Origin of the sequence: Rhodococcus sp. BH5 (assembly GCF_027583855.1) — a bacterium.
GTDB classification, from domain to species: Bacteria; Actinomycetota; Actinomycetes; order Mycobacteriales; family Mycobacteriaceae; genus Rhodococcus_F; species Rhodococcus_F qingshengii.
In genome coordinates this window covers 285,429-343,099 of the sequence record NZ_JAJHVW010000004.1, presented here as the reverse complement: position 1 = coordinate 343,099, position 57,671 = coordinate 285,429, and the positions used below count along the sequence as shown (strand labels likewise).

Below are 57,671 nucleotides of genomic sequence, written 5' to 3'. Positions count from 1 at the left end.
GCGGCCTTGTCCGCCAACACCTGCGCGCGACTCGACGAGTTCTGGGCTTGTTCGACCAGGCGCCGGATACCGGCGAGCGCGGTGTCTTCTCCCACGGCGGTGACTCGAAGCCGAAGTGCCGAGTCGGTGGCTACCGTGCCGGCCACCACCTGATCTCCGACAGTCCGGCGGACGGTCTTCGACTCGCCTGTAATCATGGATTCGTCCATGTCGGCGCTTCCCTCGACCACCGTTCCGTCCGAGGGAACACGGGCGCCGGGACGAACTATCACCAGGTCGCCGGTCGCCAGAGCTGCGGTGGGCACGGTTTCCACCGATTCCCCCACCACCCGTTCTGCCTCGTCGGGCAGCAAAGCGGCAAGTGAATCCAAGGCGCTCGATGTCTGACTGAGCGAACGCATCTCGATCCAGTGGCCCAACAACATGATCACGATCAGAAGCGCGAGCTCCCACCAGAAATCGAGAGTGTGATCCACCCAGTGCAGACTCGCAGCCCATGACGCGAAGAAGGCCACGGTGATCGCGAGCGCGATCAACAGCATCATTCCCGGCTGCCGAGAACGGATTTCGGCAACAGCGCCGGTGAGGAACGGCTTGCCACCCCAGAAGTACATCACCGTGCCGAGTACCGGTGAGATCCATTCCACCAGAGAGTTTTCCGGCAGTGTGTACCCGACCAGATCAGCGAACATCGCGTCTGCCGCAACGACCGGAACCGCGATGACCAGCATGACTGCAAACAACGTCCGGAACTGTGCGACGTGATCCCCGTGACCACCGTGTGCCCCATGCTCCATCTGGCCATGGCTCATCTCGCTATGGTCCATCTGGCCATGGTCCATCTGGCCATGGTCCATCTGACTGTGATCCATGTGGCGGTCATCCCCTCGCGTGTGATTGCAGCACAGCACCGGTCAAGCCATCAGCCTCGAACGTATGCCCAGGTAGCCACCCGAGCAAGGTCACGCGGCCAAGGCCTCCTGTTCAACTCCCCTTCAACATCGCTTCCATCTGAGTGATTTCCGCCTGCTGACCGGCAATGATCGCTTCTGCCATCTTCTCCGCCGACGGGTCGAGCCCGTTGTCGAGTTCGGTCTGGGACATGGTGATGGCACCCTTGTGGTGCTCGATCATCATCGTCAGCCACAACTTGTCGAACTCCGCGCCACTGGCATCGGTGAGGGCGGTCATGTCGTCGGCCGACATCATTCCCGGCATCTCGGCCATCCCGACGCCGTGTCCCGCGTGCGCCGACTCATCCATGCCCTCCATCGAACTCGACGAAGGCTCGGGGCGTCCCCACTCCGTCAACAATTCGGTCATCTGAGCCATCTCCGGGCCTTGCGCTGCCTCTATCTGCGCTGCAAGAGAGAGAAGTTCGGCATTGTCGGTTCGACCGTCGACCATTCTGGCCATGTCCAATGCCTGCGCGTGATGCGGGTACATTCCTTCGAGAAACTCGATGTCGGCGGCATTGACACCCGCAGGAATCTCCGACTGTGCTGCGACGCTGGTTGTTTCGGAAGAATGGTTGATGCTCTCCCCGGAGTTGTCCGAGCATCCGGCAATCAACAGTGCTGCCGCTGCCACAACCGGAACGAACCGCGCGGCGCTCTTCCTGACCGTCAAAGACATGTTTTCACTCCCGAGAATTGATTCTGTTCGATATGCACTGCACCACAATTGATTTGACAAGAGTGCTGCACATGCACAGTTGCCACGTTACCGGCGAAAATCCACCGCGAAGCCCGATAACCGGCTCGAACAGGCTTCCTTCATCGAATCTTCACAGTCGAGTGGAAACCACCACGCGACAGCAATGCAGACACGCAGTCGACTAACCTCGGTCTGATGAGCGCCGAACTACGACCTGGCGAGGAACCGGGGCGCGTTCTTGTCGTCGACGACGAGACTGCCCTCGCCAAGGTTGTCGCCAACTATCTGACACGCGAAGGATTCACCGTGCGCCTCGCCCACGACGGGCCGAGCGCAGTACGTTCGGTGCGCGAATTCGAGCCCGCGCTGATAGTGCTCGATCTGATGCTCCCGGGCTTCGACGGCATGGAAGTCTGCCGACGAATCCGTACCTTCTCCGATGCGTACATCCTGATGCTGTCCGCCCGCGGTGAAGAGTCGGACAAGGTGACGGGTCTGGCGGCCGGCGCTGACGACTACGTGGTCAAACCCTTCGGCCCCCGCGAACTGGTTGCGCGAGTGAAAGCACTGCTCAGACGGCCACGCGCGTCGAGTTTGCTGCCAAAAGTGCTGCCGACGCCTCCCGGACTCGACATCGACGTCGTGGCCCGCACGGTCCGTGTCGACGACACCCTGGTCGATCTCACTCCCACCGAGTTCACCCTGTTGTCCGCGCTTGCGTCCCGACCCGACGCTGCCTGGAGTCGGGCCGAGATCATCACCTCGGTGTGGGGCTCGTCCTGGTTCGGGGACCAGCACATCGTCGACGTCCATGTGCGTGCATTACGCCGCAAACTCGGCGACGACGCGACCGATCCTCGGTTCATCAGAACCGTCAGGGGCGTCGGATACTCCCTGAGGTCGTCATGAACGAGGTCGTCATGAAGAAACTCGGGCTACGCGGAAAACTGCTGCTGGCGCAGCTTGTCGTCCTGTTCGTCTCCTGCCTCGCCATCGCCGCAGTCGCCATTGCCGTCGCTGCCCCGCTCTTTCACAACCACCTCATGATGGCCGGCATCGAAGACTCGAATGTCCGTACCCACACCGAAGAGGCATTCGCTCAGACCATGACCATTGCACTGTTGTGCGGGATCGCGGTCGCACTGGTGGGCGCAAGCATCGCCGCGGTCTACATCGTCCGACGCATCACGGCCCCGATCTCAACGCTGGCGGAGGCGGCTCAAAGCGTCGCAGACGGGAACTTCGACGTGACTATCGGCAGGTCCGACGTAGATGCCGATTTCACGCGTCTCGAAACTGCCTTTGCCGACATGGCGGCACGCCTTGATCATTCGGATCGGGTCCGCAAACGCCTGCTTGCCGATCTTGCCCACGAATTACGCACTCCGGTATCGACTTTGGCTGCGTACGTGGACGGCATCGAGGATGGCGTCCTCCCCACGGACAACTCTTCATGGTCGGTCATGCGCGATCAACTCGAAAGACTGCGTCGGCTCTCTTGCGATCTGGCGGACGTCTCCGCGGCCGACGAACACGCTCTCGAACTCGATCGCCGAGATGAGAAGATCGACGACATCGTTTGCAGCGCAACGGCAGCAGCGGCGCCACGTTTCGCCGATCGTGGAGTCGAATTGACGACCGCGCTACCTCCGCAACCGATCACGGCCGAGGTCGATCGCCAACGAATCGAACAGATCCTCGCCAATCTGCTCGAAAACGCGTTGCGGCACACTCCGAGCGGAGGTTCGGTGACGGTGACACTCGCACGGGAAGGTGACCACCTCTCGGTGTCCGTCACCGACACCGGTGACGGAATTCCCGCAGACCAACTCGAATCAGTCTTCGACCGTTTCCATCGCGGTGATCGATCCGACGGTTCCGGTTTGGGGCTCACGATTGCGCGCAGCCTCGCGCTCGCACACGGCGGCGATCTGTCGGCGCTCCGAAACGAGCAACCTCTCGGCAGCACGCTGATCCTCACCTTGCCGACAGGTTTCAGGCTGCCGCTTTGAACGGATCGTGCTCGGCGATCAGCTTTTCCAGTCGAGCCTCGTCCACTCGAACCCTGACTGTGGATGCCTCCTGCTGATCACGAATCACCTTGGCCAACGTGAACGTACTGGTGACCAAGAACAGCAAGGACATTCCGAGAAATCCGCGTTGCCACGCATCGATCGGAAGATACGCAGTTCCGAGGAGGGTGCCGACAAAACTGACGGCAAAGGCTATTCCGGCCTGAAGATAGAAGGCTGCAGTGGTCTTCGAGGGTGTTGTCGGTGTGCTCATGCTTCGAAGTCTGCTCGCCCATCCCGGCACTCGGATGCGTAGTCCTACTCGAGTGCGCACGGTACTTCCCCGGCAAAAATCAGATGCCGTTACCCATCCTGGTGGATAGTCTCGGTCCGGTATCCGGAGTTGTTCCAGAGCAGTCAGACGGCAGGAGTGATCGATGACCCGCAGACATATCGCCATGGTGAGCATTCCGGCACCGGGCCACGTCAATCCGAGCCTGGCGATCATCGCGCGTCTCGTCGCCGCCGGTCACCGCGTCACCTATGCCAACGACGAGTCGATGCGTGAGATCATCGAGGCGACCGGGGCCGAATTCGCACCGTACGTCTCCACGCTGCCCAGCCTCGTCCCTTCTCCCGACGGCGCCGAACCCGAGAAGAGCTGGGACGGGGATCTGATCGATCAGTTGACGATTTTCCAGGACGATTACGAGTCGATGCTGCCGCAGCTACGCCGAATCTACGAAGACGATCGCCCTGACCTCTTTCTCTACGACATCGCCGGCATTCCGGCACGAATACTGGCTCAGCAGTGGGGCGTTCCCATCATCCAGTTATCGCCGACGTACGTTGCCTGGGACGGTTACGAAGCCGACGCCGCACCGATGTACGACGAAATTCGTTCCGATCCGAGAGGCGTCGACCTGCTCGATCGGGAGACCCGGTTCTTCCGCGCCGAAGGCGTCGAGGTCGATCCACGTGAGTTCACCGGACGCCCACCCCGTGCAATCGTGCTGATCGCAGAATCGATGCAGCCCAACGCCGAACGCGTGAACCGCGACGTCTACACGTTCGTCGGCCCCGCACTCGAACCGAGCAGTCAACCTTGGGTGAACCCGGATCCCGAACGCAAGCTCTTGTTGATCTCGCTGGGTTCAGCATTCACCGATCATCCGGATTTCTACCGCACCTGCGTCGAGGCTTTCGGCCAGATGGACGGCTGGCACGTCGTCCTCCAGATCAGAAAGCAGGTGCAGATCTCAGATCTCGGACCATTGCCCGACAACGTCGAAATACACCGTTGGGTACCGCAGTTCGCGATTCTGCAGCAGGCCGACGCGTTCGTGACCCACGCGGGTATGGGCGGATCCAGCGAGGGACTGGTGACCGGGACACCCATGATCGCAGTGCCGCAAGCCGTCGATCAGTTCGGCAACGCCGACTCGCTCGTCGACGCCGGTGTCGCAGTACGCGTCGACAGCGCTACCGTCACGGCAGTAGAGCTTCGTGAGGCGCTGACTCTGGTGAGCGCCGACGAGTTCCGCCGACGCAGCGCGGAGTTGGCAGAAGAACTCGCAGCGGCGGGCGGTGTGTCCCGCGCCGTCGAATTGATCGAAGCCGCTCTACCCGGCAGCGGGCCCAGATAATGTCTGCTACCAGTGCCAGGCGTCGCCGCCCACGTTCTTGATGGTTCGCTGCAGCACAGTGATGGTGGTGACAAACTCCTCTTCGGTGATTCCCTGCATCCGCTCTTCCTGCAGCATCTGCTGTACCCGCGCGGCGCGATCGAACTGCTCGGAGCCCGCATCAGTCGGGCGAAGGACAGACCCGTCTTCGCGCGCCCACCCCAGTTCGAGGGCAGAGTCGACGGCGTCATCGATCACGTCGGTGGATTCGTTCGGACCGATCGTCCGCAAGAGGACAGCACGCTCCACCCCTTCAGGGTGCAGCGAAAGTTGGTGCAGGACCCACCACCCCGGCTGGGTGACGCCGATCGCTTCGAGTGCTCCGCGCGTGCGCGTGCGAATCGCTTCACCGGCTCGCGCGGTCCAGAATCCGATCGGCTGGTTGGCCGGTGGCTGCATCGCTTGTTTGTTCATGCACACGACGATAAAACCTCAACGGAAGTTCAGGTCAACCACCAGCGAGGTGAAGTTCTACATATGTTGCGTGATTGCTCGGCCGATAATGCGGGCGGCGTCGGGGAACTCACCCGGGTTCGGTCCGGCGTAGTTGAGCCGCAAGAACTTTCCAGTCGGTTCTGCCGGGAACCAATCGTCACCGGCCCCGACGATGACGCCGGCCGACCGGCAGTCCTGCACCACGCGTTCGACGTTCGTGGTGTCCGGGAGCCGAAGCCAGAGGTTGAGTCCGCCTTTCGGTACGGCATCGAGGTGAGCGTCCGGCGCGTGCTCGCGCAGACTCGAGACGAGGAGGTCGCGTCTGGCCTCGAGTTGGTGACGAAGCCTGCGCAAGTGGGTTCGCCAGGCCGGTTGGGTCACGACGTCGAGCGCTACCGCTTGCAGCATCCCGCTGACGTACATCGAATCTGCCTGTGTATCAGCCAGAATCCGCTCGTACGCCGGACCCCGAGCAATCAATCCGGCAACTCGCACCGACGGGGACACGCTCTTGGTCAGCGCACGAAGGTAGACGACGTGACCGCTGTCGTCTCGTGCAGCGATGGGGCTGGGATCTGCGGTGATTCCGAAGTCGAGCGCCGAACTGTCCTCGATGAGGAATGCGCCGTGCCGACGGACGGTGTCGAGAACCTTGTCGGCCAACGACGGCGACCACAGCGCTCCGGTCGGACTCGCGAAGCTCGGTTGTGCGTAGAACGCACGGGCACCGGTCTGTTCGAATGCACGCGAAAGCTCTTCAGGATCAGGCCCGTTGGCGCCGCTGGAGATCGGAATGACCGTGACTCCTGCCTGCGCGGCGGCCAGGATCGCACCCCAGTAGGTCGGCGATTCCATGAGCAACGGACGCCCCTCCCCCACCAACGCGCGAAAGGACGTCGCAAGCCCGCCCTGACTGCCGGGAAGTACAACCACGTCGTTCGGCCCCGGCGGCGTGATCCCGGCAGGAGTGGCGGAACCCAATTCGGAGGCAAACCAGGACTGCAGTTCCGGAAGCCCGGCAGCGAGGGGCCGATTGAACACGGCGTCGGTTCGCGTCGCCCTGGTGAAGGCTGCACGAACCAGACCTTCCGGCAACAGCTCTCGGGCCGGATAGCCGGAATGCAGCGCGATCACGTCGTTGGAGGTGGACTGCAGCGCCATGGGCAGCTGCAGACGATAGTTCGGCGATCCAAGCGCCGCTGTCTGCCACCCGTAGTCGTTGGGTCGCACGACGCGCGCCGCGCGCACGAAGGTCCCCACACCGGGACGAGCCTCCACAACCCCCTGAGATACCAGTGTTCGCAGCGCCTTCTGCACGGTGACCGGACTCGCCCCGTGCAGGCTGACGAGCGACCGAGTGGACGGAAGCTTCGCGCCTGGAGGAGCCGTCGCGATCCACTCACGCAAAGCTGCGACAATCCTCGAACTGCTATCATTGGACATGTCGAATCATAGTAGCGCTACTCCTCTTTCGCCGCTAGCGCTATCGCAAATCAATGTCCGTTTCCAGACCGAACCCTGAGGCGCCCTTCTCATCTGAAACACAACTCACCCACCCGAACCGGAGAGGTACGTAACCGCGTGAACACACCCATCGATCAGGCCCGCAAGCTCGAGAATGTCAGGTACGACATCAGAGGGCGAATTCTCGACAAGACCGAAGAACTCGAGGATCAGGGACACACGATCCTGCGACTCAACGTCGGCAATCCGGCCCCCTTCGGATTCGAAGCTCCGGACGAAATCATGATGGCCATGATCCGCAATCTCCCTACCGCGCAGGGATATTGCGATTCTCGCGGACTGTATTCGGCGCGCACTGCGGTGGTCCAGTACTACCAGACGCGGGGTATCACCGACGTCACCGTCGACGAGATCTATCTCGGAAACGGTGTGTCCGAACTGATCACCCTGACGATGCAGGCCCTCTGCAATCCAGAGGACGAGATCCTGATTCCCGCTCCCGACTATCCCTTGTGGACGGCTTCGGTTTCACTTGCCGGCGGCACGCCCGTCCACTACCTCACCGATGAAAGCCAAGGCTGGGCACCGGACTTCGACGATCTGGAAGCTCGGATCACGCCGCGCACCCGAGGGATTGTCGTCATCAATCCCAACAATCCGACGGGCGCCGTCTACTCGACGGAGGTGCTGCAACGCTTCGTGGATCTAGCGCGCAAACACGATCTGATGCTCTTCGCCGACGAGATCTACGAAAAGATCGTCTACGACGGCCGATCCATGACAAACCTTGCGACGATGACCGGGCGAGACGTTCTGTGTCTGACGTATTCGGGACTGTCCAAGGCCTACCGCGTGTGCGGATTCCGAGCCGGATGGCTGGCCATCACCGGACCACTCGAGCGGGCGTCGAGCTTCATCGAAGGCATCAAATTGCTGGCCAACATGCGAATGTGTGCCAACGTGCCGGCGCAGCACGCTATCCAGACTGCACTCGGCGGACGCCAGTCCATCGAGGACCTGTTGCTTCCACAAGGTCGGCTGACGGCCCAGCGCGATCTCGCACACACCACGCTCAACAGCATCGACGGGATCAGTTGCCAACAGGCCGACGGGGCGCTGTACCTGTTCCCCAAGCTCGACGTCGACAAGTTCGGCATCGTCGACGACGAGAGGTTCGTTCTCGATCTACTGGAATCGGAGAAGATTCTTGTCAGCCACGGTCGCGCGTTCAATTGGATCGAACCCGATCACTTCCGGTTGGTGACTCTCCCCAACACCGACGATCTCTCGACGGCACTCGAGCGACTCGGCAACTTCCTCAGTTCCTACAGCCAGTAGCCCTGGGTACCGGGCCCACATACGACTGAACGCCGACCGGATTTCCGGTCGGCGTTCAGTGGTGAAAATCAGCAGGCGATCAGGCAGTGACGATCGCGTCGAGGGCCGAGTAGAACAAGCCCAATCCGTCGTCACTGGGACCGGTGAGAGCCTCGGTGGCGTGCTCGGGGTGCGGCATCAAACCGACGACCCGGCCGTTGGCCGAGGAGATGCCGGCGATACGACGCTGCGAGCCGTTGGGGTTCTCCTCCGAGTAACGGAAGACGACGCGGCCTTCGCCCTCGAGTTCGTCGAGAACCTTCTCGGACGCCTGGAAGCGACCTTCACCCGACTTGAGGGGGATGAGGATCTGCGCGCCGGCCTCGTATCGCGAGGACCACGCCGTGTTGTTGGCTTCGACCGTCAACCACTCGTCGCGGCAGATGAAGTGCAGACCCTGGTTACGGGTCAGGGCACCGGGCAGCAATCCTGCTTCGCAGAGGATCTGGAAACCGTTGCAGATGCCCAGGACCGGCATGCCGCCCTTGGCTGCTTCCACAACCTTGCCCATCGCGGGAGCAAAACGTGCGATCGCGCCGCAACGAAGGTAATCGCCGTACGAGAATCCGCCGGGCACGATGACCGCGTCGACACCCTTGAGGTCTGCATCGCCGTGCCAGAGTTCGACAGCTTCACCGCCGGCCAGGTTCACTGCCCGAGCCGCGTCGATGTCGTCGAGCGTGCCGGGGAAAGTGATTACTCCGATACGTGCGCTCATGCCTCGACTCGCCTGACGGTCCAATCCTCGATCACCGTGTTGGCCAGCAGGCCTTCGGCGATCTTCTCGAGTTCGGCGTCTTCGACACTGCCGTCGATCTCCAACTCGAACCGCTTGCCCTGACGGACATCGGATACTCCTGCAAAGCCCAGGCGAGACAGTGCCCCGACAATTGCCTGTCCCTGGGGGTCGAGAATCTCGGCCTTGGGCATGACTTCGACGACGACACGGGCCACGTGCTGCTCCTCGGTACTAGTGCGCGAACCCGGAGTGAAACGCTCGGGTGATGGCCAGTTTACCGGGCGGACCCGAGATGGTTCGCATCGAGTGATCGGGGCGTGACGGCCACCACCTGTGAAACCCGCCTGCGAGTCCCTTCGGGGCGGCGCATACTCGAAATCATGCGACTGACACATTTTGGCCATTCCTGTGTGCTCGTGGAGTTGAACGGCTCGAAGATCCTCTTCGATCCCGGCAACTTCTCGCACGGATTCGAAGGCATCACCGGCCTCGACGCCATCCTCGTGACACATCAACACCCCGATCACGCCGACCCTGCGCGGCTGCCCGAACTGGCCGAAGCGAATCCCGACGCCGTGCTCTACAGCGATCCGCAGACGGCTGAAAAGCTCGGTGGGCGCTGGACCGGCGTCCGGCCGGGCGACCGGTTCAGCTTCGGCGACGTCGAGGTGACCGGAACGGGCGGAGAGCACGCAATCATCCATCCGGACCTACCGATGATCGACAACACCGCGTTCCTCCTCGGTGACGCCACCAACCCGGCACGGTTCATGCATCCCGGCGATTCCCTCTACGTCCCCGAACAAAAGATCGACGTTCTCGCCCTCCCCGCCGCCGCACCGTGGCTCAAGATCTCGGAGGCCATCGACTACCTCCGCGCGGTGGCGCCGCGCGTTGCGGTTCCCATTCATCAAGCGATCATCCGCGACGAGGCCGCGGGCATCTTCTACGGTCGCTACTCGGAAATGGCTGCCGACGGCACCGAGTTCCGAGTTCTCGACGAGGAGTCGAGCGTCGAAGTCGCCTGATTCGGTTCTCACGCACTCACATCGACGATGATCCAGCCGGTGCTCGTGCCACCGGCTGCGTCGGTGAGTGTGTAGAGAATCCTGTCGGTGCCTGCCTTCGTTCCGGCTTCGAACACCACTTCGCCGTTTTCGAGCTTCACGGTGCCACCGAGAAGTGACGTTGCCCCGACGCCGGTCACTTTGATCGAATCTCCGTTGCTGTCATGATCATTCGCGACGGCGTCGACGGTGACTGTGCCGCCTGAGCGGACCCGCGCGATGTCGAGTGCGGCGTACGGCGGGATCGGGCTTGCCGTGTACCGACCGACGTCGTCGAGTCGAGCCGAGGCAACCTCCGCCGCATCGACGATGGCAGCGAATTCGGTGCCGTCGAAGCGCGAGAGCTCGTTGCCGTTCATGATGGTCGATCCCTCGGCGCCGCCGCCGTGGTAGTCGTCGGCATAGAAGTTGTGGCCCAACTCGTGGCGGAGAACGCGGCTGAAGTTGCCGTCGGACTCGGCACTTACATGCGCGTAGCTGTGGTCGAGTTCGAACTTCGAGTAGTAGGCATTTCCGCCACCGGATGCGCACACGACGGTCGCCTGATCGACACTCGACCCGACCTGATCGGACCACAGATCTTCCAACTGCTCGAGATTTTCACAACTGCTCGAGTACGGATCGCCGGCGGAATCTGCCCGCAGGACAACTCGACCGAGGACCGGCCGAATCCCGACGTCTCTGATCCAGATGGCAGCGGTGCGGGCCATTGATTCCTCGGCCCGATCCAGAGCGACGGCGGCACTGCCTGCGCCGTGCGCGGAGTACCACTCGCCACTGAGGTCCAGTCCCACCACGAATTGCTTGACCGTCTTGCCGACCCTTGCGGCCGAGGCCGGCGCAATGGCGGCGGTGGGCCACTTGGGCTTTGCGTCGATCGGCGCCGTGCTGCGACCGACCACGTCGGATCCGACGAACTCGAGCGAAGCACCACGATCGAAAATCACCTGCCCTCGCAGTGTTCCGGCGGAGTCGACGATGGCCGAGACGATTGCGTCCGGACGCCCTTCCACGCTGCCGATGTACGAACGGGGCGCCGGGATCACCGCGTCGGTCAGCTCTCCGTCGCTGTCTTGCACAGCCATCGAGAACTCGGATCCCCGCAGGTTCATCTTGTGAAGGCGCAGTGTGAGTTGCTCACCTTCATCGTCGACGGTTGCGGTGCGGACGCCATCGCTCGACCCGCTCGACCCGCCGTCGACACTGCCCGTCGGCAGCGTGTGAACCGCGCTGGTCGGAGCGGCAGACGCGAGCGCCGGAACGAACGCAGCACAGACGACTGCGCCCACAGCCACGGCGACAAGACCCTCGGCCGACTTGGAGAACACTCTCGTGCGCATGGCGAGATCCCAATCCCATCTACTAGCGGCAGATTAACTGCACGCACTCTAGCAGTGGGAGAGTTGGCTGACCCAGCGCTCTAATTAATCGTCCGTTTTATGCGATTTTGACCCATTCTGCACTACTACCAGCAAGGAAGTGGAGAAACGCGAAGAGTCTGCCCGCTCGGACAACCCGGACAGACGACATATTCTCGTAGCTATCAAATAGTTGCCAACTACCGAATTCAGGCAGCGCCGAGCTCCTGAGACGGGGAGTTCCACCGATACACCTGCGAGTCGGCTTCGTGGAAGAGGGCAAGGTCGACGGCGTCGAGGACGGCCTGACGTGGGCCCTCGTTTCCCAACTGCTTGGCCGTGATCGACAATCTGACCAGTCCCCCACGTTTGGCGGCACGCCCGGCTCCGAGAACCAATGCGCGACACCACCACGGCTCGGCCTTGAAGCCTTCGCCGATCCCGAAAACCCTTCCCCGTTGCAAGGTTCCGCGGGTCAGATCATGTACTGCCCCGAGGCCTGCCATCGTGCGAAAGCCCGTCTCCGGCAACACCGACATGGCACCGGGCGATGCCACCCAGCGCGGCGGTGCGAACACCCGGGTCCGAAGGCCTGCATGCTCGAGAACGCGGTCCGCAGCGAGTAGTCGCAGTTTCGCTTCGTGCTTCGACAGAGTGGCGAACTCGGCTCGGCGACGCTTGGTCGCGGCCTGGTCGTAGCCGTGCAGAACGATGGCATCGCCGTGCTCGCGACGCTCACGCAGCCAAGCCGTCGTCACCGCGTCGTCGGCCAGTCGGTATTTGTCCTTCAGTCGCGGCGCCACCAGGAGCGACAAGCGGACACCTCGAGTGTCCATCTCGTCTGCGAATCCGGCAGCGAGATAACATGTCTCGTCTCTGATTCCGGATACCGACACGATCAGTTCTGCGGACATACTCCGATAGTGGCAGCTGTGGGTGAACAGCACACTGCCGCCGGATGATCATCCGGCGGCAGTTTTCAGCGCACCTACTGGTTCTTGGAAACCTCTAGTTCTTGGGAAGCGCAGCTTCGATCGCGGCGACAACCTCGGGTGCGTCAGGCTCGGTCCGCGGACGGAAGCGGTTGACGACGGTGCCGTCCGGTCCGATCAGGAACTTCTCGAAGTTCCACTGAATGTCTCCCGCAGCGCCTTCGGCGTCGGCCGCCTTGGTGAGCTCGGCGTACAGCGGATGCTGGTTTTCGCCGTTCACCTCGATCTTCTCGAGAAGCGGGAACGTGACGCCGTAGGTAGTGGAGCAGAACGTCTCGATCTCTTCGGCGGTACCCGGTTCCTGCCCCATGAACTGGTTGCACGGGATACCGATCACGGTCAGACCGCGATCGGCGTACTCGCTGGCCAGCTTCTCGAGCGCCGAGTACTGCGGGGTCAGTCCACACTTGGACGCGACGTTGACCACGAGGACGGCGCGGCCGTCGTATTCACCCAAAGAGGTGGGCACGCCACCGAGGGTGTTGATCGCGATGTTCTGTACTGGAGTTGTCATAGGCTCCAACTTAGCGACTCTCTCACGCACTGCTCCTTCGCGCACTGCTAATTCGACGCTCCGAGAATGCGATCGAGGTCGTCCAGAACGGTGAGGCCGCCGAGCGGTCCGACGCCGGTGATCCAGTAGGACATGTCGACCAGATGCGGGTTCGGGAAGAATCCGGCGTTGTCGGCCACGGCCTTCGGCATCGTGCCGGCATCGGCCGGTTTCGCGGAGGTGACCAGGATGAGGTCGGCGTTGGCTCCGGAGACGAATTCCGGGGAGAGGTCCACCGAGATCGAGTTCTCCCAGTCGCGTGCGGGAATCGTGAGTCCAGCACATTCGAGAGTGCTTCCGGCAAACGACGTGGGTCCGTACAGCGTCAGAACGTCGTCGCGTGGGCGGATCAGCTGAGCGGTCTTGCCCTCGGTGCTGTGCTTGCTCGCCACTTCCTCGCAGCGTGCCGTGTAGTCACCGAGCAGTTCACCTGCCTGATCGGTCTTGTTCAACGCCTCTGCGACGAACTGGACGTTGTCCTGCCACGGATCGGTCTGAGTTGCCATGTAGACGGTCGGTGCGATGGCAGCGAGCTGCTCGTACAGATCACCGTGCCGCGATTCCGTTCCGATGATCAGGTCCGGGCTCAGTGCGACGATCTTCTCGAGGTTCGGTGCCGCGACGGTTCCGACCATCTCGATCTCCGCCGCCTTCTCACCGAGGTACGCCGGAACGCCGGTCGTCTCGCTGAGTACCGCGGTGCCCACGGGAATCACGCCCAGCGCTACCGACGTGTCGAGCTGAACCGGCTCGAGCACGACAACTCGCTGCGGATCCGTCGGTACGTCGGTAGTTCCACGGGCGTGGGTGACCGCGTGCACGGTGTCGGCAGACTGACTGCCGGTATCCGTCTTGTCGTCACTGCCACACGCCGTTGTCGTTGCCACTATGGCGGCGAGGACAAAACCACCCAGCATGTACTTCGTCCGCGAGTTACTGCGTTTCATTCACAAACTCCTGTTACCGACTGCTTCCGACCGTCACAGCCACGTGCATTCACCGCGGCTGAGCAAAGGATTCACCATCCAATAGTCTGGTGAGCCTAACCTACGAGACTGGAGCCTCATCATGTCTTCCCTCCCCTGCCACAGCGACGGTGTCCTGGGGAAAGGATCTATGCAGTGCCTTTCGGAATTTGTCGCCAATCCGCAAACCAGTCGACGCCCTCACGCCTGTACACGGCAGTCGTCGACCGCCGGCGAACCTATGGTCGGTCGCGCCGGAATGACACATCTGTGGGTATTGATCGAGCATCCCGGCCCCTGGCCGGCGTCCGCCCCTGACGACGTTCTCCCCGTCGCGCTCACCGAAAAGATCTACGCAGCGCAGGGCCGTATCCGTGTCGTGGTGATCCGGCGGACCCGCAACCGCCGGGTGCTCACCCCGACGTGTGTACTCGCCTGGACGGACGGCACACGCCAATGGATGCGGGAAGGGGCGGTCGACCGATACGAGGACCTGTCGGTACTGCCGTTCGAATCGATGGCCACCGGAGCGGAACCCGACTTCGGCCGCTCCCGCACGGAACCGCTCTTCGCAGTCTGCACGCATGGAAAGAAGGATGCGTGCTGCGCGGAACTCGGCCGCCCGGTCGTTTCGGCGCTGAACGCGGCACAGATCGCAGATGTGTGGGAATGCAGTCACATCGGCGGAGATCGTTTCGCGGCCAACATGATTGCGTGGCCTGCCGCAGTCTATTTCAGCCGACTGGACGGCAACTCCGCAATCGATGCTGCCGAGAAATACCTAGCCGGAGAATTGGAGCTGCTGCACCTGCGCGGCCGGGCGGCACTGTCACAGGCCGCTCAGGCAGCCGAACATGCTGTCCGACGCGCCACCGACATCGTCGCCACGGACGCACTCGAGAGCATCAGCGAGAGTGTCGACGGAGAACACACGACTGTCGATCTTCGGTTGGAGGGGAGAGACTTTCGCGTCGTCGTTCGCTCCGGTCCTCCAGGGCTGCCGTTCCGACATGATTGTGGTGCCGGAGGGACCGTCGAATGGAGCGGATGGACCGTCGAGCACGTTCACGAGCAACCCCACTGACCACTCGATTTCGACAAGAGTGCCCGGCAGGCCATCGAACCGAGATTTGCGCGGACTGACAACACTTCGAATCAGGTCGCGATGAAGGATCGACGCCCCTGGTGTTTACAGCTTGCATTCTTCCCATGACCACCGCACTGACGCCGAATGCCGTACCCCGGTCTGCTGATCCGATCAAAAGTGAGGTCGACTACGAAACACTGGCAGAGAAATTCCGTCCGATCTTCGCGGACATCGCACAAGGCGTCGTCGAACGCGAACGCGATCACGTACTTCCCTTCCAACAGATCGACGCACTCAAGAATGCAGGCTTCGGCGCCGTTCGGGTGCCGACAACACACGGTGGATCCGGTGCGAGCATCCCGCAATTGATCCGCTTACTAGTCGAGCTGTCGAGCGCCGATTCCAATATCACCCAGGCCCTGCGCGGACATTTCGCATTTGTCGAAGACCGACTGGTCGCCGACCCAGGCCCGGAGCGTGACATCTGGCTCCGACGCTTTGCGGAGGGACAGTTAGTCGGCAACGCGTGGACCGAAATCGGCGACGTTGCATTGGGCGAAGCCAACACCAAGGTCTCGCCCGCACCCGATGCCGACCATTTCCTGGCGAACGGGGCAAAGTTCTACAGCACGGGTTCCATCTTCGCCGACTGGATCGACCTGTACTCGCAGCGCACCGACACCGGCGCATTCGTGATCGCGGCGGTCGAGGCGAGACAACCCGGTGTCACACACAGTGACGATTGGAACGGGTTCGGCCAGCAGACGACTGGCTCCGGTTCGTCCGTCTACGAGAACGCAATTGTACAGCCGGAGAACATCTTCGACTTCTCGACGCGATTCAAATACCAGACCGCGTTCTACCAATTGTTCCACCTCGCCACTCTCGCCGGCATCGCCAAGGCTGCTACGATCGAGATCTCTCGTCGAGTTGCCTCTCGCACTCGAACCTTCAGTCACGGCAACGCTCCGAGATACGCGCAGGATTCGCAGATCCAGCAAGTTGTCGGCGAGGTGTCCTCTGCAGCCTTTGCAGCCGAGGCCGTTGCACTGCACGCAGCACAGTCGTCCCAATGGGCTTACGAAGCCGCATTCTCCGGCTCGCCGGAGGAAGAGAAGGCCGCCAACATCGCAGCCGAAATCGATTCGGGGCGAGGGCAAGTCGCCTCGATCGGACTCGTCGTGCCGGCCACGGCCAAGATCTTCGACGCACTCGGTGCTTCCGGAGTCAGCCGCGACCTCGATCTCGATCGATTCTGGCGCAACGCCCGCACCGTCGCCAGCCACAATCCGGTCGTCTTCAAATCCAAAGTTGTCGGCGACTACGAAATCAACGGAACCGAACCGATTTACGTGTGGGCCATCGGGACCGCACCGACCGAAAAGGATGAACAGGCATGACCGTGACCAGTGAAACCGAAGTCTTCGTCGGCGTTCCCGACACATCCGAGGGCTGGATCGACCGGGCTCGCGAGGTGAGCAACATCCTTGCCGCCGACGCACTCGCCCGCGACCGAGCCGGCGAACCACCGTTCCGAGAAGTTCAGCTGCTCAAGGACAGTGGTCTTGTGACGCTCCTGGGCCCGGTCGAGTTCGGCGGCGGCGGGCAGCGATGGGAGACCGCCTACAAGGTGGTTCGGGAGATCGCCCGCGCCGACGGCTCCATCGGACAACTGCTCGGATACCACTACCTGTGGGCATGGGCAGCCAGATTGGTCGGAACAGATCCGCAGATCTCCGCTGTCGAGGAGCTGTACACGAGCAACCGATTCTTCTTCGGCGGCGCGGTCAACCCTCGAGACACCGACCTCACCGTCGCGGACCGCGGAGACACCCTGGTGTTCAACGGTGTGAAGTCGTTTTCCACCGGTGGCCGAGTCACCGACCTCACGGTGCTCGAAGGAATCATCGACGGAACTGCGACGCATGTGTTCGCAATCGTGCCGACTGCTCAGGACGGCATAGTCTTCCGCGGTGATTGGGACAATCTCGGGCAGCGCCTCACCGATTCCGGCAGTGTCGAGATCAACGACGTCGAGGTCGACTGGGCAAGTGCGGCAGGCTTTGTCGACAAGGAATTCCAACCTCTGGTCTACAACACCCTGAACTTCCCGGCGATCGAGATCGTGTTCGCCAACTTCTACCTCGGGATCGCTCGTGGCGCACTGGACACTGCCGCCGAGTACACCCGAACCCGTACGCGTCCATGGCCGTACGGCGGTGACAACCGCGAAATCGCAACCGACGAGTGGTACCTCCGTGAGGGCTACGGCGACTTGCAATCCAAGCTGTGGGCAGCGGAGGCCTTCGTGGACCAGGTCAGCCGTGAGGCCGACGCCGTGCTCCACGACGCTCGCGAAAACCTCACCGAGCAGGCTCGCGGCGACCTCGCCGTACGCATTGCGGCCGCAAAACTTCGCGCCGCCGACGTCTCCTTGGAGATCAGCAACAAGATCTTCGAACTGACCGGTGCCCGAGCCACGTCCAACGACGTCGGCCTGGACATCTACTGGCGCAACATCCGGACGCATACCCTTCACGATCCGCTCGCGTACAAGCGCCGTGAAGTCGGTAGTCGTTTTCTGACCGGCGAGATTCCCGAACCGACCTGGTACACCTAGCCACGAACAGAAAAAGACCGTCGCACGGTTGGTGCGGCGGTCTCTTTCATCGTTACGACCAGGATCACTGATCGTAGATCGGGTTCCGCGCCTGCAGCGCAGTCAAACGTTCAGCAGAGCGGACGTTTCTAGTGATGGCTCACGAACGACTGTTTGGTGCCGGTCGGAGCCGTTTCGAGCTTGTGCTGCTCTTCTTCGTCCTCGTCGTCGAGCATCGTGGCTTCGTTGAACGGAATCTTCCCGTCGAGTACCTCGACGACGCGTTCCTTGTCGATCGTCTTGGTCCAGGCGCCGACCAGGAGAGTCGCAACCGCATTGCCCGAGAAGTTGGTGATCGCTCGCGCTTCCGACATGAAGCGGTCGATTCCGACGATGAGTCCGACGCCGTCGAGAAGCTCGGGGCGATGGCTCTGCAGTCCGCCTGCCAGCGTGGCCAGACCGGCGCCGCTGACTCCGGCAGCGCCCTTGGAGGCGATGATCATGAACACCAGCAGCGAGAGCTGTTCACCGAAACCGAGTGGCTGTCCCATGGCGTCGGCGATGAAGATCGAGGCCATCGTCAGGTAGATCGCGGTGCCGTCGAGATTGAACGAGTAGCCCGTGGGAACGACGATGCCCACCGTGGTGCGCTCGACGCCTACGTGCTCCATCTTGGCGATCAGACGCGGCAGTGCCGATTCGGAGGACGACGTGGCGAAGATGAGCAGGTACTCACGGGCCAAGTACTTGACCAGCTTGAAGATGTTGAATCCGGTGACCGCGCGCAGCAGCGTTCCGAGAACACCAAAGACGAAGATCAGGCAGGTCAGGTAGAAGCCGATCATCAGCGTGCCGAGCTGGACGACGGCGTTCAAACCGGTCTGGCCGACGACGCTGGCGATGGCACCGAAAGCACCGATCGGGGCGAGCCAGAGGATCATCGTCAGGATCTTGAACACGAGCTTCTGGATGTATCCGACGGCCTTGAGGATCGGTTCACCCGACTTGCCGAGCGACTGGATCGCGAAGCCGACCAGAAGGGCGACGAACAGAGTCTGCAGCACGCTGCCGGCTGTGAGGGAGGACAGCATCGACGTCGGAATGATGGACGCGATGAAGTCCCAGGTACCGCCCGCGCTGTGGGCCTGATCTGCAAGCTTGGCCACGGAGGCCGCATTGGGCGTGATGTTCAGGCCACTGCCCGGGTTGAGCAGGTTGCCGACGCCCAGGCCGATCGCGAGTGCGATGGTGGACATCCCGATGAAGTAGGCGAGTGCGAGGCCGCCGACCTTGCCGACCTTGGCCGCCGCTCGAACCGAGCCGATGCCGAGCACGATGGTGCAGAAGATGACCGGGCTGATCATCATCTTGATCAGGCTGACGAACAACGTGCCGAGTACACCGACGGACTTACCGAACTCGGGTGCGAGCCAACCGACGAGGATGCCTCCGATGACCGCGACGATGACGCTCATGTAGAGCCAATGCGTCTTGTCGCGCTTTGCCTTGGTGCCCTCGGGCTGTGGGGAACCGTCTACTGTCCCTGTTGCCGTGCTGCTCATGGGGTGTCCTTTGGATCGGATATCTGTGAAGTGATCGGGATCACTTCGAGTCGTGGAGAATTCTTGTTGCAAACAGGTGGGCCCGGAAGTTTGTGTTCATTACGTTCAGGAGGCGCTCGATGGTCGAACGAAAGACCGGCCGACGTATGAGCGTCGCCAGGCAGATCCTGCTCCTGCAATTGGCGTTGTTGGCGCTGGTCATCGGTGTGGGAGCCGCGCTCGCAGTTGTCGACGAACGCCGAGACAGCGACGACGCGATCCGCAGGCAGGTGAGCTCGATAGCGCAGACTCTCGCCCTGTCGGATTCGACGGCGGCAGCCCTGACGAGTCCGGACCCGACCGCGATTCTGCAACCACAGACCGAGAAGATCCGACAGGCAACCGGCGTCGATTTCATCGTGGTGATGGCGCCTGATCGCACTCGGTTCACCCACACGAGCCCGGAGCTGATCGGTCAACTCTTCACCGGGAACATCGACCGCGCACTTGCCGGCGTGACCTTCACAGAGACGTACGCCGGGTCGCTGGGGCCGTCGATCCGCGCAGTCACTCCTGTCTACGATTCCGGCGGAGCCTTGGTCGGTCTGGTTTCTGCCGGTGTCACCCGCGAGCAGATCAGCAAGCAGTTCGCCCAAAGTGTTCCGGTCATCCTGTTCGTTGCCGGCGGCGGTCTTCTTGCCGCCCTCCTGAGTTCACTTCTGGTGAGTCGGCGTATCCGGCGACAGACCCTGGGGATGGCGCCGGATGAACTGCGCACCATGTACGAACACCACGACGCCGTCCTGCACAGCATCGGTGAGGGTCTGGTGGTGATCGGGCGAGGCCGAAGCAGAGATGCGCGAGTGGATATCGTCAACGACGAAGCGCGTCGCCTCCTCGATCTACCGGACGGGCCCGTGCCACTTTCGTCCATCCCCGAGACCATGCGAGTCGACGACGCCTCTCCCGCGAAGGATCAAGTGCACCTCACCGACAAGCGTGTGCTGGTGGTCAACCAACACCCGGTTGAGTGGGAGGGCAACAGAATTGGCACCGTGCTGACAATTCGCGATCACACCGAATTGCAGAACGTACTCGGGGAATTGGATTCGGTACGCAGTTTTGCCGAGTCGCTTCGATCGCAAGCCCACGAGAGTGCAAATCGTCTGCACACGATCATCACGATGGTCGAGTTGGGCCGGAACGACGACGCAGTGGCCTTCGCCACCAATGAATTGCGAGTGTCCCAACAGTTGATAGATCGTCTGATGAATGCGGTCCACGAGCCGGCGCTCGCCGCACTGCTGCTCGGGAAAATGAGTGAAGCGGCCGAACGCGGGGTCGACCTGACCATCACCGAAGACACCGCGCTCGGTCCGGTTCCTTCGCTCAATGCACGCGAGTTGGTCACGCTGGTCGGCAATCTCGTGGACAATGCTATTGACGCATCGCGCGCGAGCGAGTCTCCGTGGGTGGAAGTGACGGTAATGGAAGAGAATTCGATGATGGTTGTTGCCGTCGCCGACAGCGGCCCGGGAATGACACCCGAAGCACTCGAAAAGGCCAAGGGCCGTGGCTACTCCACAAAATCCGGCTCTCGCGGACTCGGTCTCGCACTGGTCTCTCAAGTTGTGAAACGGCACGGCGGCACGCTCACCAGCGAGCCGGCGATGGGCTCCATGCTGGTTGTCCGTATCCCGCTGCGCGAGGTGGAAGCACCGCGATGATCCGTGTGCTGATAGTCGACGACGAACCGTTGATCGCCCAGGCGCACCGTTCGTACGTCGAGCGTGTGCCGGAATTCGTGGTCCACGGCGTGGTTCATTCCGGGAACGCCGCCGTGCGTGCAGTTACGGCGGCCAACGCCACCGACCAGCCCATCGACCTGGTCCTGCTCGACATCGGGTTGCCCGACGCCAGCGGTCTCGACGTGGCTTCCGCCCTGGGCGGTTTGCGGCCCAGTCCGGACATCATCGCGGTTACCTCGGCGCGCGATCTGGAGGTGGTCCGAAGCGCCGTGGCTCGCGGGATCGTCCTCTATCTTCTCAAGCCGTTCACTTTCGCAGCATTCCGCGACAAGCTCGAGCGCTACCTCGAATATCGTGCAGCGCTTCCCGCTGGAGAGTCTGCGGTCAGTCAACACGACATCGACCGCGCGATGTCCGCGCTACGAACGTCCGACGATCGAGCAGCGGCACCGAAAGGCTTTGCGTCTCAAACACTCGGACTCGTCGCAGCGTCTGTCCGGGATTCTGAGGGACCCGTGACCGCTGCAGAGGTGGCAGCATCGGTCGGCGTGTCCCGGGTGACAGCCTGGCGCTACCTGGAAAAGCTGGCAGACGACGGCATGCTCACCCGGGAGACCGAGTACGGGCGCGCTGGGCGCCCTCAGGTTCGTTACCGCAGAACCTGATTGACACAGAACCTGACAGTCACCGAACCTGATTGACACAGAAGCTAGTTCGCGCCCACGGTGTCCAACACCCAGGCGAACTCGAACGCGACCTCTTTCCACTTCTCGTACCGACCGCTGACACCGCCGTGTCCGGCGCTCATCTCGGTCTTGAGAAGTAGCGGAGCATCACCGGTCTTGGTGGCGCGCAGTTTTGCGACCCACTTGGCCGGCTCCACGTACAGAACACGGGTGTCGTTGATGCTCGTGATCGCAAGAATGGCGGGATAGTCCTTGGCTTCCACGTTCTCGTACGGGCTGTACGAGCGCATGTAGTCGTAGACGTCCTTGTTGTGCAGCGGATCTCCCCATTCGTCCCACTCGATGACCGTCAACGGCAGCGACGGATCGAGAATCGACGTCAACGGGTCGACAAACGGAACATTGGCGAGAATGCCGGCAAACAGTTCCGGAGCGATGTTGGCGACAGCGCCCATCAGCAGTCCACCTGCACTACCGCCGTCGGCAACCATCCGGTCGGCCGACGTGACACCGGTGTCGATCAAATGCTTTGCGCAAGAGACAAAATCGGTGAAGGTGTTCTTCTTGGTGAGCGTCTTGCCGTTTTCGTACCAGTGACGGCCCATCTCGCCGCCGCCGCGCACGTGTGCGACGACGAAGACGACGCCGCGATCGAGCAACGACAAGCGGGCAACCGAGAACGACGGGTCGATGCTCGCCTCGTAGGAACCGTAGCCGTACAACAGCAGCGGCGCGGGACCTTGCGGCGCACCTACGCGCCTCACGATCGAGAGCGGAATGCGGGTTCCGTCGTCGGCTACTGCCCAGTCGCGACGCTGCTCGTAGTTACTCGCATCGAAGTCTCCGAGAACGGGCTGCGACTTACGCAGTGCCAGTTCACCACTGGCGACGTAGTAGTCGTACACCTGCCCGGGAGTGATGAATGAGGTGAACCCGAGCCGGATGGTGGGCTGCGCCCATTCCGGGTTGGACCCCATGCCGATGCTGAAGAGTTCTTCGTCGAAGTCGATCTCGTGGCGTTCGCCGTAGCCGTCATCCGTCAACGGCCACACGGCAACCCGAGTGAGCGCCTCGCGTCGGTAGCTCAGGACGAGGTGTCCGGCAAAGGCTTCGGCTTCTTCCAGCCGAACGTCGGCGCTGTGCTCGATCAGCGTCGTCATGTTCGTCGGATCCGACACGGGAGCTTCCACCAACACGAAGTTCTCGGCCTTGATGCCGTCGACGACGTCGTTGTGGAGAATGAGGAAACGGTCCTCTCCCCCGATCACGGCGTGCTCGGCCCCGTACTCGACGCCCTCGCGACGTGGGATGATGACGCGGAAGTCGCCTTCCGGGTTCGCCGATTCCAGCATCCAGCCTTCGCTGGTCACCTTGGAACCGACCCAGATCATCAGGTACTTCTCACTGCGGGTGGACCCCACCGAAACCCAGTACCGTTCGTCGGGCTCGTGGAACACCGAAACATCTTTACTCTGCGGCGTTCCCAGCTTGTGACGCCACACCGTGTCCGGACGCCAGGAGCCGTCGACCGTCATGTAGAAGACGTGACTGTGGTCGATCGCCCAGGTGGCGCCAGGCGCGGTATCGGGAATCTCGTCGGCGAGCATCTCACCGGTCTCGAGGTTCTTGAACCGCAAGGTGTACCGCTCGTCGCCGACGATGTCCACCGAGTACGCGAGCAACGTGCCGTCCTCGCTGATGGAGAACGCGCCGAGCGAAAAGAACTCGTGCCCTTCGGCTTCGACGTTACCGTCCATGAGGATCTGCTCGTCGGCCAGCTCGACGCCGGGCGTTAGGTCGGGCGGAGTCCAGTCATCTTCACCGGCGATGGGGCACCGGCACTGGACGGTGTACGACTTGCCTTCCACGCTGCGCGAGTAGTACCACCACTTACCCATGCGCGTGGGCACCGACATGTCGGTTTCCTGCGTCCGCGACTTGATCTCCTGGAAGATCTTCTCGCGCAAGGGCTCGAGCGCGGCCGTCTGCTCGTCGGTGTACGCGTTTTCGGCTTCGAGGTATGCGACTACCTCGGCGTTGTCCTTGTCCCGCAGCCACTCGTAGTCATCGACGAACGTGTGTCCGTGATGGGTACGTTCGGCGGGGACCTTCTTTGCGACCGGCGGGATCAGGCTCATGCGCTGGGACCGACCCAATCGTCGAAGGACAGACCGGAAATGCGCTCGTACGCCTCGATGTAGCGTGCCCGGGTCGCGTCGACGATCTCCTGCGGCAACGGCGGCGGTGTCGTGTCCGAGCTACGGTCCCAGCCGGATTCAGGGCTCGTGAGCCAGTCGCGCACGAACTGCTTGTCGAAACTGGGCTGCACCTTGCCCGCTTCGTAGCCTTCGAGAGGCCAGTAGCGCGACGAGTCGGGGGTGAGCACCTCGTCGGCGAGCACGAGGTTTCCAGCGGAGTCGAGACCGAATTCGAGCTTGGTGTCGGCAAGGATGATTCCGCGATCCGCTGCGAAGTTGGAGGCGCGGGCATAGACGTCGAGAGTGTCCTCACGAAGCTGCACTGCCAGCTTCTGGCCGACCTTCTCCACTACCTGATCGAAGCTGATGTTCTCGTCGTGATCCCCGAGAGCCGCCTTGGACGCCGGGGTGAAGATCGGGTCGGGCAGACGCGACGCCTCGACGAGGCCCTCGGGCAACGCGACGCCGCACACTGCGCCGGTGTTGTTGTAGTCGACCAAGCCGGAGCCGGTGAGGAAGCCACGAACGACGCATTCGACGGGAACCATGTCGAGGGAGCGCACCACGAGAGCGCGGCCGAGAACCTCTTCCGGGATGCGATCGTCGTCGGGCTCGCCGGCCAGGTGGTTGGTGCCACCGAGGACGTTGAAGAAGAACACGCTCATCGCGGTGAGCACGCGACCCTTGTCCGGGATCGGCGTGCTGAGCACGTGGTCGTAGGCCGAGATCCGATCACTCGCGACAAGCAGCAGATGCTCGTCGTCGATCGTGTAAAGGTCACGGACCTTGCCACCGGCCAGATGAGTGTAGGAATCAAGTGTAGGACGCACCCGGTCACCCTATCGGGCGTTCGCAGTTCGTACAGAACCCCGGTAGCCGGGACAGGTAAGCGTCCTCGCCGATCGGAGAGCTGTCCGCCCTGCTCATCCGGATATGCAGGTGGCCCCTCGCCAGCAGGCGAGAGGCCACCGTCACAGTCGATGAACTACTGGTTTGCGGGCAGCTTCGACAGGCCCTCGTCGATCGAATCCAGCGTCAGAAGAGCCGTCTGATAGGTCGCGGCCAGCGAATGCTGGACCTGGACGACGTTGCCGGCCTTCACTGCGGGCAATTCCTTCCACAGCTCGGAATTGACCAGCTCCTGCAACTGCGGAGACATCGAGCCGTCGGCGTTGAGGCCGTAGACGATCACGTCGACATTTCCGAGATTTTCGCCGATCTTCTCGATGGATACCTGTTCGACATGGATGTCGGCAGGGTCTGCGGGGGTGCCGGGGAACTGCAGTCCGAGTCCGTCGAAGAGATTGGTCGTGTACGAAGACGCGTACTCGCGTGAGAAGGTGCCGGCCTCCGGCTTGCAGACGTTGCACACGCCGCCGAAGGTCAACGAGCCGAGCTTGTCCTTGTACTTCGCGGCCAGTTCGGCGGTTTTGGCGTCGTAGTCGTCCTTGAACTCGCCGTAGGTGTCGGAGACATTCGCGGCATCGGCGAACTGCTCGCCCAGCACTCGCCAATCAGCAGGAACCGTCGGTCCCAGGAAGACGACGGGAGCGGCCGCCTCGAGCTGCGCCATGTCCAGCTGGCTTTCGACTCGAGCGGGAACACCCATGATGATCAGATCGGGCTCGGCAGCGACGATTCCCTCGTAGTTGAGCTGGGAGACGTTGCCGTCGGGCGCGACCTTCGGCAGAGCTTCGTAAGCGGCCTTGGTCTTGTCGTCCATGTTGCCGAGTTCACGGGTCCACTCGCATACTGCTGCCAGGTTCGCTCCCGCCTGAATCAGCGGCAGAACTGCGTATCCGCAGGCCACGATCCGCTGCGGGTCGCTCGGGATCTCGATGGATCCGTTCTGCGCCTCGAAGACACGGGTCTGCGAGCTCGCGGCTGTCGTCGACGATTCGGACGACGCCTCCTCGGAGTTGCTACAGCCGGCGACGCCGACCGCCAGCGCAGCTGCTGCGCCGATCACCACTGCGCGGCGAAACCGCGACAGACCTTGAACCCGCATGTTGAACTCCATCTGAACGCACCGGACTGCTCCGGAATTGATTTGGTGAGGCTAACCAATATCAGGGCACTGGACCTTTACACAAACAAAGGTCCCGAGGAATGAACTGCGCCTCCCGAGCCGCCCACGCTCACAGCAGCACGCCTCCCACTGAGAGGGAGCAAAGCAAGATTCCTCTCGAATCGGACACGCGAACTCGCTACCTTGCCTTCGCGATACCTCATCGACTCGCCACTCTCTCCGCTCGACGAAGGGCTCACACATGTCCCGATCCACCCGTACCTGCTCACTACGGTCTGCCGCGGCCATTGCGTTGACCAGTAGCTTTCTCATCACCGGTTTCGGCGCCTCGATCGCGCAGGCCGAACCTGGCCCCTCGGCTCCGCTGTTCGGCTCGCTGGATTTCGGATCCAGCAACTTCGGCAGTTCCGAGCAGACCCCAGATGCGCCGCGGCTGACCGGGATCGACAATTTCCGCGACGTCGCAGGCACCGGCGCCGGATACTCGGGAACTTTCGGCCTGCCCGTGAACAAGGGAGTCTTCTACCGCGCGAACGCGATCACGCCCAAGGGCGATGACATGAGCAATCTCGAAAAGCTGGGACTGACAAAGGTTTACGATCTGCGCACGGAACCCGAGATCGCCAGTAAGCCCGATGTCTTGCCCGACGGGGTTGCGTACGAGAACATTCCGATCCTGTCCGGGAACATCGCCGAGATGATCGCGAAGATCAAGTCCCCCGAGGACTCACGATCGATGATGCAGGACATGAACCGCGCCTTCGTCACCGGAGCGACGGAGCGAGCCGGGTTCGCGCAGTTGCTCACGGGTCTCGCGGAAACCGAAGGTGCACAGGTCTTCCACTGCACCGCAGGCAAAGACCGCACCGGCTGGACGTCGTTTCTGCTGCTGAGTATCGCCGGTGTCGACCGCTCGGTGATCATGAACGACTACTTGCTGACCAACGAGTACACAGCCGAAGGCATGAAGGCCACGCGCGCGGGCATCGCGGCGAGCCTGGGCGAACAGATGGCCGTCAACATGGAGCCTCTGTTGGGTGTCGAGGCAAGCTATCTCGATGCCGGTCTCGCCCAGTTGGACCAGACCTACGGGTCGGTCGATCGGTACCTGACCGAGGGCCTGGGTCTGAGCCCGGCGACTGTCATGACGCTCAAAGCCAAACTGCTGGGCTGAGTGGCACGGATGCCCCGGGTTCGACGAGGGATCGGACCCGGGGCACGTGTACTTCTCTGCCCGTGCCGCGGCGGATGCGCCGCAGCGTCCCGTGCGTCAGCGCGATACGGCGATCACGTTGTTTCGGTACGCCCAGATGACGATCTGCACACGGGTACGCACCTGCAGCTTCTTGCAGATGTTGCTGATGTGCGACTTCACCGTGCTCTGTTCGAGGCTGAGGGAATCTGCGATGTCGTTGTTTCCCAAGCCTTGTGACAGCAACTGCACCACATCCATCTCACGCGCACTGAGACCGTGATCCGATCCGGAGCGCGCCGTGGACATCGGTGCCGGCTTGCGCCTCGCGAACTCCACGATCAGTCTCGACGTCAATCTCGGCGAGAGCACCGAACCACCTTCGGCCACGGTCAACACTGCCGACGAGAGCTCTTCGGGATCGGCGTCTTTGAGCAAGAACCCTGCGGCACCGCTGTCGAGCGCCTCGAAAACGTACTCGTCGAGATCGAACGTGGTGATCACGATGACGCGGGTCCCGGGAAACTCGGCAAGGACCTCCCGGGTCGCAGTCAACCCGTCGCCATGCGGCATTCGGATATCCATCAGCACGACGTCCGGACGCAGTGCACGCACCTGCTCGTACGCCTCGACTCCCGTTCTGGCATGCCCGACGACGCGAATCTCGGGGTGACCGGAGAGAAACAGCTCGAACCCCTGCCGTACCACCTGCTGGTCGTCTGCAATAAGGACATCGATCATGCGTTGATCCTCCCGTTCACCGGCACCAGTGCCTGCACAGCCCACTCACCTTCCGAATTCGGTCCGGCGTCCAGTTGACCACCCATGAGCGTCGCGCGTTCGCGCATTCCCACAATTCCGAGGTTTTGCCCGTCGGAGGCCGGGCGAGCATTCCCGAGAGTATTGACCACCCGTACCCTCACCGCACCGGCTTCTCGACTCAGACACACCTTGGACTCGCTACCCGGCGCATGGCGAAGGACGTTCGACAACGCCTCCTGCACGATGCGGTAACACGTCAACTGGACTCCGCTGTCCAGGTCGTCGAAGCGGCCGACCTTCTCCAACGAGATCGACGAGATGGTGCGCTTGCAGTCGTCCACCAACTCGTCGATGTCGGAGACCATGGGCGTCGGGAAATCGGGGTCTTCCTCACCCAGGCGAAGTATCCCCACGATCTGCCGCAAGCTGTTGAGGGCCCGCTGACCCTGCTCGATGACGCCCCCCAGAAGGGCTTGTGCTTGTTCGGGATTGCTCGAGAAGAACTTGTCGGCGGCACGAGCCTGGATGATCATGCCGGTCATGTGGTGGGCAGCGACATCGTGCAGTTCACGTGCCATGTCCTGCCGTTCGGCGACAACGGCATTCGCAATCTTGCGTTCGCGGTCCCGGTGCAGATCCGCTACTGCCTGACTGTTCTCCACTGCTTGTTTTCGCAGGCGCGCGACGATCTTTCCCATGGCTGCGACGACCAGAAAACTCGTGACGGTGTTTGCCGCCGGTTCGAGGAACAAGTGAGGCAACTCCCCCACCTGAACCTCGGCGACCGTCAGCCCGTCCCGTTCGGTGAGATACATCGCCAAGATCACGTCCATCGCCATTCCGAGGACCAGCAGTCCGACCAGGCGCATGCCTGTCACTCGGATGGACACTGCCATGATCGCGAACCAGAAAAGCGGCGTGGCCCCCAGCGATCGACTGCCGAGGAAGAGCATCAATCCGCCGGATCCTGCCAACGTCAGGAGGTAGTACGCGATCGGGTACCGCCGGCGCGCACACGCCACAACGGTCAACACCGTCAGGAAACCCATGATGCCGACGACGGTTCCCGGATCGCTCAGCACTCGATTGCTCGTCTCGGGTTCAGTCTTGAGACTGGCGAGACCGAACACCCACGGCACACTCAGCAGGCCGACGATCACGGCCGCCGTGGCCGGGTTGTTCAGGTTGAAACGTCCCCACCCTCGCGATGCCAGGGCTTGCCCCGGGGCATTCTGACCAGCCGAGTCGAACATCCACTCCCCATTCCGCCTCCGATGATTGACGTTCATGGTGGCATGCGCGCACCACTTGGTCCCACATTCGGCGAACGTGAAGGGAATGTTCGATTCCCGACTCCTACCAAAGCACTAGTTGAAGGTGAAAGGCCTAGTACTTATGGCTCAGCTGAACTGCTCGACCAACCGGTTCACCATGTTGGTTGCGCTGTAGTAGTCGAGACGGAAGGTGTCCAGACCCACGGCATAGACGTGGAGATCACGAATTGCCGGATGCTGGGCCAACAGTGGAAGTGCCTCGACCGCCTTCACCGCACCGTCGTCGGCACTGACCAAGATCAGGGTGTTGCCCGCGATACCGTCGTAGAGGTTCTCCGCCGAGACCTGAATGATGTCCTTGCGCTTACCCATGGATTCACTGCTCTTCGCGGACTCGGGAATGTCGGCGACCGTGAAACCCATCGCCGTGAGCAACTTCGCCTGCCCCGACTCGTGCGTCCAGATGTTGGCACCGCTGCCGTCCTCGTAATAGACCAGCGCAGTGGTCGGCTGCGGGGGAAGTGTGATCTTGGCCTTCGCGGCCTCTACTGCGCTGTCGAACTTCGCGACCGTGGCCGCCGCGTTGTCTTCGAGACCTGTCGCCTTACCCAGCACAGCGGCGACTTCCTGCCAACTACTTCCGCCGTAGTCCACCACGATTGTCGGCGCGATGGCCGTGAACTGTTCGTACAGATCGACGACGGAGTCACCTCCAGTTGCCGAGACGACGATCAGGTCCGGGTTCTGCGCCAGAACGGATTCCGCGTTCGCACCGCCCATCGGCAACACTGCAAGTCCGCGTTCTTCTGCTATGTCGCCCCACTGTGTGAACAACCCCTGCGCATCCGAGACGTCGGTGTTCGGTCCCGTCGATGCGGTAGCCACCACCGGAGCGTCGATCGACAACAGCGTGCCCGTCAGCGTCACACTGGTCGAGACGATCCTCTCCGGCTTCGACGTGATCTCCACCGGCCCCTTCGGCGTTTCCACGGTACGCGGCCAATTACCCTGCGATGCAGCTGAGTCAGCATCGGAATCGGCATCCGCAGAACTACAACCGACGAGGGCGAACCCTGCCACCAAGACTGCGGAGAGCACCTTCAGGGTGCGTGATTTTTTCATTGTGACGCCCACTGGCGGACCACTCCTCGAATTCAAAAGCCCATCAAATTAGGTTAGGCTGTGCTCATGCTAACTCAGGCGGTGACCGAATTGTCCGCTACCCTCGCAGCCTCGCCCGACATCGAGACGTCCTGGAATCGGATAGTGCAACAAGGAACGCCGATCATCGAAAGCATTGATACACAGACTGTTCGAGTTACGTTCCTCTGGCGTCAGCCCGAGGAGACCGAGGTCGAGCGCGTTTACCTGGATGCAAATTCGCTGACCGACCATCACGCAGAACAACTCAGCGTGATGCAGCGACTCGGCGACAGTCCGGTGTGGTTCTACACCGCCGAAGTCTCGAACACCTGGCGTAGCAGTTACAGCATCATCCCGGTACCGAAGTCCGTAGTCGACGAGTTCGACTATCCGGGAGCAGGCAAGGAAGACTCGACCCGCCGCACCCGCTGGTTGGGGTTGCTCGAGCACCGAATTGCCGACCCACTCAATCCGCTTTCCGCAGGTGTGGACACAAGGCGTTCCGTCGCCGAGATGCCCTCGGCGCCGGTCCAGTTCGGTTGGGATGCTCCAGTTTTCAGGAAGTCGATACAGCTCACCTGGGCTAGTTCGACTTTGGACGTCGAGCGGCCGGTGTGGATCTACGAGACCGTGGACGACGGATTGACACCGCTCGAAGAACGGCCGCTCGTGATACTTCTCGACGGGCGTCACTGGGCCGAGGTCATGCCGGCAGGCGCCGCGTTCGATCGTGCGGTCCAGACCGGCAAACTGAAATCCTGCGTTCTGCTGGCCATCGATTCCGTTGACAATCAACGCCGTTCGCAGGAATTGCCGTGCAACCGCGACTACTGGAGTGCAGTCGTCGACGAACTGCTTCCGCAGGTGCGCGCCGTCACACCCTTCTCGTCTGATCGAACGCGAACGGTGGTCTCGGGGCAGAGCTTCGGCGGCCTGGCTTCGATGTTCGCAGCACTCGAATTCCCCGAACACTTCGCGCTGGTCGCCAGCGGGTCCGGTTCGTTCTGGTGGCCAACCGGATTGAAGCGCGGGGAAGACGGCCCGCCGGGTGGAGACATAGCCGCACGGATCGAGCGCGACGGCGTACCGGACGGTTTACGCGTTGTCCTCGAAGTAGGTAAGCACGAGTCCGACATGGTCGGGCACAGCGCAGCGGTCGCACAGGCACTGAAGGCCGCAGGAGCGCAAGTATCGTGTCGGATCTTCGACGGCGGCCACGACTGGTTGTGCTGGCGCAGTGTCCTTCTGGACTCCGTTGTCGAACTGATCGGCAGTCCGTGAGACAGACCACGCTCTAGGCCGGCTCGATGTCACCAAGCTTCCAAGTCCGATCGAAATACGGTTCGAGCGGTCCGTAGAAGCGGAAGTACGAGAACCAGTGCTGACCCGCAATGGTCTGAACCCAATTGGGTTCCTTCCCTACCGGAGCTGTAGGTCCGTAGTAGAGATCCACCGAACCGTCCTCGTTGACAACAAGATCGGGATCTCGCGAGCCACGGTCGCCTCGGCCCTGCTGGTTGTCGACAAGGCAGCGTGTGTCGACCGAGTAGACCGTCGCGGACCAGAACAACTTTGCCGGGACATCGGCGGGTACGTGGAGTGTGTAACTCTTTCCTCCGTCCAACCAGTGCCCCTCGGCGTCGGCGTAGCTACCCAGATATGCCTGCCCGAGTCCGGGCGTCGTACTCTTCATCGCCTCGGAGAAGGTGACCGCCTCGTAGAACCACGACGCGCGTTCGTAGAACTCGTCGTAGTTGTCCCCTCGCTGAGCTGAGTTGTCCAGGACAATCGCCAAGTCCCACTGGCGATCCGGCCAGTAGCGCGAACCGGGGAAGCGTTTGACGAACGCATTCGCCTGGGCGAACACCTCCCCCACTTCGACGGCCCGTTGCAAGATCTTTCTCACTCGATCATCCGGGGCGAAGGGCTTGCCCTTCTCAATCCCCAGCTGCCGAAGCCACGCCATCGGGAAGCGGTCGCGCTCTTCGACAGGTTCGTCCTGCACGATGTCGTGAAGGAGTTCCCAGTATCGAAGGTCTCGCGGCTGAATTCCGCTCCAGGGCTTGCCGTCCGGTGAGACCAGACGCGTCGGAGTCGGATTCTCACGATCGGAGTACGGGTACACCCGGACGGCGTCGACCAACGCGTCCGAGCGCGCCGGGTCGGGATCGAGCGTGCGGAAGCCGAACATGATGTGCATCATCGGGGAGTGGACAACGGTGTAATCGCCTGTGTCCTCGGCACTCTGGCCTGGGCCGACTACCAGGGTCTTGCCACCCTTGCCTGCATCGGGGCCCATCTCACCGAGCACCGCGAATTCTCGTTGCCAGAAATCTGCGATGCCCCCGGCGGTCGGCCCTGGCGGCAATTCGATCACCAACGGCCCCGTTGCACCGAGATCGAAAAAGTTCAAGATGTACGGAGTCGTCGCGTTGGCGGTGATCAGGCCTAGTCGGTCACGATATGAGCGGTAGACGACGATATCGGAGGCAGTTGCTCCGAAGATGTTGGTATGCACGTCCATCCACTGAGCCCAGGACACGATGGGTATGGCCCACAAGTACGCCTGCACTGCTGTTTGGAAGTCGAGCTCGTCGAAGACCGTTGCGATGGTTTCGCGAGCGGGAAGCTCTCCGTCCCTCGGGACAAGTCCGGAGGAATACGTCAGTTCGATGTCGGCCATACCCAGATGGTGCTGGGAGAAACCTCGGCGCGAATCACCCACACCGGGTGAACCTCTAGTTCAGTGCGCCTCGAATGACGGCAGCCGTGCTGTCGAGGATTGTCCGATTGGGCGTACGAGGTAGGGCGCGCAGGCCGAAGCCGTCGCCGCGATTTCGCGGAATGACATGCAGATGAACATGGAAGACTTCCTGCCCCGCAACAGCTCCGTCGGAGAGGTGCAGATTCACTCCGTCGACGGGGAGAGATCCGGTACGCATCGCCGCGGCGATCTTCTGCGCGACGGCGAAGATCCTGGCACCGTCGTCGGGATCGAGCGTGGACAATCCACTGGCATGGCGCTTCGGCACGACCAGGAGATGGCCGGATGTGAACGGCCGAATATCCATGAAGGCAAGAACGTTCGCATCGTCGTAGACGACACTGGCCTCGGCCTCACCGGCGATGATGGAACAGAAGATGCAGTTCATGGTCTTCGACCCCTGTGCGCCTTTTCGGTAGTGGTGACCACCGAAAAGGCGCACGGGGCGTAGCCCTTACAGAATCGGCGACGGCGCGTACGCCGCAGCTTCGGGGTTGGCGTCAACAAGTTTCTGCACCTCGGCGACAACGGCATCGACCTGAGCCGAAGCAGCACCGACAAAAGCAGCCTTGTCGGCCAGGGCCTCGTCGAGTGCAACGCGGTCGAGCGGCAAACGGTCGTCGGCGGCAAGACGATCGAGCAGGTCGGGCTCCTTGCCCTCTTCACGCATCGCCAGCGCAACTGCGACAGCATTCTCCTTGATCGCCTCGTGTGCGGTCTCGCGTCCGACGCCGGCGCGGACGGCGGCCATGAGCACGCGCGTCGTGGCGAGGAACGGCAGATACCTGGTCAGTTCCTTCTCGATGACGGCCGGGTACGCGCCCATCTCGATCAGCACGGTCAGGAAGGTCTCGAACATGCCGTCGATCGCAAAGAACGCGTCTGGGAGCGCGACGCGGCGCACGACGGAGCAGAAGACGTCGCCCTCGTTCCACTGTGCACCCGCAAGCTCGGCTGCCATGGAGCCGTATCCGCGCAGGATCACCTGAAGTCCGTTGACTCGCTCGCACGAGCGGGTGTTCATCTTGTGCGGCATCGCCGAGCTGCCGACCTGGCCGGGCTGGAAGCCTTCGGTGACCAACTCGTGGCCGGCCATCAGGCGGATCGTGTGTGCAAACGACGACGGGCCCGCGCCGACCTGGACGAGCGCGGAGATGACGTCGTGGTCGAGGGAACGCGGGTACACCTGGCCGACGCTGGTCAACACGTGAGCGAATCCGAGGTGCTCCGCAACCTTCGCTTCGAGCTGCTCGAGCTTGGCCGCATCGCCGTCGAGGAGGTCGAGCATGTCCTGAGCGGTCCCCATCGGGCCCTTGATCCCGCGCAGCGGGTACCGGTCGATCAGCTGGCGCAGACGCGTCAGTGCAACCAGCAGCTCGTCGGCGGCCGAAGCGAAACGCTTGCCCAAGGTGGTGGCCTGAGCTGCGACGTTGTGCGAGCGGCCGGCCATAACGATGGACGAGTACTCGGCAGCGCGCTCACCCAGACGGGCGGCGACGGCGATGCCGTGGTTGTAGACGTGTTCGAGAGAACGCACGATCTGCAGCTGCTCGACGTTCTCGGTGAGGTCGCGGCTGGTCATGCCCTTGTGGACCTGCTCGTGCCCGGCAAGTGCGTTGAATTCCTCGATGCGTGCCTTCACGTCGTGGCGGGTGACCCGCTCGCGGTCCGCGATGGACTCGAGGTCGACGTTGTCGATGACACGCTCGTAGTCGTCGATGGCGTCGGCCGGAATGTCGATGCCCAGCTCTGCCTGCGCACGCAACACCGCCACCCACAATTGACGCTCGAGCACGATCTTGTACTCGGGAGACCACAGAGCAACGAGCTCCGGGCTGGCGTAGCGGTTGGCAAGGACATTCGGGATGCGGCTCACGAGGCCTCAGTCTAACGGGGGCCAAGCAGTGCCGTTACCCCCGATAGAGACCGAGCTAGACCGGCGGCGCCATCACGTCGATCGATTCCAAGAGCATTCCCCTGGCCAACCCCCGTGGGTCCGGGTCGTACTCCCCCAGAGCCGTGATCATCGCACCGTCGACCATCGCGACAAGACGGCGCAATTGCCCCTCGGGAGCCGACCGGCCCGAGCGTCGAAGCGCATCGGTCAACAGGTCGTCGAGCTGGGCTCGTAGGCGCAACTGCACGTCACGAAGTGCGGGATGACGGGCACACGCGACGAATCGTTCGTAGCGCGAGATCAAACGCTCGCGGCTCTCCGGCCGCTTCTCTTCGTCTCCGAGCAGCAGCTCGACCAACAGTTCGACGGTTGATTCCGCGCCCCGCCGACGTTGGGTCACCGCAGCCACTCTGGCGCGCATCGCTTCCATGTCGGCGTTGCCGTTGAGCTCGACGGCACACGCGATCAGATCGTCGAGTGAGTCGAAGTAATAGGTCGTCGAAGCCAGTGGAAGGTCAGCTCTGGTTGCCACCGCTCGGTGACGAACGGCGTCGAACCCGCCCTCCAGCAAAAGTTCAGCAGCGGACGCCACCAGAGCTTGGCGACGTCGTTCGCCCTTGGGCGTAGCTGCAGAAGACACCACGACATCGTGCCAGCAGAGGGCACCTCCGCATGGCGAAACAGCTCGAAGACCCTGCTGTTTGTTACCCGAGCCACTTCTCGAGGCGGGCCAGTGCCTCCTGGATGTCGGCTGTCGCACCTGCGAACGAGAGTCTGACCATCCGGTTTCCGTGGACGGTGTCGAAATCGATTCCAGGTGCCAGCGCGACCCCGGTATCTGTCAGCAACCGGGCACACCACGCGGTGGCGCCCTCGTCGCCACACAGATGGCCGATGTCCGCGTAGACGTAGAACGCACCGTCGGCGGGAGCCAACTCGGTGATGCCCAGTTTCGGCAACCCGGTCAACAACAGTTCACGATTGACGGCGTACCGCTGAACGTGCCCGTCCAACTCGACCTTCGCCTCGTCCGAGAACGCCTCGACGGCGGCGTACTGAGAGATCGCGGGCGGACACACGGTCATGTTCGACGCGAGTCTCTGCAGCGGGCGCCGAAGATAGGTCGGCACCAACATCCACCCGAGTCGCCAACCCGTCATCGAGAAGTACTTGGACACCGAGCCGATCACGACGGATTCGCGTGAGGTCTCCCAGGCGCTCGACGTGTGCTGATCGCCGTATCCGATGCCGTGGTAGATCTCGTCCGAGATCAGAAGAGTTCCGTGCTGCTCGCACCACGTCGCCAATGCAGCGAGCTCCTCGGGCGAGATCACCGTGCCCGTGGGATTTGCCGGGCTCGCGACGATCAGACCGGCAGGCGGCGACGGCAAAGCCTCGAGCATTTCCACTGTCGGCTGGTATCGAGTTGCCGGCCCGCAGTCGAGTTCGACGACGTTGCAGCCGAGAGCGGCAAGGGTATTGCGGTACGCGGGATATCCGGGTCGAGCAACCACCACGGTGTCGCCCTCGTCGAACGCGGCCAGGAAGAGCAAGGTGAACGCCCCGGACGAACCGGTCGTCACCACCACGTCTTCGGCGTCGACGGCGATTCCCGATCGCTCGCTGTGGTAGCGCGCAATAGCCTCGCGTAGCTGCAGGATCCCGAAAGTCTCGGTATACCCGAGTAGTTCGGTGCCCAGAATCTCTCGCGTCGCACGTAGCACCGGTGCCGGCGCGGGCGTCGACGGTTGACCTGCCGCCAAGGTCAGGACGTCACCATGTGTCCGCTGACGTTCGGTCGCGGCCTTCCATACATCCATGACATGGAACGTCTGGATATCTGATCGACGAGATTCTGAGCGCACACTCCGACGGTAGTCGAACCGTGGTGCGGCAAGAAACGACGGCCACCCATTGTGACGATCCGACAGATTCAGGCGCTCAGCATGAGTCGATTCAACGAGACCTGGGCCACGTCCCTCGCGCAACATTGATCAACGACTTCCTTCGATCAAAAGGTGCATCAGATGAAAGCTCGCTCAGTGCCCACTGCGGCTCTGGTCACGATCGGCGTTCTCACGGTTGCCTCGTGCGGAAGCACCTCTGATCCTGGCGGCAATTCTTCCGGCGACTACGCGAAGGACGGCAGTTTCACCACGATCGTGAACACCGATCCCGGCAACCTTCATCCCCTGATCACCAATCTGACTGCCACGCAGGCGATCAACAGCTATACGAACGACTCGTTGTTGGCCATCGACCCCAAAACCCGCGCAGCGGGCTCGTATCTGGCCGAAAAATGGAGCGAGAACGGAACTTCGCTGAACTTCACCCTCAAAAAGGGGATCACGTGTGAAGACGGCACGACCTTCACTGCCCAGACAGCGGCAAACAACATCAACTGGGTCGTCGACACGACCAACGGCTCGCCGTGGTTGGGAGCATCCGTACCCGAAACTGCGGTAGCAACCGCTGATGGTGACGAGCTCACGATCAAGACAACGGAACCCGCGCCCTTCCTCCTCGAGCGCATCGGCGCTCTCAAGATGGCGTGCCAGGCAGCCCTCGACGACCCTGCCAGTGTTCGAGGCAGCAGCAACGGAACCGGACTGTTCAAGATCACCGAAGTAGTGGCCAACGATCACGTCACGCTCGAACGCCGCGACGGATACAACTGGGGGCCGAACGGCGAAACCACGTCGGACACGCTCGGAGTGCCCAAGACGGTCACGATCAAGGTCGTGACCGACGCCGCGACGACGGCGAATCTCGTCCTCACCGGAACGGTCAACGCGGCCCCGGTTGCCGGCGCGGATATCGAACGTGTGGAAGCTTCAGGCCTCGAGTCGATGACGTCCAACACCCTGAGCGGACAGTTCATCTTCAACCACAATGCGGCTCTCCCCACCAAGGACGAAGCCGTACGCACCGCACTCGTGCAAGCGATCGATCTCGACGATTACACGGACATCAACACCGGTGGCAAAGGCTCACGAGCTACGGCACTGGCAGTAGTCGATCCGCGGGCGTGTGACTTCGACAGCGTCACCGGTGTAGTTCCGAAGTTCGACATGGCCGCTGCGAAAAAGACTCTTGCGGACGCCGGTTGGAAACCCGGATCCGACGGTGTCCTGACCAAGGACGGTCAAGCGCTGCAATTGACGGTCATCTTTGCCAACTACCGCGACACCACCTCTGCAGCAGCAGAATACGCGATGAAGCAGTGGCAGGAGCTCGGCGCGAAGGTGGAGCTTCGTGGTGGTGACAACAACTTCATCATTTCCAACACATTCGCAGCGAAAGACCTTACGTCATGGTCGATCTCGATCGGACTGACCGTCCAGAGCGATACCCCCAGCATCTTCGTTCCGTACTTCGCCGGCCCCACCCCACCGTCGGGTGTCAACTTCGCATCGATCGACAATCAAAAGTACGCCGAACTGGCGGCGAAGGCCTCGGTTCTGCCCGGGCAGGAATCCTGCTCGGTGTGGAAGGAAGCGGAACAAGCACTGTTCACCTCGTCCGACGTCATTCCGGTGTCCACGTCGCCGAACTTCATGTTCTTCAACGGCGCAACGGCCCTGTATGCACCAGTTGGCGGCACCCTGGCCGGCCCTGGCATTCGCGTTCTGAAATAAGCCGGAAGACAAAGCTTTACGTCTGCATCTATTTCTCCGATTCGAAGGATCTACATGACTGACCGTCCATTTGTTCTCGACGACCTCCACCGTGTGGTCACACCCACTGAGACCTCAATCTCTCCCGACGGCACCGTGGTCGTCTTCGTTCGCTCGGAAATTGTTGCCGGAAAGGCAACTACATCGCTCTGGGCGGTGTCCCGCGATTCCCAGGCTCACCGCCTCACCGCAGGGCCCGCCGATTCTGCCCCTCGGTTCTCTCCGGACGGAACCTCGATTGCCTTCCTGCGTAAGGTCGGCGACTCCGCGCAGCTGCACCTGATCCCGCTCGCCGGTGGCGAGGCCGAAACTCTCACCACATCAGCATCACTCCCCCTCGGCGCCGGTGCAGCAGCCTGGAGCCCGGACGGAAATGCCATCGCGTTCGCCGCTGTGGTCTCACGCTCGGACTCCGCCGATCCGAATGCTCCCATCGTCACCGACCGACTCGGATACAAGGTGGACGGTGCCGGTTGGCTCGGCACCTTCCGTCGCCACCTTCACACCGTCGATCTGGAGACGAAGGCAGTTCGACGGCTCACCGACGGTGATTGGAATGCCGACGTTCCGTCCTGGTCGCCCGACGGCACGGCCCTTGCCTTCACCGCGAATCTCGAACCGGACAGCGATCTGAACCTCACGTTCAGCGCTTACCGCATCCTCGTCGACGATCTGTCGGTTCCCCCGCAGCGACTCGGTCATGCCACCGGAGTGCAGGGCTCCACACTGTGGCATCCGCAGGGAGATTCGGTCGTCGCCATCGGCACTCCCGAGGTCCGTGTCGGAACTGCAGACCTGATCCGGCTGTCCGTCCCCGGCCCAACCGAGACACCGGTCGACGTCACCCTCACAGCTCATCTCGATCGCAACGTGATGCCCGGTGCACCCGGTTACCCCGGCGGCACACCGGCACTGTCGAATACTCGCGACGAAATCGTGTTCTGCCTACGCGATCGTGGATGGACGCATCTGTACGCGGCCGACATCGAAACCGGCACCTCTCGATCCCTCGTCGCCAATCCCAACGAGGTCGTCTCGGCGCTCTCCGTTGCCCGTGACGCCCGCGTCGCCTCCGTCATCGTCACCACGCAGCAGTCCTTCGGCGAGGTCGCACTCGTCGATCTCGACAGCGGCGCGGTCACCACGCTGACGAAATTCACCGCAGAAGCACTCCCCGAGGTGACACTGTTTGCCGCCGAGGAACGCGAGTTCACCATCTCCGACGGCCGCACCGTGCATGGTTGGTTGCTGTCCGCTCCCGAAACCAGTGGTGCCGCACCCCTTCTGCTCGACATTCACGGCGGACCGCACAACGCGTGGACCGGCGTTGCAGATACCTATCACCCCGCCCACCAGGTTCTCGCCGCCCAGGGTTGGCGCATCCTGACCCTCAATCCACGTGGGTCGGACGGGTACGGCGCAGACTTCATGTACGCCGTCAACGGCGCCTGGGGTACCTCCGACCAAGCCGACTTCCTCGAGCCGATCGACGCGCTTGTCGCCGAGGGACTTGTCGACGGGGACCGTCTGGCGATCACCGGGTACAGCTACGGCGGATACAGTACGTGTCACCTGACGTCCGCGACGGATCGTTTTGCCGCTGCGGTTGCCGGCGGGCTGATCTGCGATTTCAACGCCATGGCCGGAGTCTGCGATTTCGGTCCGCACCTCGCGTCACTCGCCACCGGCACGACTGTTCCCGAGAACTCCGCGGGGCTCCTGGCAGCCTCACCGCTCGCCGCCGTGAAGAACGTGGTGACCCCGACGCTGATCCTGCACGGAAAGTCGGACGAGCGGTGCCCGCTGGGTCAAGCCGAGGCCTGGTTCGCCGCACTGCGCCAGCAGCACGTACCCACCCGTCTGGTGGCGTATCCCGGTGCAAGCCACGGGTTCCTCGTCAACGGCTCGATCTCGCACCGAATCGACTACAGCACACGGCTCATCGAGTGGGTCAAGCGATACACCTCCGCGAAGCTACCCAAGGCCGGCCTGGCCAACGCGTCTGCCGGAGCCGACGCGTGGAAGCGTTCGCTGGACGTACTGTGTGAGCGTTACGGCGTCACCGGTGCTCAATTCGGTATTCTCACACTCGATTCCAGCGGGAAGGAAATCACCCGCACGACGGTTGCTTCCGGCGTGATCAATGCAGACACCGGGGTCGAGGTCTCCACCGACTCCCTGTTCCAGATCGGATCCATCACCAAGGTGTGGACCGCGATGCTGGTCATGCAGCTGGTCGACGAGGGCTTGCTCGACCTGGACGCAACCGTCCGGTCGATCCTGCCCGACTTCGCACTGCAGGACGAGGAAACAGCTGCCCGCATCACGGTTCGTGCACTTCTGAACCATCGCAACGGAATCGACGGTGACCTGTTCATCGACAAGGGTCGCGGCGACGACGTCGTCGAACGCTACGTCGAGGGCCTGCGTGACTTCCGTCAGGTTCATCCACTCGAGGACGGCTTCGCGTACTCGAACTCCGCGTACGTCCTTGCAGCTCGTATCGTCGAGGTTCTTCGCGGCGGCATCTGGGACGACATCCTCAAGGAGCGGATCATCGATCCGCTCGGCCTCGCGCACACACTCACGTTGACCGGAGATACACCGAGATACTCTGTGGCAGCGGGTCATACGGGGAACTCCGTCGTGATGCCCGTCTGGCCGATCACCCGCTCGATGGGGCCCGCCGGCTGCATCACTGCCAGCATCGGAGATCTACTCACGTTCGCGGAACTCGGTCTTCTCGAAGGACAGAGCGTCGACGGCGTACGGATCGTGTCGGAAAAATCGGCCGCCGCGATGCGCACACCCGAAATCGACATCAGCGAACTGTTCCCGGACAAGTCGGGTTGGGGCTTGGGCTGGTTCCACGAAACCTGGTCGGGCGAAGAGATTTTCGGGCACGACGGCAGCACCATCGGGCAGCACGCATATCTGCGTATCTTCCCCCGCCACAATGTCGCGATCGCACTGCTGACCAGCGGCGGCAAGGCCGACGGCCTCTACCGTGATCTCTTCACCGAAGCCGCGGCCGCGTTGGTCGGACTCGAACCTCCGCAAGCCCTCGCCCCGAACCCCGCGAGTGTGGAGTCGATTCCGGATTCGGTTCTGGGAAAGTACAGCTCGGGCGGGATAGCAATCGAGTTCCGTCGTGGAGAGTCCGCTGACGAGGCCGTGATCACCGTCATCGGCGACGTAATCCCGAATCCCGAGGAAGACGAGACAGCTCCGAAGAAGCCTGCAACGGTAGCCACTCTCGTACCGTCGCAGATCCCGGGGACCTGGACCACCCGTCAACCCGGGGCCGCCGGTTGGACGACGGTACGGCCGCACCGAAACGGAGTGTACGTCGGATTCCGCTTCCTACCACGGGTTAACGCGTGACGATGACCGATACACATACGATGACGGAAACACAGAACGCCGAATCACAGAACGCCAGCGAACTCGAGGAATCAAAGATGCAAGAACAGCTTCAAGAACTCGTCGATCAGTGGAGGGTCGAGGCAAACATCCCCGGCGTCTCGGTCGGCATCGTTCACGGCGACAAGGACATCGTCGTCACCAGTGGCATCGAGAGCGTCGAAACCCAACTCCCGGTCACCGACAAGACGATGTTCATGATCGGCTCCACCACAAAGGTGTTCGCCGCAACAGCCGCGATGGCACTCGTCGAGGACGGCCTACTCGATCTCGACACCCCGTTGGTCGAGTACGTCCCCGAACTGACCTTCGCCGACGAAACAGCCACGCGCACAGTCACGATGCGTCATCTCCTCACCCACACCGGCGGATTCACCGGCGACGCGGGCCTCTCGGCAGGCTGGGGCGAAGACGCCCTGGGACGCTCGGTTTCACGGCTGAACGAACTGCGACAAGAATTTCCCGTCGGAGAAGTCTTCTCCTACAGCAACTCCGGATTCGTTCTCGCCGGACATGTCGTGGCCAAGATCAGCGGGCTGACCTTCGAAGAGCTGGTCAAGCAGCGCGTGCTCGACCCCCTCGAAATGAAGAACTCGGCCTTCCTGCCCTGGGACGTGATGACCCACCGGTTCGCACTCGGTCACTACATCCGCGACGGTGTGCCGTTCGTGTCCAACGAAACCGGACTGGACCGCGGCATGATCCCTTGCGGCGGAATGTGGTCCTCGGTGCGAGACCAACTCGTCTGGGCACGTTACGCACTGTCGGGCGAACACCCCGGCGAAGGACAGCCACTCGACGAGTCCACCCGGTTGTTGATGCAGAAGCCGCAGCGTCCCGCCGCGATGATGTTCGAAGAAGTCGGCCTGGGATGGCTGTTGACTCGATACGGAACCACTCAGGTAGTGCGGCACGGCGGAAACGTGAGCAACCTCCAGGTCTCCGAGTTCATGACAGTGCCCGAGAAGAACTTCGCCGTCACCGTGCTGACCAACGCACTCGGCGGCGGAATCGGCAAGAAGATCGTCGACTGGTGCATGGCCAACCTCACTGAACTACCCACGCCGGCATCCCTGGACGTGGTCGAGCCCGAACCCGCTGCCGTCGACGCAGTCCTGGGCAAGTATCAGGCCGGCTCACTGACGATGACCGTCGCCCCCGGTGACGAGGGAATCGGCATCCGGATGGGCAGCGCGCAGGATCTCGGTGAATACGAGGACATCGTCTGGCCGCCGGCAATCCCGATCGCCTTCCTCAACGACCGTGACTTCGCTGCTCGCGCCGACACCACCCGGGCGTTGGGCCGCTTCGTCACCGACGACACCGGTCGCGCCGTGATGCTCGAATTCGGCGGCCGCACCGCCAAGCGAGTGGCCTGATCCTCTAGACGGGTGACGCGGTCCGATTACGGGACCGCGTCACCCGTCTTCGTAAATGCACAGCCGAGAAGGTACAGACTGGACGCCATGAACTTCATCGGCGAGTCGATTCTGCACCCCTCCCGGTGGAGCGTGCGTGCCCGTTCGACCGTGGCTTCGACACTCGTGATCGCCTTCTGCCTGGTGATCGCCGGGCTTGCACTGGTTTTCGTGCTGGCAAACTCCCTGCATCTGTCCGCGCTGAACAGCTCCGACGCTCGCGCCACGCAATTGGTCCAGCAGCTCAACGGAAAAAACCCGGCCGATCTCGACCCTTCGCTTCTGTCCACAGACAGTCAGATCGGAATCGTGCAGATCGTCGACGCCGATCACCGAATAGTCGCCCAATCACCTGGAACCGACAGCGACCTCCTGTCCGAACGTTTTCTCGGCCCTGACGAGTCGGACGCTCTCGGAAGGGTCAAGAAGTCCGACGACGAGGACTACTGGCTGATCGGGCGAGGCGCTCAGACGGCGACCGGACCAGTCACCGTCTTCGTCGGCGCCGACCGCGAACCGGTTGAAACCGTGGTGACGACCGTTGCCGTTCTGCTGGCCATCGTCGGACCTCTGGTCCTGGGGCTGGCAGCGTTTGCCACCTACCGCCTCGTCGGTTCGGCCCTCGCTCCCGTCGAACGCATCCGCGCTCGGGTAGCATCGATTTCGAGTGGGCGTCAAGGTGAACGAGTGCCTGTCCCGTCAGGGAACGACGAGATAGCCCGACTGGCAACAACAATGAACGACATGCTGGCGCGCCTCGACGAAGGTGCGCTGGCCCAGCAACGATTTGTCAGCGATGCCTCACACGAGTTACGCAGTCCGCTGTCCACGATCACGACGGCCCTCGAACTGGCACACCGACGCCCGGATCTCCTCGACGACGCGCTGATCGAAGACGCACTACTTCCCGAGGCGCGCCGGATGCGGCAGTTGATCGAAGACCTGTTGATTCTCGCGCGCTCTGACGAAAGCGAACTCGAAAAGTTCGGCATCGTCGTCGACGTCGACCTCGATGACATCTTGTTCGCCGAGCAGAAAAGGATCGACGGTATCTCCGCAGTTACGGTCGCCGCTGCCGTGGCTCCGGTTCGGGTCTCCGGAGACCCGAGAGCATTGACGCGGATGGTGCGAAACCTCGTGGACAATGCAGTGCGGCATGCGGAGACCCTCGTGTATCTCGAGTGCTCCGAAGCCGGAAACGAAGCCCACATCGTGATCGAGGACGACGGGCCCGGAATCCCTGCAGCAGAACGCGAACGAATCTTCGGACGCTTCGTCCGCCTGGACCAGCCGCGGTCGAGGCAGGGAGGCGGGTCCGGACTCGGACTCGCCATCGCGTCGGAAATAGTTGCGGCGCACCACGGAACCATTTCCGTCAATGAGAGAGTGGGCGGTGGAAGTCGATTCGAGGTGACGATTCCGGTACCGAACGACTGAAGATCAGGCAGTGCCGACAAAGCGGTACCCGACGCCTCGGACCGTTTCGATGCTCTGAGTTCCGAACGGGAGGTCGAGCTTCTTACGAAGGTAACCGATATACACCTCGACGATGTTCTCGTCACCTTCGTAGTTGGTGTCCCAGACGGAGCGAACGATCTCGGTCTTCGTGACCACCACACCATTGTTGCGCATCAAGAATTCGAGAACGCTGTACTCCCGTGGCGTCAGGGTCAATTCGATTCCCGCTCTGCTCACCTGATGTTTGGCCGGGTCGAGGGACAGGTCTCCAACGGAGAGTATCGCCGGACGTTGTGGAGCGCCGCGACGCACCAGTGCGCGCAGCCGAGCGAGAAGCACGACAAACGAGAATGGCTTGACCAGGTAGTCGTCGGCGCCGAGATCGAATGCATCGGCCAGGTCGTATTCGCCGTCCTTTGCCGAGAGCATGAGGATCGGCGTCCAGATCTCCCGGGCGCGTAGATCCCGCACGATGTCGTACCCGTGTTTGCCCGGCAACATGATGTCGAGAACGATCACGTCGAATTCGTCACTGCACGCAGTCGCGAATCCGTCGTCACCGTTGAGTTCGACGGCGGTCACGAATCCCTCGGCCACCAATCCCCGCCGGATCGTCTCGGCCAGGCGCACTTCGTCTTCGACCACCAGTACTCGCACCACCGGCCCCGTTTCGTCGCCACGCAGTTGTTCGGATGCACCCAGTAGAGCAGACGGTAGACCCAGGGCCGAGTTCCGTTCAGCGTTTCTTCAGCTTCGGATCGTCACACTGCATTCATGCCTGCAACTGTGTCGACCGTGCGAAACGTGGTCACCGAAGTCCTGACCGAGAGCACCACCGCAGAGATCGCGGTTGCCGCAATCGTGGTGGCCGCAGCTCTGTTCGCGTTCGGTTCGATCTACCGAGCTTCCAGCGTTCGGTCTACAGCCCTTCGCACGTGCGGACTCGTGCTTGCACTGGTGACGCTGTCGATCCAGGTGTATGGAAGCGGGTGGTTGACGAGCTTCGACGGGCCGGTGACCGACTGGATGGTCGATCATCGGAGCGGCGCCCTGAACCAGATCGCGGTCGCCGTCACAGATCTCGGTAGCCCTGTCGCCACCGCGCTGCTCGGGATCACCTGCGGAGTGCTCATCTCATGGCGAGCGCGTTCGGTCGTTCCGGGCTTGATCGTGATCGGAACCGTTGGCGGGGCGGCGGTCGCCAGCACGGTAATCAAAGCGCTCGTCGGTCGCGAACGTCCGCCGACCAACATCCAGGTTCTTCTCGAGACCGGCCACTCGTTCCCCTCCGGTCACGTGACGGGCACAGCAGCGCTGTTCGGCATTGCCGTTCTCGTTGTGAGCGTCGACCGAACAGCGGCCGTCAAACGCCTTCTGATGCTCCTCGCCGTGACGGTCACCGTCGTCGTCGCGCTGACTCGCCTCTACTTGGGTGCGCACTGGCTCACCGACGTCATCGCCGGAGCCATTCTCGCGACGCTTGCCGTCACGGTGGGTGGAGCCCTCTTCCGATTCGTCGGCACTCACAACCAAGCTGAATCGACTACTGCTGCAATGCGCTCTGCAGAACCTTCAGCACTTCACGAGCCGCAGTCGGCCCGGTATTGAGGTAGAAGACGTCATCGTCAACAGCGACGGCGTGGTTGGCGACCACACCACGTAACTGCGCCCACAACGGCGCGTTCGTCAATGTCGCCGGGTCCCCGCCCTGCACGCCGTAGAAGATCCAGTCGGCGTCCGCCACGTTCAACTCTTCTTCACTGATGTCTCGGGAAGTGTCGTCGAACTGCTGCGACTGCGGACGGGTCAAGCCGGCATCCTCGGCGATACTGCCGGTGAACGAAGGAATACCGAAGATGCGCAGACGATTTCCGTTCTGGCGCGTGAACGACACCGTCGGCGGCGACGAGAGGGAAGCACCGAGGGCCGCGGCATCGGTATTGAAGGTATCCAGCAGTGCCGTCGCCTGCTGCGTCCTACCTACCCCGTCGGCAACCAGCAGGAAGTCCTGCTTCCAGTAGACGCCGGTCCCCTGTGTTGCCACCGTGGGTGCGATGGCGGAAAGCTGGTCGTACAGCGAATCAGCGTCCTTTCCTGCAACATTCATCAAGATCAGGTCAGGATCGAGCGTGACGATCGCTTCGAAATTCGGTGTGAAGCGTCCACCTGCGTCAACGACATCACTTAGCTGAGTACGGAATTCGGGGTACGCAGACAACAAGTACGGAGGCACCAGGTCCGCACCGTCACCACGCGTCGAACCTGCGGGCACGACACCGAGCGACAGGAGTGCATCTGCTTGCCCGGTCGAGATGACGACAACCTTTTCGGGCTGCGATTCGATCGTGGTGTCCCCTTTGAAGTGTGAGACGGTACGAGGGAACTCGCCGTCCGACTTTCCGCTCCCCATTCCAACCGGGACTTCTCGCGGAGCGACAAACGCAGAGTCCGCCGGAGCCGACGCACTGATCTCGGCATCTGTGGGCGACGCGTCCTCGCTCGAGCAGCCACTGAGAGCTGCCACCAATGTCAGTGCGCCGATCAGCATTACACTGCGTGACTTCTTTCGAAAATTCATGATCGTGTCCCGTACGTCGTGAAGCATGACAGCTTCATCTTCCGTCATGGTTAGGTGACCCTACCCTTTGAAGAACTGTAAACTATATCTGTGTCAGATACAGTTCCAGGGCGTGGATCACACGGGGTCGATCGCTACTCCGATCGCATGCCCACCGCGGAAGAAGCATCGAGATCACTCATCGCTGCGGCGTTCGAATTGCGTCGAGCGCTGCGGGAATACATGGATACGTCGGGTACCGACGCGACTCTGCCAGAGGCACAATCCGAAGTACTTCACGATGTCGCACACCATCCGGGCACTCGCATCGGGGCGGTCGCCGATCGTCTCTCCAGACGCCCGAACACCGTCAGCACGCTGGTGCGCACACTCTCCGACAAAGACCTGATCGAACGGCGACCCGATCCCACGGACGGCCGAGTGAGCACACTTTTCGTGAAGGACGAACGAAGCGCGCGACGAGACCGTCGATCCGAACTACGCATCGGCGTTCTCGCCGAAGAATTGGCGTCCCTCGACGAGGGCGACCTCGACACATTGACCACTGCCGTCGGCATCCTCGACCGAGTCAATCGATCATTGCGAGATCACGCGCCGCGATGACACTCCGGGACATACAGAAGCGGTGCGGTGCAGCACCTGCCGCACCGCACCGCACCTGCTGACGAGTCACCGCCCTAGTTCATGTCGTTCGCAATGATGTTCTCGATATTCCGTTCGGCCAGAGCGGTGATGGTGACGAACGGATTGACTCCCACATTGCCCGGTACGAGGGATCCATCCATGACGTACAGACCCGGGTACTCCGGCAGACGACCGTAGCCGTCGGTCGCCTTGCCGAGCACACAACCGCCGAGGGGGTGGTACGTCAACTGATCGCCCCACGTCTGCGTCGGGCCGAAGAGGTCGGTCCGGTAGATCGTGCCTTCCTTCTTGTTGATCTTGTCGAAGAGCTTCTTCGCCATGTCGATCGACGGCTGGTTCTGCGAGCGCTGCCAGTTCAATCCGACTTTGCCTGTTGCCGAGTTGAATTGGAACTGAGCACGTTGCGGATTCTTGGCAATCGCCAAGTACAGGCTGACCCACAGTTCGGTACCGGCCGGGAAGGGTGCGATTTCCGCAAAGACGGGAGCGGATGTGTCGGCCCAGTTGTCGATACCCATCACGGGGATCGCCGACTGCTTCGCACCGGTGGCGTCCCACATGTGATTGGCGCGGCCCACCATCACGTTGCCGTTGTGACCCCATTCCTGTCCAACTGCACCCGGCAAATTCGCCAGCTGCCCTTGCGCTTTCATCGCGACCAGGAGCTTGCTGGTCCCGATACTGCCGGCCGCGAAGAAGACCTTGTCCGCCGTCACTGTCTTGGTGCCGACGGTATTGCCCTGCTCGTTGATCTGGTTCATCACCACTTGATAGCCACCGCCGGTCGCGGCCGGGGCAACCGAGGTCACGACGTGCAGAGCTGAAATGGTGAGCTTGCCGGTGGCGGATGCCGCAGCGAGGTACGTTTTGTCCAGTGACTTCTTTCCGGCATTGTTGCCGTAGATGACCTCACTGACCAGAGCGGACTTGGTGACCTGGCCGGCAGCTTCCTGCTTCATGTAGTTGAAGTCGTAGACATTCGGAACGAACGTTGTTGTGTAACCGGATCTCTCAGCGGTCTTTCGCCCCGTCCGCGCGAACTTGTAGTACTCGGTCGATTCGAACCAGGCCGGGTCGATGTTGTTGACTCCGAGCGCAGCGTTGGCCCGCGGGAAGTACGTCGAGTACATCTCGTTGGAATCGACCCCGGGCAGGATCTCTTCGAAGTAGTTGCGCTTGGGTGTGACGGCCATACCGCCGTTGACCAGTGACCCGCCGCCGACCCCTCGGCCTTGGTAGACCTTGATCCCGCCGAAGTCCTCGGCGTCGAGAACGCCGACGTAGCGGCTGATGTTCTTGTCCACCGAGCCGCCGGAAAAGTGTGAAACCGGTTGAACTGTACGGTCTCTGAGCCAGAAGGACCGACCGTCGGGCGAGAGCATCGGGCAGAAGATCTTGCCGTCGGACCCTGGTGTGGTCCACGACTTCCCCATCTCGACCATGTGCGTGTCGATACCGGCCTGCGTCAGGCGAAGTGCTGCAACGGCACCGCCGTATCCACTGCCGATCACGAGCGCGGGGACACGGTCTCCGTCGTTCAATGCTCGTCTGGGCGCAGCGGCCGCCGTGGTCCACGAGGACGAGAGTGCGGCGGCCCCCACAGCTAATCCTGTTGCTGCCAAGAAGTTTCTACGCGAGAGCGTGGAATTGGTACGTGCGTGCCGTTCGTTGAATCCAGCGCGAATGCTCAAGTGTGCCCTTCTCTTTCCGTGACCCCCGCGCTGAGATATACCGGGAGAAACCGAACGAGAAGTCCATACTCGTGGGTAACTTCGAGGAACCGTTGATTTTCCATGAAAAGGGCCGATGAACAGAAAGTTCACCGGCCCTCCGAAAGAACGAGTCAGGGAATTGAGATGCGACCTTCGACGGCGCCGAGTCCGATGTCCTTGCGGAAATGACCGCCGGGAAGCTTGACGTCGGCGATCTTTGCGTAGGCGTCGTCGCGAGCTTCGGTCAGATCCTTGCCAACTCCGACAACACTCAGCACACGCCCGCCGGCCGAGACGACGGCACCGTCTTCACGCTTCTTGGTACCGGCGTGCAGGACTCCGTCGGCGTCCGCTCCGGTGATCACGTCGCCGGTGCGTGGGGTTGCCGGGTAGTTCTCCGCGGCAATCACGACCGTGACAGCGGAACCGTCGCGCCACTGCAACGGACCGACCGAATCGAGTGTTCCGGTCGAGGCCGCATTGAGTAGACCGCCCAGCGGCGTTTCGAGGAGAGCAAGCACGGCCTGAGTTTCGGGGTCACCGAACCGGCAGTTGAATTCGACGACGGCCGGGCCGTCGACACCGATCGCCAGACCGGCGTAGAGAAGGCCGGAGAAACTGCTACCGCGCGCGACCAACTCGGCAGCGACGGGCTTGACGACGTCATCGACGATCTGCGTGACCATCTCGTCGGGCAGCCACGGCAATGGGGTGTACGCGCCCATACCGCCGGTGTTGGGTCCGGAGTCTCCGTCGCCGACACGCTTGTGGTCCTGAGCCGGGAGCAGCGGGATCACAGTTTCGCCGTCGACGAGGCAGAAGAGCGAAACTTCCGGACCGTCGAGGAAGGACTCGAGGAGAACCGGGTGTCCGGTCTCGAGCAGTTCTGCGGCATGATCGCGCGCGGCGAGACGATCCGTCGTGACGACTACGCCCTTACCCGCGGCCAATCCGTCGTCCTTGACCACCCAGTTGGGACCGAAGCGGTCGAGTGCTTCGTCGAGCTTGGCCGGATTGTCGACGATCTCACTGTGAGCGGTCTTGACGCCGGCGACAGCCATCACGTCCTTGGCGAAAGCCTTCGATCCCTCGATGCGGGCGGCGTCGGCCGAAGGCCCGAAGCAGGCGATACCTGCTGCCCGCACCGCGTCTGCGACACCGAGGACCAGCGGAACCTCGGGTCCGATGACGACGAGGTCGGCTTCGACCTTCTGGGCCAGCGCGGTAACCGCGTCACCCGAAGCGACGTCGATGGGGTGCTGCTCGGCGATTTTTGCGATCCCGGCATTGCCAGGCGCGCAGATCAGGGCCGTGACACCTGGATCGCGAGCAAGAGAGAGAAGGAGGGCATGTTCACGGGCTCCGGAGCCGATTACTAGTACGCGCACGGGGAACAGACTACGGCCTGCGATAACAGCGCTCTCGGAGTGCCACTCACGGGGCCAAGGTCCCAGCGTTCGGCCTTTGTGCGAAATATCCGTTTCGAGATGAGATCATATGAATACCTGAATAGGTGAACAGATGTTTTCGGACACCTGTCCACCAAGGAAAGGACACCCGTGAAACTCCACAAACCAGGCGTTCTGACGCTCACCGCAACCGCCGCAATCGGCGCACTTCTGATCACGTCGTGCAGTAGCCCGACTGGCACCGACTCCTCGGGCAACAACGACGGCCTGGTCTTGGCCGACGGCTACGAGCTGGGCGGCTACAACCCGGTCGCAGGCTTCGGCGCTGCCGGCGAGGCCAAGATGTACGACGGTCTCGTCCGACTCACCGGAGGGACCGGCATGCCGGGATTCGAGCCGTCTCTGGCCGCGGAGATGCCCACTGCCAACGCCGACGCGACAGTCTGGACGGTCAAACTCCGCGACGGGGTCACCTTCTCCGACGGATCGACCTTCGACGCCGCCGACGTGGTTGCCACGTACAAGGCGATCCTCGATCCCGCTTCCGCCTCCGAAGCGCGTTCGTCGTACGACATGATCAGCGATGTCGTGGCCGTCGACGACAACACAGTCGAGTTCCGCCTCGCGTACTCGTATGCGCCCCTGCTGACGAAAATGCTGATCGGCATGGTCCCGTCGGAATCCCTCGCGACACCCGGACTTGCCGCCGAATCGCCGTTGAACACCGCGCCTGTCGGTACGGGTCCGTACACACTCGTCGATCTCTCACCGGATCGAGCGGTCTTCGAGGCGAACGAGAACTACTGGGACGGTGCACCGGAGATCAAGAAGCTCACTCTCCTCTACGTTCCGGACGACAACACCCGCGCCCAACGTATGGTGTCCGGCGAGATCGACGGAACCAATCTCCCTCCACTGCTTGCCAATACGTTCTCGGGCAAAGACAACATGTCGGTGACTGCCCATCAGTCAGCGGACTGGCGCGGTCTCTCACTTCCGACGAACAATCCCGTGGCAGGCGACAAAGCCGTACGGATGGCGCTCAACCTCGCCGCCGATCGCCAGTCGATGATCGACAACGTCCTGGGCGGACACGGCCGCGTCGCCGCCACTCCGATCCCCGAGGTCTACGGCGATTCGTACAACCCGAACGCAACCTTCGCCTACGACCCGGCCGAGGCCGAGCGAATTCTCACCGAAGCGGGCTGGATCGAAGGTGCCGACGGAATCCGTTCGAAAGACGGTCAGCGGGCGCAGTTCACGATCATGTACAACTCCGTCGACACCGTTCGACGTGATCTCGCTCAGGCATTTGCCTCCGATGCTCTCGCTGTCGGCATCGAGGTGGATCTCGAAGCGCTCTCCTGGGACCGCATAGACCCTCGAATCAACCAGGATTCGACGCTTCTCGGTGGTGGAGACGAACCTTTCGATCCAGACACGCAGGCGTACGACGCGCTGAACTCGAAGTACATAGCGCCCGGGGTCGGCAGCATCTACGACAACGCCAGCGACTACTCCAATCCAGCAGTCGACGCAGGCCTGGAAGTAGGACGCCGCAGCCTGGATCAGGCAACGCGTGACGCCGCGTATCGCGACGTGCAGCAGGCGTACGTCGAGGATCCCGGATTTGTCATCCTCGTATTCCTCGACCATACGTACGTTTCGAAGGATTCGGACTGGCAGATGTCCGGACCTGTACTCGAGCCACACTCACACGGTGTGACCTGGGGCCCGTGGTGGTCACTGCAGACGTGGGCCAGAGGGCAATGACAGCGGTCGACGTTCGGGTAGACGCGCGGCAATCGCTCGGCCACCGTGGCAACTCCCGCCGAAAGGCCATCCTCACGATGGTCGGTCGGCGGGTGTTGTTCATCGTGCCGGTGATCGCCGTGGTGTCCGCGGGACTCTTTGCCGCCGCCGCGATCTCACCGTTCGATCCACTTGTCGGCTACCTGGGCACGCGATACATGACGACCAGCGACGCGGACAAAGCGTTGATCGCCGATCAGATGGGTTTCGACAACCCCTGGTACAGCACGTACTGGAATTGGCTCCAGGGCGTGTTCACCGGTGATCTCGGGATCTCCAGATCGTTCAATCAGCCTGTTTCCCAAGTTATCTCCGAGCGTCTGCCATGGACCCTGCTGCTGGTCGGTATCTCACTCCTCATCGCGATTCTCGCCTCGCTGACACTCGGTGTTCTCGCCGGAATCCGCAGTGGAGGATTCTTGGACAAGACCGTGTCCGGGCTGAGCGTCGTGGTCCAAGGACTTCCGCCGTTTGTCTTGTCGCTGGGTGCCATCGCGCTCTTCGCGTTGACTCTCGGCTGGCTCCCGGTCGCCGGGTTGACCGACGGGGGTGCCGATCCCACACCGGGACAGGTGATCCGGCACTTGGTCCTACCGGTGACGGTCCTCTCCATCTCGCAGATGCCGTGGCTCCTACTCGCGGTCCGAGAATCCGTCGTGGGTTCGAAATGTGAGGGATTTGTCGCGGGCGCCGTAGCACGCGGAATCCCGACGCCGACCATCACGAAACGCCACATACTGCCGACCTCACTGGCGCCTTTCGTGAACATCGTCGGCGTGCGACTGCCCGAGCTGATAGTCGGGGCAGTGCTGGTGGAAGAGGTCTTCAGTTGGCCAGGGATCGCCGGCGCCATCGTCTCGTCAGCCCGTGACCTCGACATGGCACTGCTCGCGTTCCTCACCGTCGGTACGACATTGACGGTCATGCTCGGCTCACTGATTGCCGACGTCCTCGTTGCAGTACTCGACCCGAGAGTGAGTACCGATGGCTGAACGACGCTTCAAGATCGCCGTCGGCGTGCTGATCCTCGTGGCGCTGTACGCGGCGTTGGTCCCATGGTTGGCCGACGTCGACGACCGAGTCACAGACTTCTCGGCGACTCGCCTGGCTCCGTCGTTCGATCACCCGTTCGGAACTGACTCGGCGGGCCGAGATCTGTTCGTGCGCATAGCTGCAGGCATCAGAACCTCACTTCTGATCGCACTCGCCTGCGCGCTGCTCGCCACGGTGATCGGCGTCGCCGTCGGCACTACGGCCGGACTGGTCGGCGGCTGGGTGGACAGGTTCGTCATGCGCGGCACCGATGCCGTCAACGCACTCCCCCACCTGTTGCTCGGCATCGTCATCGTCGCGATGTTCCGTGGAAGCATTGCCGCCATCGTGCTTTCGATCGCACTGACCCACTGGACCCAAGTGGCCCGGATCATCCGCTCCGAGATCTTGAGTCTGCGCGAGCGTCCCTACATCGACGCCGCCATTCTCGCGGGAGCCAGTCGACGTCACGTGATCATGCGCCACCTCGTGCCGGCGACGGCGCCACAGGCTTTGATCGCAGTCGTTCTCCTGCTGCCCCACGCCGTCTGGCACGAATCGACGTTGTCCTTCCTGGGATTCGGCCTTCCCCCGCACAAGCCCAGTCTCGGGACGCTTCTCGAAGAGGCACGCAGTTCTCTGCTCCTCGGCGGTTGGTGGACGCTGGCATTCCCCGCCGCAGTTCTCGTGATCGCCACCGTCGCAGTTGCCGTCGCCGGTTCGGCCCTGCGGTCGATGCTCACGCCCCCTCGACCTTCGGAGTTGCGACTGTGAACCACGGCCTGCGCATCGAATCTCTCACCGTCAGGATCCCTCTACTCGGAGGATCGGTAGTTCACGCTGCGAGCGACATCGACCTCGACGTTCCAGCCGGCACGGTGACCGCACTTGTCGGGGAATCGGGGTGTGGCAAGTCGATCATCGCCACCTCGGTCATGAACATGTTGCCGCCGAATGCTTCTCGAACCGGAACGGTCACCGTCGCAACACCGGACCTCGAGATCGACGTCTTCTCCGGCACCGCGTTCCGTGGGCGGCACGTGGCTCTCGTCCCACAATCCGCCGCAACACATCTCACCCCCGTCCGGACTGCGCGATCGCAACTACAGGAGACGATCGACGCACTCGGCAGCGATCACACTTGCGATGCCTTGGCACTTCGCGTCGGACTCGAACCGTCGGCCCTGGACTGCTACCCGCACGAACTGTCGGGCGGCATGGCGCAACGCGTGGCCATTGCCGGTGCGCTGGCCGGGAATCCGTCGGTGATCGTCGCAGACGAACCCACCGCCAACCTCGACCGCGAACTCACCGACCACGTCATGGGATTACTTCGAGAGTGCGCGGACGCCGGAGCGGCGGTCCTGCTCATCACCCATGACCTGGCATCCCTTACCCGCAGCGGTGCCGCGGATCGACTTGCCGTCATGTACGCATCACGCATCATGGAGACCGGTCCGGCCGCGCTGGTGTTCCAAGATCCGCTTCACGATTACACCCGAGACCTTCTCGGCGCCTTACCTTCCAGAGGTTTGACTCCCATGCCGGGATCGCCACCGCAACTCACCGATCTCCCCGAGGAGTGCGTCTATCACCTACGACGCCCGGAGTCGAAACAATCCGGTGGCCCGACCGAACTGGTCACATTGGGTGACCGCACGTACCGAACGCTGCGGAAGGTGGGCTGACATGAGTCTGCAAGCTCTGGGAATCACCAGCGGTTACCGTCGCAACCGGCCAGTTCTCGAGAACGTCTCGCTCGAGATTCCGTCGGGAAAGCTGATCGGCCTGACCGGGCCTTCGGGCACCGGAAAATCAACACTTGCAAGGATTCTCGCTTCGCTGGATGCACCGTGGTCAGGCGAAGTGCGGATCGACGGATCACCCGTTGTGGGTACCAAATTCTCGGTACCCGCGGCACTACGCGGCACGGTGTCCATGCTGTTTCAGTCACCTCGCGCATCGACCGACCCTCGGCAGACGCTCGCCTCGATCATCGGCCAACCCGGTGACATTGCCAGTAGGTCAATCGATGTGGCCGCGCTGGCAGCAGAAGTGGGCCTCACTCCCGATCTCTTGTCGCGCAGACCACACCAGGTGAGCGACGGCCAACTACAGCGCGCCTGCCTGGCGAGATCGCTGGCGCAACAACCGAAATACCTCATCTGTGACGAGGCGACGGCGATGCTCGACGCCGCCACGACGGCCGCGCTCATTCGGTTGATCGAGAGTCGCGCCGCCGAAACCGGCGTCGGTGTATTACTCATCAGCCATGATCGCGAATTACTCGGCGCCTGCTGCGACGTGGTCCACGACCTCGACAGTATCAGCGCTTAGCCCCTGCGAAATCGACCCTTGACCCGAACGTATGTTCGAGTATGATTTGGGCAGGGGATCGGGGGATTCAATGAGCGTCTTGTTGTCGGACGTGGTGTCTGGTTCTGCGGTGGGGTTACGCGGACGCCTGTGGCAGTTGTCTGCTGCTGAGTTGCGTGCTGCTGCGGTGTCGGCGAGTGCGGAGATTCTGCGCCTCGAAGCCGTTCGAGTGGCGGTGGTGGACGAGTTGTCGTTGCGCCCGGATGATCAGGTGATCGCCAGCCGCGGAGTGGGGTCCTGGTTGGCGGCCAACACGACGCTGCAGGTTCGGGACGGGAAGAAGATCGCCGCGTTGGGTGCAGCTTTGCGGCCGTTTCCGGCGGTGGCTGCTCGGTTCGATGGCGGGGACTGCTCCTTCGAGCATGCCGTGTTGATCGTGGCGTTCTGTGAATCACCACCGAAGGGCATGCCAGACGCCGCGCTCCCTCGCTGTATCGACCTACTGCTTGCGGCTGCTTCCGGAGTTGAGGCGACGACGACAAAAGTGCGGAACGTGATCGCGACCTTGGAGCGGTTGTTCGAATCGGATGAGATTCCACCCGCCGAAGACGTCGACCGGAACGAGTTGCGGATCGCGTCGACATTGAACGGTCGGGTGGTGGTGCGTGGGGATTTCGACGCCCTCACCGGTGAAATGTTGTTGTCGGCGTTGTCGAATCTGACGATGCCGACCCCGGCACCGGATGGGACGCCCGATGCTCGGTCGGCGGCGAAACGGACTGCCGACGGGTTCACCGAACTGATCCGCCGCTATCTCGATTGCGCCAAGACCGGAATCGATGGTGGTCAGCGTCCGCACGTGAATGTGCACATCAATGCTCGGGATTTAGCTGAGCATCGGGACTGCGCCGCAACACCCTCCATGGCTGATGGTGGAGTGGCTGTGTCTGATCTTGATGTCGGGCACA

The 57,671-nt window shown here is 62.2% G+C and carries 51 protein-coding genes (2 of these 51 cut by a window edge); 24 read left to right on the top strand and 27 right to left on the bottom strand.

Translation table 11 applies throughout. The features are described 5' to 3' along the window. Positions 1–857, bottom strand: the start of a protein-coding gene (locus tag RhoBH5_RS13270; RefSeq protein ID WP_099697079.1) for a heavy metal translocating P-type ATPase. Its footprint begins 1,222 nt before the window's first position; the window shows 857 of its 2,079 coding nt (coding positions 1–857); it begins with the start codon at positions 855–857; its stop codon lies beyond the left edge, outside the window. 127 nt (positions 858–984) lie between these two features. Further along, a complete protein-coding gene (locus RhoBH5_RS13265; protein WP_054188009.1) occupies positions 985–1,635 on the bottom strand; it encodes a DUF305 domain-containing protein in 651 nt (216 codons plus the stop codon). A 216-nt stretch (positions 1,636–1,851) separates the two neighbouring features. Here RhoBH5_RS13265 and RhoBH5_RS13260 point away from each other — a divergent pair, with 216 nt between their 5' ends. Together RhoBH5_RS13260 and RhoBH5_RS13255 are read left to right on the top strand one after the other, a co-directional pair. Continuing rightward, positions 1,852–2,565 (top strand): response regulator transcription factor, encoded by a 714-nt coding sequence (locus tag RhoBH5_RS13260; protein ID WP_162114322.1) that lies wholly within the window; start codon positions 1,852–1,854, stop codon positions 2,563–2,565. Then, complete coding sequence (locus RhoBH5_RS13255) at positions 2,562–3,668, top strand: sensor histidine kinase (protein ID WP_211921544.1); 1,107 nt, start codon at positions 2,562–2,564, stop codon at positions 3,666–3,668. Before RhoBH5_RS13260 ends, RhoBH5_RS13255 begins: the two co-directional genes overlap by 4 nt. On the opposite strand, the gene RhoBH5_RS13250 is transcribed toward RhoBH5_RS13255, so the two are convergent. After that, positions 3,652–3,942 carry a YiaA/YiaB family inner membrane protein gene (locus RhoBH5_RS13250; RefSeq protein ID WP_270008398.1) on the bottom strand — a complete coding sequence of 97 codons (291 nt, stop codon included), beginning with the start codon at positions 3,940–3,942 and terminating at the stop codon, positions 3,652–3,654. The two genes, RhoBH5_RS13255 and RhoBH5_RS13250, sit on opposite strands and share 17 nt — an antisense overlap. 163 nt (positions 3,943–4,105) lie before the next feature. Here RhoBH5_RS13250 and RhoBH5_RS13245 point away from each other — a divergent pair, with 163 nt between their 5' ends. Further along, positions 4,106–5,314, top strand: coding sequence for a macrolide family glycosyltransferase (locus tag RhoBH5_RS13245; protein ID WP_270008397.1), 1,209 nt, complete (start codon positions 4,106–4,108; stop codon positions 5,312–5,314). Positions 5,315–5,320: 6 nt separating this feature from the next. On the opposite strand, the gene RhoBH5_RS13240 is transcribed toward RhoBH5_RS13245, so the two are convergent. After that, complete coding sequence (locus RhoBH5_RS13240) at positions 5,321–5,767, bottom strand: MarR family winged helix-turn-helix transcriptional regulator (RefSeq protein ID WP_007734451.1); 447 nt, start codon at positions 5,765–5,767, stop codon at positions 5,321–5,323. A gap of 57 nt (positions 5,768–5,824) precedes the next feature. Then, positions 5,825–7,231, bottom strand: coding sequence for an aminotransferase-like domain-containing protein (locus tag RhoBH5_RS13235; protein ID WP_042452643.1), 1,407 nt, complete (start codon positions 7,229–7,231; stop codon positions 5,825–5,827). Between the two features lie 138 nt (positions 7,232–7,369). On the opposite strand from RhoBH5_RS13235, the gene RhoBH5_RS13230 reads away from it, so the two are divergent. Further along, on the top strand, positions 7,370–8,590 hold the full coding sequence (locus RhoBH5_RS13230) for a pyridoxal phosphate-dependent aminotransferase (RefSeq protein WP_003945423.1): 1,221 nt from the start codon (positions 7,370–7,372) through the stop codon (positions 8,588–8,590). A 79-nt stretch (positions 8,591–8,669) separates the two neighbouring features. Here RhoBH5_RS13230 and purQ read toward each other — a convergent pair whose 3' ends face one another. Together purQ and purS are read right to left on the bottom strand one after the other, a co-directional pair. Continuing rightward, a complete protein-coding gene (gene purQ / locus RhoBH5_RS13225; protein WP_003945887.1) occupies positions 8,670–9,347 on the bottom strand; it encodes a phosphoribosylformylglycinamidine synthase subunit PurQ in 678 nt (225 codons plus the stop codon). Continuing rightward, the gene (gene purS / locus RhoBH5_RS13220) at positions 9,344–9,583 is read right to left on the bottom strand and encodes a phosphoribosylformylglycinamidine synthase subunit PurS (protein WP_003945817.1); all 240 of its coding nucleotides are present in this window, start codon (positions 9,581–9,583) and stop codon (positions 9,344–9,346) included. Before purS ends, purQ begins: the two co-directional genes overlap by 4 nt. 165 nt (positions 9,584–9,748) lie before the next feature. On the opposite strand from purS, the gene RhoBH5_RS13215 reads away from it, so the two are divergent. Beyond that, entirely contained in the window at positions 9,749–10,396 is a 648-nt protein-coding gene (locus RhoBH5_RS13215) for an MBL fold metallo-hydrolase (protein ID WP_270008396.1), read from the top strand. A gap of 8 nt (positions 10,397–10,404) precedes the next feature. Here the strand turns inward: RhoBH5_RS13215 and RhoBH5_RS13210 are convergent, their stop codons facing one another. The 4 genes from RhoBH5_RS13210 to RhoBH5_RS13195 form a co-directional block, all read right to left on the bottom strand. Beyond that, the gene (locus RhoBH5_RS13210) at positions 10,405–11,775 is read right to left on the bottom strand and encodes an Ig-like domain-containing protein (RefSeq protein WP_270008395.1); all 1,371 of its coding nucleotides are present in this window, start codon (positions 11,773–11,775) and stop codon (positions 10,405–10,407) included. A gap of 227 nt (positions 11,776–12,002) precedes the next feature. Beyond that, a complete protein-coding gene (locus RhoBH5_RS13205) occupies positions 12,003–12,707 on the bottom strand; it encodes a DUF2334 domain-containing protein (protein WP_007734443.1) in 705 nt (234 codons plus the stop codon). Between the two features lie 94 nt (positions 12,708–12,801). Beyond that, on the bottom strand, positions 12,802–13,299 hold the full coding sequence (locus RhoBH5_RS13200) for a glutathione peroxidase (RefSeq protein WP_003945816.1): 498 nt from the start codon (positions 13,297–13,299) through the stop codon (positions 12,802–12,804). Positions 13,300–13,346: 47 nt separating this feature from the next. After that, the gene (locus tag RhoBH5_RS13195) at positions 13,347–14,285 is read right to left on the bottom strand and encodes an ABC transporter substrate-binding protein (RefSeq protein ID WP_042452648.1); all 939 of its coding nucleotides are present in this window, start codon (positions 14,283–14,285) and stop codon (positions 13,347–13,349) included. A gap of 277 nt (positions 14,286–14,562) precedes the next feature. On the opposite strand from RhoBH5_RS13195, the gene RhoBH5_RS13190 reads away from it, so the two are divergent. From RhoBH5_RS13190 to RhoBH5_RS13180, 3 genes are all read left to right on the top strand, one after another. Beyond that, the gene (locus RhoBH5_RS13190; RefSeq protein ID WP_232329985.1) at positions 14,563–15,387 is read left to right on the top strand and encodes a sucrase ferredoxin; all 825 of its coding nucleotides are present in this window, start codon (positions 14,563–14,565) and stop codon (positions 15,385–15,387) included. Between the two features lie 125 nt (positions 15,388–15,512). After that, complete coding sequence (locus RhoBH5_RS13185; protein WP_007734440.1) at positions 15,513–16,790, top strand: acyl-CoA dehydrogenase family protein; 1,278 nt, start codon at positions 15,513–15,515, stop codon at positions 16,788–16,790. Then, positions 16,787–18,010, top strand: coding sequence for an acyl-CoA dehydrogenase family protein (locus RhoBH5_RS13180; RefSeq protein WP_054188015.1), 1,224 nt, complete (start codon positions 16,787–16,789; stop codon positions 18,008–18,010). The genes RhoBH5_RS13185 and RhoBH5_RS13180 overlap by 4 nt, the downstream gene beginning before the upstream one ends. 128 nt (positions 18,011–18,138) lie before the next feature. Here the strand turns inward: RhoBH5_RS13180 and RhoBH5_RS13175 are convergent, their stop codons facing one another. Continuing rightward, positions 18,139–19,551 (bottom strand): C4-dicarboxylate transporter DctA, encoded by a 1,413-nt coding sequence (locus RhoBH5_RS13175; RefSeq protein WP_007734438.1) that lies wholly within the window; start codon positions 19,549–19,551, stop codon positions 18,139–18,141. Positions 19,552–19,670: 119 nt separating this feature from the next. Here RhoBH5_RS13175 and RhoBH5_RS13170 point away from each other — a divergent pair, with 119 nt between their 5' ends. Next, on the top strand, positions 19,671–21,257 hold the full coding sequence (locus tag RhoBH5_RS13170; protein WP_270008394.1) for a sensor histidine kinase: 1,587 nt from the start codon (positions 19,671–19,673) through the stop codon (positions 21,255–21,257). Continuing rightward, positions 21,254–21,943 (top strand): response regulator, encoded by a 690-nt coding sequence (locus tag RhoBH5_RS13165; protein WP_003945570.1) that lies wholly within the window; start codon positions 21,254–21,256, stop codon positions 21,941–21,943. Before RhoBH5_RS13170 ends, RhoBH5_RS13165 begins: the two co-directional genes overlap by 4 nt. 44 nt (positions 21,944–21,987) lie before the next feature. Here RhoBH5_RS13165 and RhoBH5_RS13160 read toward each other — a convergent pair whose 3' ends face one another. From RhoBH5_RS13160 to RhoBH5_RS13150, 3 genes are all read right to left on the bottom strand, one after another. Next, positions 21,988–24,102, bottom strand: a complete 2,115-nt coding sequence (locus RhoBH5_RS13160; protein WP_270008393.1) for a S9 family peptidase — start codon at positions 24,100–24,102, stop codon at positions 21,988–21,990. After that, complete coding sequence (locus RhoBH5_RS13155; RefSeq protein ID WP_003945463.1) at positions 24,099–24,992, bottom strand: phosphoribosylaminoimidazolesuccinocarboxamide synthase; 894 nt, start codon at positions 24,990–24,992, stop codon at positions 24,099–24,101. The genes RhoBH5_RS13160 and RhoBH5_RS13155 overlap by 4 nt, the downstream gene beginning before the upstream one ends. A gap of 155 nt (positions 24,993–25,147) precedes the next feature. Next, positions 25,148–26,182 (bottom strand): ABC transporter substrate-binding protein, encoded by a 1,035-nt coding sequence (locus tag RhoBH5_RS13150; protein ID WP_081377449.1) that lies wholly within the window; start codon positions 26,180–26,182, stop codon positions 25,148–25,150. Between the two features lie 250 nt (positions 26,183–26,432). Here RhoBH5_RS13150 and RhoBH5_RS13145 point away from each other — a divergent pair, with 250 nt between their 5' ends. Then, complete coding sequence (locus RhoBH5_RS13145) at positions 26,433–27,365, top strand: tyrosine-protein phosphatase (RefSeq protein WP_054781000.1); 933 nt, start codon at positions 26,433–26,435, stop codon at positions 27,363–27,365. 96 nt (positions 27,366–27,461) lie between these two features. On the opposite strand, the gene RhoBH5_RS13140 is transcribed toward RhoBH5_RS13145, so the two are convergent. From RhoBH5_RS13140 to fepB, 3 genes are all read right to left on the bottom strand, one after another. After that, positions 27,462–28,124 carry a response regulator transcription factor gene (locus RhoBH5_RS13140; RefSeq protein ID WP_270008392.1) on the bottom strand — a complete coding sequence of 221 codons (663 nt, stop codon included), beginning with the start codon at positions 28,122–28,124 and terminating at the stop codon, positions 27,462–27,464. Beyond that, positions 28,121–29,398 carry a sensor histidine kinase gene (locus tag RhoBH5_RS13135; protein WP_007734428.1) on the bottom strand — a complete coding sequence of 426 codons (1,278 nt, stop codon included), beginning with the start codon at positions 29,396–29,398 and terminating at the stop codon, positions 28,121–28,123. Before RhoBH5_RS13135 ends, RhoBH5_RS13140 begins: the two co-directional genes overlap by 4 nt. A gap of 147 nt (positions 29,399–29,545) precedes the next feature. Further along, complete coding sequence (gene fepB, locus RhoBH5_RS13130) at positions 29,546–30,541, bottom strand: Fe2+-enterobactin ABC transporter substrate-binding protein (RefSeq protein ID WP_270008391.1); 996 nt, start codon at positions 30,539–30,541, stop codon at positions 29,546–29,548. A gap of 66 nt (positions 30,542–30,607) precedes the next feature. On the opposite strand from fepB, the gene fes reads away from it, so the two are divergent. Then, positions 30,608–31,843, top strand: a complete 1,236-nt coding sequence (fes, locus tag RhoBH5_RS13125; RefSeq protein WP_070162186.1) for an enterochelin esterase — start codon at positions 30,608–30,610, stop codon at positions 31,841–31,843. A 13-nt stretch (positions 31,844–31,856) separates the two neighbouring features. Here the strand turns inward: fes and RhoBH5_RS13120 are convergent, their stop codons facing one another. The 5 genes from RhoBH5_RS13120 to RhoBH5_RS13100 form a co-directional block, all read right to left on the bottom strand. Beyond that, on the bottom strand, positions 31,857–33,245 hold the full coding sequence (locus RhoBH5_RS13120) for a DUF1254 domain-containing protein (protein ID WP_116058209.1): 1,389 nt from the start codon (positions 33,243–33,245) through the stop codon (positions 31,857–31,859). A gap of 55 nt (positions 33,246–33,300) precedes the next feature. Next, on the bottom strand, positions 33,301–33,714 hold the full coding sequence (locus RhoBH5_RS13115; RefSeq protein WP_065456106.1) for an HIT family protein: 414 nt from the start codon (positions 33,712–33,714) through the stop codon (positions 33,301–33,303). Positions 33,715–33,780: 66 nt separating this feature from the next. Further along, entirely contained in the window at positions 33,781–35,202 is a 1,422-nt protein-coding gene (gene purB / locus RhoBH5_RS13110) for an adenylosuccinate lyase (protein WP_003945775.1), read from the bottom strand. Positions 35,203–35,257: 55 nt separating this feature from the next. After that, on the bottom strand, positions 35,258–35,863 hold the full coding sequence (locus RhoBH5_RS13105; RefSeq protein WP_003945736.1) for a TetR/AcrR family transcriptional regulator: 606 nt from the start codon (positions 35,861–35,863) through the stop codon (positions 35,258–35,260). Between the two features lie 64 nt (positions 35,864–35,927). After that, positions 35,928–37,088: a pyridoxal phosphate-dependent aminotransferase gene (locus RhoBH5_RS13100; protein WP_037132442.1), complete on the bottom strand. Its 1,161-nt coding sequence runs from the start codon at positions 37,086–37,088 to the stop codon at positions 35,928–35,930. A gap of 162 nt (positions 37,089–37,250) precedes the next feature. Between RhoBH5_RS13100 and RhoBH5_RS13095 the strand changes: the two genes are divergently transcribed. From RhoBH5_RS13095 to RhoBH5_RS13080, 4 genes are all read left to right on the top strand, one after another. Beyond that, on the top strand, positions 37,251–38,861 hold the full coding sequence (locus RhoBH5_RS13095; RefSeq protein ID WP_042452661.1) for an ABC transporter substrate-binding protein: 1,611 nt from the start codon (positions 37,251–37,253) through the stop codon (positions 38,859–38,861). Positions 38,862–38,915: 54 nt separating this feature from the next. Beyond that, the gene (locus RhoBH5_RS13090; RefSeq protein WP_270008390.1) at positions 38,916–42,284 is read left to right on the top strand and encodes a serine hydrolase; all 3,369 of its coding nucleotides are present in this window, start codon (positions 38,916–38,918) and stop codon (positions 42,282–42,284) included. 2 nt (positions 42,285–42,286) lie between these two features. Further along, positions 42,287–43,702: a serine hydrolase domain-containing protein gene (locus RhoBH5_RS13085; RefSeq protein WP_270008389.1), complete on the top strand. Its 1,416-nt coding sequence runs from the start codon at positions 42,287–42,289 to the stop codon at positions 43,700–43,702. An 87-nt stretch (positions 43,703–43,789) separates the two neighbouring features. After that, on the top strand, positions 43,790–45,178 hold the full coding sequence (locus RhoBH5_RS13080) for a sensor histidine kinase (protein ID WP_270008388.1): 1,389 nt from the start codon (positions 43,790–43,792) through the stop codon (positions 45,176–45,178). 3 nt (positions 45,179–45,181) lie between these two features. On the opposite strand, the gene RhoBH5_RS13075 is transcribed toward RhoBH5_RS13080, so the two are convergent. Next, positions 45,182–45,856 carry a response regulator transcription factor gene (locus RhoBH5_RS13075; RefSeq protein WP_037132434.1) on the bottom strand — a complete coding sequence of 225 codons (675 nt, stop codon included), beginning with the start codon at positions 45,854–45,856 and terminating at the stop codon, positions 45,182–45,184. A gap of 117 nt (positions 45,857–45,973) precedes the next feature. Here RhoBH5_RS13075 and RhoBH5_RS13070 point away from each other — a divergent pair, with 117 nt between their 5' ends. Further along, the gene (locus RhoBH5_RS13070) at positions 45,974–46,807 is read left to right on the top strand and encodes a phosphatase PAP2 family protein (RefSeq protein ID WP_228401911.1); all 834 of its coding nucleotides are present in this window, start codon (positions 45,974–45,976) and stop codon (positions 46,805–46,807) included. Here RhoBH5_RS13070 and RhoBH5_RS13065 read toward each other — a convergent pair. After that, positions 46,743–47,825, bottom strand: coding sequence for an ABC transporter substrate-binding protein (locus tag RhoBH5_RS13065; RefSeq protein ID WP_228401910.1), 1,083 nt, complete (start codon positions 47,823–47,825; stop codon positions 46,743–46,745). The two genes, RhoBH5_RS13070 and RhoBH5_RS13065, sit on opposite strands and share 65 nt — an antisense overlap. Before the next feature lie 42 nt (positions 47,826–47,867). Here RhoBH5_RS13065 and RhoBH5_RS13060 point away from each other — a divergent pair, with 42 nt between their 5' ends. Beyond that, positions 47,868–48,380 (top strand): MarR family winged helix-turn-helix transcriptional regulator, encoded by a 513-nt coding sequence (locus RhoBH5_RS13060; RefSeq protein WP_003945763.1) that lies wholly within the window; start codon positions 47,868–47,870, stop codon positions 48,378–48,380. A 74-nt stretch (positions 48,381–48,454) separates the two neighbouring features. On the opposite strand, the gene RhoBH5_RS13055 is transcribed toward RhoBH5_RS13060, so the two are convergent. Continuing rightward, a complete protein-coding gene (locus RhoBH5_RS13055) occupies positions 48,455–50,023 on the bottom strand; it encodes a GMC oxidoreductase (protein ID WP_007734403.1) in 1,569 nt (522 codons plus the stop codon). Positions 50,024–50,265: 242 nt separating this feature from the next. Beyond that, on the bottom strand, positions 50,266–51,522 hold the full coding sequence (purD, locus tag RhoBH5_RS13050; RefSeq protein WP_042452678.1) for a phosphoribosylamine--glycine ligase: 1,257 nt from the start codon (positions 51,520–51,522) through the stop codon (positions 50,266–50,268). A 171-nt stretch (positions 51,523–51,693) separates the two neighbouring features. On the opposite strand from purD, the gene RhoBH5_RS13045 reads away from it, so the two are divergent. The 6 genes from RhoBH5_RS13045 to RhoBH5_RS13020 all read left to right on the top strand — a co-directional run. Then, positions 51,694–53,316 (top strand): ABC transporter substrate-binding protein, encoded by a 1,623-nt coding sequence (locus RhoBH5_RS13045; RefSeq protein ID WP_042452680.1) that lies wholly within the window; start codon positions 51,694–51,696, stop codon positions 53,314–53,316. Continuing rightward, positions 53,313–54,347, top strand: a complete 1,035-nt coding sequence (locus RhoBH5_RS13040) for an ABC transporter permease (RefSeq protein WP_270008438.1) — start codon at positions 53,313–53,315, stop codon at positions 54,345–54,347. The genes RhoBH5_RS13045 and RhoBH5_RS13040 overlap by 4 nt, the downstream gene beginning before the upstream one ends. Then, the gene (locus tag RhoBH5_RS13035; RefSeq protein ID WP_228401909.1) at positions 54,340–55,161 is read left to right on the top strand and encodes an ABC transporter permease; all 822 of its coding nucleotides are present in this window, start codon (positions 54,340–54,342) and stop codon (positions 55,159–55,161) included. The genes RhoBH5_RS13040 and RhoBH5_RS13035 overlap by 8 nt, the downstream gene beginning before the upstream one ends. After that, a complete protein-coding gene (locus RhoBH5_RS13030) occupies positions 55,158–56,075 on the top strand; it encodes an oligopeptide/dipeptide ABC transporter ATP-binding protein (RefSeq protein ID WP_228401908.1) in 918 nt (305 codons plus the stop codon). Before RhoBH5_RS13035 ends, RhoBH5_RS13030 begins: the two co-directional genes overlap by 4 nt. A gap of 1 nt (position 56,076) precedes the next feature. Next, on the top strand, positions 56,077–56,724 hold the full coding sequence (locus RhoBH5_RS13025; protein ID WP_003945821.1) for an ABC transporter ATP-binding protein: 648 nt from the start codon (positions 56,077–56,079) through the stop codon (positions 56,722–56,724). 70 nt (positions 56,725–56,794) lie between these two features. Continuing rightward, a protein-coding gene (locus tag RhoBH5_RS13020) for an HNH endonuclease signature motif containing protein (RefSeq protein ID WP_270008387.1) crosses the window boundary here: on the top strand, positions 56,795–57,671 show its 5' portion. 428 nt of this gene lie beyond the right edge of the window; only the first 877 of its 1,305 coding nucleotides appear in the window; it begins with the start codon at positions 56,795–56,797; its stop codon lies beyond the right edge, outside the window.

Bases quoted from the DNA above. Each gene is read 5' to 3' on its own strand.
- RhoBH5_RS13200 (WP_003945816.1), bottom strand. From the start codon at position 13,299: ATGACAACTCCAGTACAGAACATCGCGATCAACACCCTCGGTGGCGTG.
- RhoBH5_RS13150 (WP_081377449.1), bottom strand. From the start codon at position 26,182: ATGGAGTTCAACATGCGGGTTCAAGGTCTGTCGCGGTTTCGCCGCGCA.
- RhoBH5_RS13205 (WP_007734443.1), bottom strand. From the start codon at position 12,707: ATGTCCGCAGAACTGATCGTGTCGGTATCCGGAATCAGAGACGAGACA.
- RhoBH5_RS13135 (WP_007734428.1), bottom strand. From the start codon at position 29,398: ATGTTCGACTCGGCTGGTCAGAATGCCCCGGGGCAAGCCCTGGCATCG.
- RhoBH5_RS13040 (WP_270008438.1), top strand. From the start codon at position 53,313: ATGACAGCGGTCGACGTTCGGGTAGACGCGCGGCAATCGCTCGGCCAC.
- RhoBH5_RS13240 (WP_007734451.1), bottom strand. From the start codon at position 5,767: ATGAACAAACAAGCGATGCAGCCACCGGCCAACCAGCCGATCGGATTC.
- RhoBH5_RS13180 (WP_054188015.1), top strand. From the start codon at position 16,787: ATGACCGTGACCAGTGAAACCGAAGTCTTCGTCGGCGTTCCCGACACA.
- RhoBH5_RS13070 (WP_228401911.1), top strand. From the start codon at position 45,974: ATGCCTGCAACTGTGTCGACCGTGCGAAACGTGGTCACCGAAGTCCTG.
- fepB (WP_270008391.1), bottom strand. From the start codon at position 30,541: ATGAAAAAATCACGCACCCTGAAGGTGCTCTCCGCAGTCTTGGTGGCA.
- fes (WP_070162186.1), top strand. From the start codon at position 30,608: ATGCTAACTCAGGCGGTGACCGAATTGTCCGCTACCCTCGCAGCCTCG.
- RhoBH5_RS13210 (WP_270008395.1), bottom strand. From the start codon at position 11,775: ATGCGCACGAGAGTGTTCTCCAAGTCGGCCGAGGGTCTTGTCGCCGTG.
- RhoBH5_RS13165 (WP_003945570.1), top strand. From the start codon at position 21,254: ATGATCCGTGTGCTGATAGTCGACGACGAACCGTTGATCGCCCAGGCG.
- RhoBH5_RS13035 (WP_228401909.1), top strand. From the start codon at position 54,340: ATGGCTGAACGACGCTTCAAGATCGCCGTCGGCGTGCTGATCCTCGTG.
- RhoBH5_RS13025 (WP_003945821.1), top strand. From the start codon at position 56,077: ATGAGTCTGCAAGCTCTGGGAATCACCAGCGGTTACCGTCGCAACCGG.
- RhoBH5_RS13115 (WP_065456106.1), bottom strand. From the start codon at position 33,714: ATGAACTGCATCTTCTGTTCCATCATCGCCGGTGAGGCCGAGGCCAGT.
- RhoBH5_RS13085 (WP_270008389.1), top strand. From the start codon at position 42,287: ATGACCGATACACATACGATGACGGAAACACAGAACGCCGAATCACAG.
- RhoBH5_RS13140 (WP_270008392.1), bottom strand. From the start codon at position 28,124: ATGATCGATGTCCTTATTGCAGACGACCAGCAGGTGGTACGGCAGGGG.
- RhoBH5_RS13120 (WP_116058209.1), bottom strand. From the start codon at position 33,245: ATGGCCGACATCGAACTGACGTATTCCTCCGGACTTGTCCCGAGGGAC.
- RhoBH5_RS13095 (WP_042452661.1), top strand. From the start codon at position 37,251: ATGAAAGCTCGCTCAGTGCCCACTGCGGCTCTGGTCACGATCGGCGTT.
- RhoBH5_RS13250 (WP_270008398.1), bottom strand. From the start codon at position 3,942: ATGAGCACACCGACAACACCCTCGAAGACCACTGCAGCCTTCTATCTT.
- RhoBH5_RS13090 (WP_270008390.1), top strand. From the start codon at position 38,916: ATGACTGACCGTCCATTTGTTCTCGACGACCTCCACCGTGTGGTCACA.
- RhoBH5_RS13175 (WP_007734438.1), bottom strand. From the start codon at position 19,551: ATGAGCAGCACGGCAACAGGGACAGTAGACGGTTCCCCACAGCCCGAG.
- RhoBH5_RS13145 (WP_054781000.1), top strand. From the start codon at position 26,433: ATGTCCCGATCCACCCGTACCTGCTCACTACGGTCTGCCGCGGCCATT.
- RhoBH5_RS13255 (WP_211921544.1), top strand. From the start codon at position 2,562: ATGAACGAGGTCGTCATGAAGAAACTCGGGCTACGCGGAAAACTGCTG.
- RhoBH5_RS13080 (WP_270008388.1), top strand. From the start codon at position 43,790: ATGAACTTCATCGGCGAGTCGATTCTGCACCCCTCCCGGTGGAGCGTG.
- RhoBH5_RS13190 (WP_232329985.1), top strand. From the start codon at position 14,563: ATGACACATCTGTGGGTATTGATCGAGCATCCCGGCCCCTGGCCGGCG.
- RhoBH5_RS13160 (WP_270008393.1), bottom strand. From the start codon at position 24,102: ATGAGCCTGATCCCGCCGGTCGCAAAGAAGGTCCCCGCCGAACGTACC.
- RhoBH5_RS13235 (WP_042452643.1), bottom strand. From the start codon at position 7,231: ATGTCCAATGATAGCAGTTCGAGGATTGTCGCAGCTTTGCGTGAGTGG.
- RhoBH5_RS13195 (WP_042452648.1), bottom strand. From the start codon at position 14,285: ATGAAACGCAGTAACTCGCGGACGAAGTACATGCTGGGTGGTTTTGTC.
- RhoBH5_RS13185 (WP_007734440.1), top strand. From the start codon at position 15,513: ATGACCACCGCACTGACGCCGAATGCCGTACCCCGGTCTGCTGATCCG.
- RhoBH5_RS13170 (WP_270008394.1), top strand. From the start codon at position 19,671: ATGGTCGAACGAAAGACCGGCCGACGTATGAGCGTCGCCAGGCAGATC.
- RhoBH5_RS13260 (WP_162114322.1), top strand. From the start codon at position 1,852: ATGAGCGCCGAACTACGACCTGGCGAGGAACCGGGGCGCGTTCTTGTC.
- RhoBH5_RS13215 (WP_270008396.1), top strand. From the start codon at position 9,749: ATGCGACTGACACATTTTGGCCATTCCTGTGTGCTCGTGGAGTTGAAC.
- RhoBH5_RS13245 (WP_270008397.1), top strand. From the start codon at position 4,106: ATGACCCGCAGACATATCGCCATGGTGAGCATTCCGGCACCGGGCCAC.
- RhoBH5_RS13065 (WP_228401910.1), bottom strand. From the start codon at position 47,825: ATGACGGAAGATGAAGCTGTCATGCTTCACGACGTACGGGACACGATC.
- RhoBH5_RS13265 (WP_054188009.1), bottom strand. From the start codon at position 1,635: ATGTCTTTGACGGTCAGGAAGAGCGCCGCGCGGTTCGTTCCGGTTGTG.
- purQ (WP_003945887.1), bottom strand. From the start codon at position 9,347: ATGAGCGCACGTATCGGAGTAATCACTTTCCCCGGCACGCTCGACGAC.